We start from the raw sequence: 55,367 nt of genomic DNA, 5'->3' as shown, positions 1-55,367 counted from the left end.
GGCTCGCGACCGGCTCGACGGTCCTCGTCGCGAGCACGGGCCACCCCCCGCGACACGATATCGCCCTCCGGATCCTCGCCCGGCTCGGCGACGCCGACGATACGATACTCGCCGTCACGACGACCGAAAGCGCCGACGAGTTCGTCGAGGCCGTCGACCGCGTGTACGGTGACGGGGAGCGCCCCCCGCTCGGCGTGGTCGACACGGTGTCGACGGGGCAGTCGGTCGCGTCTCGCTACGGTGAGGTGCCCGTCGTCTTCACGCCCTCCCCCAGCGACCTGGAGCGACTGGTCGTGGCCCTCGCCGAACTGTCCGGGGACCGCCCGCCGGCCGACGGAGCACGCCACCTCCTCGTGGGGTCGCTCACGCCGGTTCTCGACAGCATCTCGACCGAGCAGGTCTGTACGGTGCTCCGACAGATCTCGGGCATCCGAACGGACGACGGCCTCACACTCGTCGGCGTCGACTACACCGCACACGACGAGGCGACGACGACGGCGCTGACCGAACAGGTCGACGGCGTGCTCTGGGTCACGCCGGACGCCGACGGGCGACTCGACCTCGAGTATCGGCCGGCAACGGGCCGCTTCGCCGGTGTCTCGAGTTCGGAGCAGTGAACGCGGAGGGGCGTTCTCGCCGACGCGAGGCCGCCGTTCTCCCGTCTGATAGCTACACCGGCAGCCTTTAATACAGGAATGAGAAGTATTTGATATGGGTTTTGGAAGCTACGATGAATCCGAACAGCAGGACCAGGAGATCGACACAGAGGACGACGAGAACATGGACGTGAACGCTCGTGAGAACAGTCACGATGGGAAGGTCTCCTTCGAGGCGAACGCCTCCACGGACGACCTCGTCGGCCGGCTCGAAGACATCAAAGACGACCCCGACGAGGAGTAAGCGTCCGGCGCGACTGGGACTGTTGCAGTGCTTCCATTTTTCGGACGACAGAGACGGACAGTCGTGGCTTCGGCGATTCGGGGCCGCCGAGCGTGACCCGACGGAGGGGGCTCGCGTCTGTCCCCGGGTGACGCGACCGCCGCCGTGACGCTGGCGTACACCTATTGACGCTCGGACCGAAGTACCGACCATGAAGGGGGAAGTCCGGGACCGCGAAACAGCGGTGGAACTGGCGAAGGAGTACGCGGACGAGGAGTGTGTCGGGCAGTGGGGTGACGTGACCGACGTGCGACAGACGGACGGCTCCTGGGTCGTCGAGTTCAGGACCCACACCTACTCCGACGAGTACGAACACCGGATCGAGATGAACCACGTCGGGAACGTGTTCACACACGACCGAAGCGGCCGACTCGAGTGAGCCGTCTCCGGCCCGGTCGGCGCGCTGGGGGACCGACCGGCCGATCCGACGGAGCGCTCGGAAAAACTCGGTTCCTCGAGTATTTACGTCGTGAGCGCGGAGTGGATCACAACCGAAACACGCGTCATCCCCGAGTACTCGCGCGGCCCGACCGGTCCGTCGCCACGATTTCGCTATCGCTCGACCGTCGAACGCTCTCCGCGCGCTGCTCTCCTTCATCGGCGGCCTCTGCGACGGGTCCTGGGATCACTCTGATCGGACCCACTCATGGAAATCGAAATTGCGACTATCGGCGGCTACGAGGAAGTCGGACGACAGATGACTGCGGTCCGTGCCGGAGACGACATCGTCGTCTTCGACATGGGCCTGAACCTCTCGAAGGTACTGATCCACGACGACGTCCAGACCGAGCGGATGCACAGTCTGGACCTGATCGACATGGGCGCGATCCCCGACGACCGCGTCATGTCCGACCTGGAAGGCGACGTGAAAGCCATCGTGCCGACGCACGGTCACCTCGACCACATCGGCGCCATCTCCAAACTGGCCCACCGCTACGACGCACCCATCGTCGCCTCGCCGTTCACGCTCGAACTCGTCAAAGAGGAGATCCAGGACGAGTCCAAGTTCGAGGTCGGCAACGACCTCGTCGAGATGAAACCCGGCGAGACGATGAGCATCGGCGAGGAGACCGAACTCGAGTTCGTCAACGTCACTCACTCGATCATCGACGCGATCAACCCGGTCCTGCACACGCCCGAGGGCGCCGTCGTCTACGGCCTCGACAAGCGGATGGACCACACGCCCGTGCTCGGCGACCCCATCGACATGGACCGGTTCCGCGAACTCGGCGAGGAAGGCGTTCTCTGTTACATCGAGGACTGCACGAACGCGAACAAGAAGGGCCGCACGCCGAGCGAGTCCGTCGCGCGCAATCACCTGAGAGACGTGATGCACAGTCTGGAGGATTACGACGGCGGCATCGTCGCCACGACCTTCAGTTCCCACATCGCCCGCGTGAAATCGCTCGTCGAGTTCGCCGAGGACATCGGCCGCGAACCCGTCCTCCTCGGCCGCTCGATGGAGAAGTACTCCGGGACGGCCGAGCGCATCGGCGCCGTGGACTTCCCGGACGACCTGGGGATGTACGGCCACCGCAAGTCCGTCGACCGCGCGTTCGAGCGCATCATGAACGAGGGCAAGGAGAACTTCCTCCCCGTCGTGACGGGCCACCAGGGCGAACCCCGTGCCATGCTCACCCGCATGGGCCGCGGCGAGACGCCCTACGAGCTGGAAAACGGTGACAAGGTCATCTTCTCGGCCCGAGTGATCCCGGAGCCGACCAACGAGGGCCAGCGCTACCAGAGCGAGACGCTCCTCCGCATGCAGGGCGCGCGCATCTACGACGACGTCCACGTGTCGGGCCACCTCCGCCGCGAGGGCCACTACGAGATGCTCGACGCGCTCCGGCCGGAGAACGTCATCCCGGCCCACCAGGACATGGCCGGCTTCTCCGGGTACGTCGACCTCGCGACGAGTCAGGGGTACACGCTGGGCGACGACCTCCACGTCACGTCGAACGGCAACACCATCCAGATCGTAGAGTAGTTCTGTCGGACTTCGCGGAAGGGGCCGGATCCGGCCCCCGACGAGTTCCCGAGAGCAGCGGCCACGGGACAGCCTCGCGCCGGGAGCGACCGGTGTCGGGCCAGCACCTGATACGAACCCTGTAAGTACACTAATCCATCGTCACCCGGTACACGGACAGGTGGGGAAACACTCGACGGGTCGCGACGGAGTCTCCGGGGGCGGCGAACCCGAGACGCTCGGACAGTGCGCGGACTGCGGCGACGTGTACACCGCCCAGCGAGAGAACGGGGACCTCCGTCCGATCGGCACCGACGGGCGCTGTGAGTGCGGGAACGACACGTTCGAGACAGTGATCGAGTCGTAGCCCCGTTCTCCTGCGCGCGCTGTCGAGGCGACGTGACATCGAACTGTGTGGGTACGGCTTCTATGGTCTGAGTCACTAACAACGTAGCAACGGCCTCGCCTCTCAAATGACACAGCCACACCCGGTCGTCGGCACCGTCGACGACTACGAACTGGACGGCCCCCACCGCGTCCCGTGGGTGCTCGGAACCCACCTCCACCCCGATGCGGGCCCCCTCGGACGCGCCCCGGAGGGCTCGCGCGTCTGCATGATCGAAGCGCACGACTTCGCACGGCGCAAGCCCTACCACCACCAGAAGCTCACGCTCGTCTTCAGCGCGATGCGACACGCCCGCGACGCGCTCCGAGCGGCCGGCTACGACGTCGAGTACGTCAAGGCCGACAGCTTCGGCGACGGCCTCGTGACGTACGTCGAGCGCCATCCCGAGGACACCCTCGTCGCGATGCGCTCGCCCAGCCACCGGAGCGGCGACCGCTTTCGCGAACTCGTCGACGACGCCGGCGGCGCCCTCGAACTCGTCGACAACGAACTGTTCTGCTCCACCCGCGCCGCGTTCGACGAGTGGGCCAACGACGGGCGCGACTCCTTCCGCCACGAGTCGTTCTACCGGTGGATGCGCCGCGAGAGCGGCGTCCTCGTCGGCCCGGACGGCGCGCCGGTCGGCGGCGAGTGGAACCTCGACGACGCCAACCGGGAGTTCCCGCCCGACGACTGGGAGTCACCGCCGGTGTACGACCCCGGCGTCGACGAGGTGACCGCCGACGTGAGCGACTGGGTGGCCGACGAGTTCGACACGTGGGGGTCGGCCGACGAGTTCGCCTGGCCGGTCACCCGCGAGGAGGCGCTCGCCGCGCTCGACCACTTCGTCACCGAGCGGTTGCCCGCATTCGGCCCCTACCAGGACGCGATGCGCGCCGACGACCCCGCGATGGCCCACGCGCTGCTCTCGCCGGCGCTCAACCTCGGCCTGCTCCACCCCTGGGAGGCGGTCAGCGCTATCGAATCGGCGTACGAGCGCCGCGACGACGTCCCGCTCGAGTCCGCGGAGGGCGCCGTCCGCCAGATACTCGGCTGGCGGGAGTTCGTGCGCCACGTGTATCGCCACACGATGCCCGACCTCGCCGCGGCCAGTCAGCTGGGCGCCGAGCGCGACCTCCCCGAGTTCTACTGGACGGGCGAGACCGACATGCACTGCGTCGCCAGCACCGTCGACGACGTGGCCGAGCGTGGCTACGCCCACCACGTCCAGCGGCTGATGGTGCTCTCCAACTTCGCGACGCTGTGGGGCGTCGACCCGGCGGAACTGAACGAGTGGTTCCACGCCGCCTACGTCGACGCCTACCACTGGGTGACGACGCCCAACGTCGTCGAGATGGGGTCGTTCGGCCACGGCGCCTTCGCGACGAAACCCTACGTCTCCTCGGCGAACTATCTCGACCGGATGAGCGACTACTGCGGCGACTGCGCCTACGACCCCGACCGCTCGACCGGGAAGGGCGCCTGCCCGTTCAACGCGCTGTACTGGGAGTTCCTCGCCCGCAACGAGGACGAGTTACGGAGCAACCACCGGATGGGCCTGATGTACGGCCACGTCGACGATAAGCGCGAGGACGGCGAACTCGACGAGATCGTCCAGCGTGTCAGCGAACTCCGGTCGATGAAGCGAGAGGGCGAGCTCTGAGCGGCGTCCCGGTCCGGGCCGCGGGCCGGCGCTGACTACTGATCCGAGTCGGGACGTCCGTCTCGCTCGAACACGACCCCGTAGTGGTACGGCGGAAGGTCGACGACCGCTTGTACGGAGAACGCTGCCGCGTCGAGCACCGCCTCCGTAGTCTCCTCGGGAGACAGCCGCAATTCGGTCGGCGGGCCGCGCGGGTCGCCGCCGATCCGCGTCGTCTCCCGGGGCGCGTCCGCCCAGTTGACGACGACGAATCGACCGCCGGGCCGGAGCGACTCGAACGCCTGGCGGACGAACGGCCCCGTCTCGTCGATGCCGTGGAACGTGTTGGCCATCAGGACGACGTCGACCGGTTCGGGGAGCAACTCCGATAGCTGCCGGGCGTCGCCGTCGACGGCGGTGACGTTCTCGATCCCCTGCTGGTCGGCGAGTTCCGTGAACTCCTCCAGCAGCGCCTCGTCGATGTCCAGCGCGTAGACCGGCGCGGGCTCGACGATCCGGGCGGCCGGGAGCGCGAAGTAGCCGTTCCCGCATCCGATCTCGGCGAGCGTCTCGCCCGGTTCGACGCCGAGTTCGCGGAGCGTCTCACCCGGCGCCGGCCACAGTCGTCCCCACCAGCCCCAGTCCGGCTGGCGGGTGTTCTGGAACCGTTCCATGGCGGACAGTCGACGGCGCATCGAAAAAACACCGCCGGTCGCGACCGCGTACCGCCTCACCGGTTCAGCGCGACCAGCAACAGACTCGCGGCGACCAGCAGGACGAACACCGTCGTGACGGGCTGGCGAGTCGGGTCGATTTCGTGGCCATATCTGCCGTACTCAGGTCGATACGGTGTGAAACTCGGAGAGTACCGCCTCGGGGACAGGGTTCGAGTACTCGAACGGTTCGTCCGCGCAGAGGTCCGCGAAGTCCCGGTCAGTCGTCAGGAGTCTATCCGCGTCTGCTTCGCGCGCTAACGCGACGTAGAAACAGTCGTACACGTCGTGATTTTTCTCCGCACTGATCTCGTAGGCGTGCAGGACTGTCTCCGGCGTCACATCGAGGGACTCCATCGGGTACTGAAGCAGCGAACTCACCGCGTTTCTCGCTTCGACCGTCTCGAAATCGAGGTCCTCGAGCACCCACTGAACGCGAAGCGGCAGGTATCCGAACATCAGGAGTGTCTGCTCTCCCCGGAGAGCCGGCACTAACTGTTCGGCGACGTACTGGTGTCCCGGGTGGTCGTCGATCAGTTGGATAGAGAGCGCGTTCAGATCCGGTAACACGCGCATCTATCGCCCTCCGAACGTCCCTTCACCCGCGTCGCGGAACGCTTCGTCGCCCCACTCGTCCCGTGACTTCCCCGACGAGAGCGTCTCCAGTTCGGGAAGCTGGCGGACGAGCCGAATGTCGCTCCCGTCTCGAACCACCGTGAACGTCGTGCCTGCCTCGAGCTGAAGCTCGTCCCTGAGTTCCTTCGGAATCGTCAACCGCCCTCGATGATTGATCTCCGCCTCTCCGTACTCCTCGTCGTCCGATCCGTCTGTCGCACTCATGTAATCACCACTGTTTGATCGGATGATTTCGATCACCATCAGCTTTGGGCCATAGCTAGATCTGATTCGGAGATCTCGAGGCGGTCAGTGGCGTGCAGTCACGACCGCGACAGGTTCCTCACCGGTTCAGCGCGACCAGCAACAGACTCGCCGCGACCAGCAGGACGAACACCGTCGTGACGGGCTGGCGAGTGGGGCCGACCTCGAAGACGACGAGCCCGAAGAACGCCGTGACCAGTCCGACCAGCGCGCCGGCTATAGCGTGGAGGTTCTCGGCGCGGACGGTGTCGGCCTCGGCGCCGAGCTGGCGGCCCAGCGAGACGGCGTTCCCCCCGGCGTCCCACGCGACGACCGACGCGGCCGTCCCGACGAGGACGGCCGGAGGGGGTGCCTCGCCCAGCGCGGCGAGGACCACGCCGAGGAATGCGATCAGGCCGCCGGCGTCGACGAGACCGTGGCGCGCCGACCGGACGCCCGAGAGCAGGACGACCACACCGAGCGCGGTGACGGCCGCGCCGGTGATCCCGCCAGAGAGGCTCGCCGCCGCGGCCGTCGCGCCGGCCACGCCGGAGACGACGAGCGAGTGGCGACCGGGCCGACGGGTGATCTCGGTGCCGCTCACCGCGACCACCGCCCGTCGGCGTCGGTGCGGTCGGTCACGTCGACCACCGCCTGCGCGCGCGTTCGAGCGCCTCGGCCAGTCGCTCGTCCGCGCTCCAGTCGACCACGCGAACGTTGCTCCCGCGCAGGTCGTTCAGGCGGTTCGACCGTTCGATCGCCGCGAGCGTCCGCCCGGGCGTGTCCCGCAGGGTCGGGTCCGGGCTGACGACGGTGACCGGGTGGCCCCGCACGTGGAGGGAGCGAGCGACGAGCGCGCTGGTCCGGTCGGGCATCGGCGAGACGAAGACGACCTGCGCGTCGTCGTCGAGGCGTTTCTGGAGCCGTCGGAGCTCCGTTCGAACGTACACCCGTCCGTCCGGCGGCGTCGGCGACAGCGCCGGATTCGTCGAGAGCAGGTCCCGGGCGCGAGCTTGGTGGGTCGCCCCGGCGCCCGGCGCCAGCCAGACCGTCTCCGGTGCGAGCGCGGCGAGGCCCACGCGGTCGCCCGTGTCGAGCAGCGAGTTGAAGATCCGGCGGGTCGCGTCGATACCGCGGTCGACGGCGTGGAGGCCGTCGTCGCCCGCCCGGAGGTACGCCGGCCGACGCAGGTCGAGGACGACCACGACCGTCGCCATCCGCTCCTCGCGGAACTCCATGGTCGCCAGTTGCCCGTCGCGAGCGTACGAGTTCCAGTCGATGCGGCTCAGCGAGTCGCCGTGCTGGTACTCGCGGAGCGAGGCGAACTCCGTCCCCTCTCCCGAGGAATCCGTCGAGACCCGTCCCGTGTACGGCGACGTGAGCCCGCGGAGCGGGACCGTCGCCGTCGCGTCCACGGGCGCTAAGCAGGTGATCGACGCGGGCTCGGTCGCCACGTCGAGTTCGCGCTCGCGGCTGCCGCTGGCGTTGCGCGCGAGGACGGTCAGCCCGTCGAAGCGGTACGCGCCCCGCCGGGCCAGCACCGTGTACGAGAAGGTCATCCGCGCGCCGGGGCGGAGCGCGGTCGCCGCCCGCGCCGGGCCGTCCGTGACCGCCAGCGCCTCGGGCACCTGTTCGACGACACGCAGGTCCGGCAGGACCGACTCGCCGACGTTCTCGACCACGACCGTCACGTCGACAGTGTCGCCGGGCTCCGGATCGTCGGTCGACAGCCGGCGCTCGACCGCGAGCGCGGGCTCCGGCGCCTCCGTCGCGTTCGCGTACGCGAGGTAACCGACGCCGACGACCGCCGCCAGCAAGAGCGCGCGCGAGCGGACCACGACGCCGGCCCCCGCCGACAGGAAGGATAGCGCCGCGAACCCGACCCAGTGGTTCGTCGACCGCAGCGTCGACGACCGTATCGTCGCCGCCACCGGTCCCGACTCCGTCGGTGCCGCCGAGTCCCCCGCGGCCGTCTCTCCGTGTCGATCGGGAGTCGATCCGCCGTCCTCGACATCGGCGTTAGCATCGGCAGACTGTCTCCGTGCGTCGTCGAGGACGGCGCTACCGGACACCGCCCCGTCGGCTTGCGCATCTCCGGGGTTCCCATCGGTCGAGTCCGCCACGTCCGACTCCTCGGGCACCGCGTCGTCGACGACGCCGTCGGGGTCGACCGCCGCCCCGCCGTCGGGTCGCTCCGTCGGTCCCTCAGTCATCGTCGTCCTCCAGGAGTCCCTCGACGGCGTCGATAGCGCGGACCGCGCGTCGCTTGAACGGCGGCTCGCTGTGGAGCAGTTCGCGCATGCGGTCGGTCGTGTTCGCCTCCGGCGCGAGCCCGGTGAAGAAGGCGGCCGCGAACGGGTCGTCCGTCCAGGTCCCCTCCCGGAGCGCTCGCTCGGCCTCGGCCTCGTCACACCGCTCGCGGCGCTGGATCGTCGTCGCCGCCACGTCGCCGATCTCGTCGCGCAGACGGTGGCGCTCGGCCTCGCTGAACCGGGTCAGCGCCAACCGGTTCAGTCGCCGGTCGAGGTCGTCGCCCGGCGTCGGCAGGTCGACCGCCAGTTCCGCGTCCGGCGTCTCGGCGTACTCGGGCTCCGTGCGACGCCGCCGCTGGATCTGCCCGACCGCCCCCAGCAGGAGCACTCCACCGACGAGGGCGAGGAACGCGTCGCCAGTCGGGAGCGGCGCCGCGATGCCCGGCACGGCGACGGCCGCCAGGCCGACGACGCCAAGCACCGCCCCGAGGATCGCGGTGAGGCTCCGGCTCACGGCTCCCCACCCGACCCCTTCTCGTCGGTATCGGCGTCGGTTTCGGCGTCGGCGTACGCCGATTCGATGCGCCGGAGCGTCTCGACGGCCGCGTCCTCGCGCTCGGGCGTCGGCTCCTTCCCGCCGTAGCGCACGTCCTCGAAGAGGTCGGTGAGCCGGGTCACGTCCACCGGATCCATGCCCGCGTCAGTCGCCGCGGCCGCGAACTCCGCCGGCGTGCTCGACTCGGGGTGGTCGACCGCGAGGTGGTCGGTCATCGACGCCCACGCGCGGTACACCTCGTTCTCGAAGCCGCCGGCCGCCTCGATGCGGTCCGCGGCTCGACCGGCCGCCGCACCGACCGCTCGCACGTCCGTCGCCGGTTCCGGGTCGGGCTCGTCGTCCTCGCCACCGACCTCCCGGTCGTCGCGCTGGTCGTGGTTCCCGGTCAACACGAGCGCCGCGACGGCGACGAGCGTCGCGACGACCAGCACGAGGAGGAGCGTCGTCGACAGCGTCGGCGGCGCGACGGTCGTCTCACCGCCCAGCAGTCCACCCCCCTGTGCGGCGGGGCGACCGGCGTCCGAGAGGTCGACCAATCCCGCGTCGCCGGTCCGACAGGAGGTGAAGAGCAGATACAGGAAGAAACCGGGGTAGCCGACGACGAACACGCCCGCCAGCCCGGTCGCCGCGTCGTCGAGCCAGCGGCCCGCCGCGAAGATGCCGACGAGGCCGAACACCAGCAGGGTCTGCACCAGCGGCTGTTTGAGCCACGGCTGGCACAGCTGGATGGGCGCGCCCTCGCTCGTGTCGAGGTCGAGCGGCGAGTTCGAGTCGCCCGGGCTGTCGCCGGAGGGCTCCGCCGTCGGCGTCCGCTCGCCGCCCGGGTCCTCGTCCACCCCCGCGTAGCCCGCCCCGAACGACGCGTCGGGGTTCGTCGTCGAGTCCAGCGTCGCCGCCGCGAACGCGATCACCGCGACACAGAGGACCGCGAGCGCGACCGTCCGCGGACTCACACGTGACGGATCCACACGCTGCCTAGGGAGGTGCGACTCTTATCGGTACCGCCGGGAAAACCGCAGGTGGCCGCCGCCGCCGGACCACGAGCGGCCGCCACCGAACCGCGAACGGCCGCCGCCGGACCGCGAACGGCGCCGACTCAGCGGTTCGTCGACGGCTTGGGCGGCATGTGTCGCTTGTGCCGGGTGGCTCGACACCAGTCGGACAGCCGCGCGACGACTGCCCGCTCGACCCCGAGTCGGTCCGCCACCGCCGTCACGTCGCGGCCCTCGTCGACGTGCAGTCGCAGCGCCCGGTCGACCGTCTCGGCGTCGACGCCGAGTCGCTCCGCGTCGGTCGGCTCGTGGTGACCCCTTCGCGGCCCGCCGTCGAGCATCTCGACCGGCAGGTCCATCGCCTCGGCGAGCGCGCGCACCTCCGTCCGATAGCAGTCGCCGAACAGGAAGCAGTCCACGCCCGTCTCGCCGTACTTCGTCGCCGACCCCAGCAGGCGGTCGGTGCGATTCACCGGCCCGACAACGAGCGCGTTCCGTCGGTTGGCGACGTAGTACGCCGTCGCCGTCCGGAACCGTGCGACCGCGTTGTCCGTCGCGACGATGTCGTCCGCCGGCCCGCCGGACTCACCGACCATCTCCTGGAACGCCGCGAGGACCGGCCGGAGCTGGAGGCGCCGGTGCTCGATGTCGAGCATCTCCGCGACTGCCTCGGCCGTGCTCGCCGTCGCCTCGTCGGCCAGCCCAGCGGGCATGACGAGGCCGGTCACGTCCGCGGCACCGACCGCGTCGACCGCCAGCGCCGCCGCCGTCGCCGTGTCGACTCCGCCGTCGAGCGGGACCACCAGTCCGTCGGCGTCGGCCTCGGTCACGAGGTCCACGAGAAACTCCGGGAGGAGTTCCTGCAGTCGGCGGAGCGCGACCCTCGTCGTCGCGAGTCCGGCATCGTCTCTCGGCAGGTCCAGCATCCGCGGGTGTCGCGCCGCGTCACTCACGGGCTATCACCACCCGGGGCGTCCGGTTCGCGTCGTCTGCGTGGCGTCTGCTGTTCACAGTCGATCCGGGCGCTCGCGGGTTCATAGAGGTTGTCTACATACGTAATAGGAGAATAGCGCAGGCCTGATATTCCTAATACGCCGGGAGGCAGATCCGACGCTACCCGATCCGGTCGGTGACGCGGATGTCGACGCCGTCGTCGGTCCAGACGCTGACGGTCACGTCGTGGAGGCGGATCTGGACCGACACGTCGACGTCGGCCTCGGCTTCGAACAGCGCGTCGAGCGCCTCGGGGTCGACGTGGTCCGACAGGTCGAACTCGTCGGCGGATAGCGACGCGCTCTCGTGGGCCGCGACCGCTTCGCGGACGGCGACGCTGAGCGGCACGTTCTCCGCCTCGGGGTAGTACCGCCGACGCTCCGGGCTCGGGGCCATTCCTCGCTTCACCACCCGTGTTTCGACCCGCCGCTGTAACCCGATTCTGCCTGTACACGAAGGCCACCCCGCCCTCGGCGGCTGACCGCCCCACTCGCGCGGGCGTCTCGGACGGGACGCCAGCGCTCGGCGGTCGGAGCGAGGTCCGGTTGGATCGTCAGCCGTCACGCCGCCGGAGGGCGCTCCGGTCCAGTTCCGCTACCGACCGCTGGCCGGCCAGTCCGAGCGTCAGGTCGAAGTCCGCGAGGAAGTTCTCGCAGACGGCGCGCACGCCGTCGGCGCCGTCGAGCGCGAGGCCGTAGACGTACGGGCGGCCGAGAAGCACGGCGTCCGCGCCGAGCGCCAGCGCGACGACCGCGTCTGCCCCGCGGCGGATGCCGCTGTCGAAGAGCACCGCGCCGTCGTCGCCGACGCGGTCGACGACCTCGGGGAGGACCTCCAGCGCGGGGATCGCGCGGTCGACCTGCCGCCCGCCGTGATTCGAGACGACGACGCCATCGGCCCCGTGGTCGACCGCCGCCTGCGCGTCGTCCGGGTGCAACACGCCCTTCACCACGACGGGCAGGTCGGTGAGGTCCGTCAGCCACGCCAGATCGTCCCACGTCAGCGACGGGTCGCCGAAGACGTCGACGAACTCCCGGACCGCCGCGAGTTCGTTCTCCTCGGGGTCGGCGTCGAGCCGGTCCAGAAACGCCGGGTCGGTGCGGTAGTTCGCGATCCCCTCGCCGTCGAGGAACGGGAGATACGCGTCGTCGACGTCCCGTTCGCGCCAGCTCAACAGCGGCGTGTCGACGGTGACGACGAGCGCTTCGTACCCCGCGGCTTCGGCGCGGGTGACGAGGCTCTCGGTGACCGCCCGGTCGCTGCTCCAGTAGAGCTGAAACCAGCCCCGGCCGCCCTCGTCGTCGAGCGTCTCCGCCACGGTTTCGAGGGTCACCGACGACGCCGTGCTGAGGACCATCGGAACGTCGAGGTCGGCCGCCGCCTCGGCGACGGCCCGCTCGGCCCCGTCGTGAACGATCGAGAGGACGCCGATCGGCGCGAGCAACACCGGCGCCGACAGCTCCCGACCGAACAGTTCGACAGAGCGGTCGCGCTCGGCCACGTCGCGGAGCATCCGCGGGACGATACGCCACCGTCGAAACGCCTCCCTGTTGGCGTCCATCGTCTCCTCGCCGCCCACACCGCCGGCGACGTATCCCGCCGCGTCGTCGTCGAGCGCCTCCAGCGCCGCGGCCTCGAGGTCCTCGTAACTGACGGGCAGGTCCGGCGTCACGCCCGCGAGCCCCTGCATGTACACGTCTCGCTGCCGGCTCGGTCCCGGCTGGTCGTCCGGCCCGTCGTCGGTCATGTGTAGCGATACCGAATGACGCGACTAAGTTGTTCGGCCCGGCCGACTCGGTGGACGGTCGTTCACCGCCCGGAGCGGCCACACGGTCGGAGCGAGTTCGAGGGTCAGACCGTCGTGTACCGGTCCTCCGCCCAGGGGTTCGCGGTGTTGGAGTAGCCGCGCTTCTCCCAGTAGCCCCGTTCGGGTTCGGTGAGGAAGGTGACGCCGTCGACCCACTTGGCGCCCTTGTAGGCGTACTTGTGCGGTGTGACCACCCGGAGCGGGCCGCCGTGGTCGGAGGGGAGCGGGTCGCCGTCGAACTCGTGGACGAACAGCACTTCCTGCCGCATGCACTCCTCGAGCGGGAGGTTCGTCGTGTAGCCGTCCATCGCGCCGAACATGACGTGGACGGCGTCGTCGTCGACGCCCGCCCGCTCGGCGAGTTCGGGGAAGGTCACGCCCCGGAACTCGTTGTCGAAGCGACTCCAGCCCGTGACGCAGTGGAAGTCCTGTCGCTGGGTGTCCGTCGGGAGGTCCTGGAACTCGTCCCAGGAGTAGGTCAGTTCCTCCTCGACGGCGCCGCGGACGGTGAACTCCCACTCGTCGGGGTCGAAGCTGGGAGTGTTCTTCAGCGAGAGCACCGGGAACCGCTCGGTCTCGCGCTGACCCGGTGGCAGGCGCTCGCCGTCGAACTCCTCGTGGATGTCGGTCACGTCTCGGACGCCCATGACTGCGGTTGGAGCCTGGGCACCCTAAATGACCGGTCGCGCGACGGGGGCGATGGCGGCACCCCGTTGGTCAGTGCCGGTCGTCACAGTTACACCGCGAGTGTGCGTCGGCGAACGCGACGACGTATCGATGGACTTCTTCCGCCAGATCGTGCATGGCGACCGCGAAGTCTCGGCCCGGCCGGTCGATGTCGTAGTAGTAGCGCGGCCGGTGTTCCGAACGGAAGGCGTCGATACGACCGGCAACAGCCTCGTCCGAGAAGACGTTCCGGGCAGCGACGTCTTCGAACACTTCCTCGTGGTTCCGGTAGTCCGACGACTCGGCCGCAGTCATCTCGACGAGATAGAACTGGAACGACCGCTCGATGGCGTTGAACGAGAGTTCGACGACGCTGACGTAGTTGTTTGTCCCCGTGCGGAGCTGTCGACACGTCCCCAGCATCGCGCACGCCTTCCCGAGCTGGATGTCGGCGTCGTCCCCGTCCCGTTGCCACGATAGCGAATCCTGTACCGGTCCGGTCTCCGAATCCTCGACCAGCTGCTCGACGCGGTCGAGCGCGTCGACGACGTCACTGAGTCCCACCGTCGAACACCTCCTGCTTGACCGAATCGAGGGCTGGCGCGTCCCGGAGGGTCACCCCCTCGGTGAGGACGGCACCGATCCGGTCGTGGCCCGCTGCCGATTCCTCCGTCTCGACGACGATGTGAACCTCGTACCGCTCACCGTCGAACGCTTCGTCGGCGATCGCCCGCTCGATGGCGTGTGCCGTTCGCTGGGCACGCATCCGGTCCGACTCGACCACGACGAACAGGTCGATATCGCTCGTCCGGTCGGCGTCACCGCGGGCGACGCTTCCGAAGAGGACGACGCCGGTTTCCTCGCCGATCTGGGCTTCGATCCTCGCAAGGACGTCTCTGATCGGGGCGTGGAACTCCGGTTGCGGGACGGTCGTCACCGGGTCGTCGGGCCTGACGAGCGCTCCAGGAGCGACCTGGACGGCGTTGGCCCGCCCCGAACGGTCGACGTCGACGACGCCGAGCGCGTCGAGGGTATCGACGGCGGCGTTCACACCCGCCAGCCCCTGCCCGGTCACGCGATGGAGTTCCCGGTTGGTGAACGCTCGTCCCGGGTTGTCGACGAGCAGATGGAGGACGTCCGCAGTCGCGCCGTACCGAAACGCCTCCGGGTCGCCGATCGGAACGGGGACCCGAAGGTACGACCCCTCGTTAGGCCGAGATGATTGAACGATCTCGTCGTTCATGAATGCTAAAACAATTCGGTATGCGTTAAAAGTACCGCCCAGCAGGGTGGAGCGGCCCGGCGACGATCGTATGGGCGTCGCGCCCCAAGCCGGAGGCGGACCACGATGCCCGTACTCCGCCTCGAAGCCGACTCGCCCGAGCGGACCCAGATCGGCGAGGGGCTCGTCCGTTTCGCCGTCCAGGCCGGCCGCCTCGAGACCGGCCGCGAGGAGGGTCGCTACTTCCTCCAGCACGCCGACGGCTGTGCCGAGGATGGCAAGCAGATCCGACCCGGCGACCCTTTCGCCTTCGACACCGACACCGGCGAGATCCGCTGCCTGGACCACGTCGAGACGGCCGAGAGCGCTGCGTCCGAGGGCGAGTGATCGGCGGCGACGGCACCGCGAGAGCCGGGGTCAGTCGAGCGCTTCGACCACGGCGTCGAACACGTCCAGCGCCCGCTCGACCTCGTCGGGGGACTCGACGAACACGAGCGTCCGCGGCGGTCGAACTGCTTTCGGGCGGGCGCGCAAGCCGGCGTCCGCTGCCGCATCGGCCGCCCGATCCGGCTCGACGGAGAACTCGACGTGGATCCGATCGGGGTGGACGAACGCGTCCGCGAGTCGCGTCTCTCCGCAGTCGACCGCGTACGCGAACGCGCCGTCCGCGGTCGGCTCGACCGCCGCCTCGTCGACGACCGCGAGCGCGTCGGGTCCGCGCTCGTCCGCCTCGATCGCGGCTGCGAGGCGCCGCGCGAGCGCCTCGCCATCGTCGCGCTGGTCGCCATCGACGCGCTGGTCGCCATCGACGCGCTGGTCGCCGTCGACGTACTCGCCGCCGTCGTCGCTCATGTGAAATCGTCCGTGCGGGAGCGGGAAAACTCGCCCGCTGTCCGGCGACGATCCCGGACGCACGGGACGTCAAGGCCACGCCTATATCGGTGGTCTCCCATTGCCGCGGTATGTCGCGCGAGACCGTCGAGATGCACAACGTCGCCGAGCCGATCCCCGCGGACGACGGCGTCCGACTGGATCGACTCCCGCCGGAGGTCACAGAGCCGTTCAACGACCGCTCGCAGGAGGAGTACAGGCGCCCCGACGGCGTCGAGCTCCGCTTCGTCGGCGAGTCCGCGGAGATCACGCTGTCCTGTCCGGAGGGGTCGTGCGAAGCGACGCCGTTCTGGGGCCCCTTCCAGCACCGGCCCGAAGAGCACGTCACCCTCGACGCCGAGCCGACGACTATCGAACTGTCGCTCCCGGAGCGCGTCGAGACCGTCGACCGCGACCGCCTCGACGACCGCTACTTCGACCCGACGGTCGGCCGCCTCGTGCTGTTCGGCAATCCGGTCGTCCTCCACGACGTGTCCGGCGACGTGCGACTCCCGGACCCGGCCGAGCGCCCCGACGGGACGCTGCTCACCTACGGCACGTCGATCACGCAGGGCGCCTGCGCGAGTCGCTACCCGATGACCTACGGCCACCAGACCGCGCGATTGCTCGGCGACGACCACCTGAACCTCGGCTCCGGCGGGTCGGCGTTCTGCGAGAACGCCCTCGCGGAGTACATCGCCGGGCGGGACGACTGGGACCGCGCCGTGCTCGCCGTCTCGGTCAACATGATCGCCGCCGGCTTCGACGCCGAGGAGTTCGGCGAGCGCGTCCGCTATCTGGTCGACACCGTCGCGGGTTCCCACCCCGACAAACCCGTCGCCGCGGTGACGCTGTTCCCGTTTTTCGCCGACCTGTGTCCCGAGATCACCGACGGCGACGAGTGGCCGGCCACGCCGAGCCAGTACCGCGAGGAGGTACGCGACGCCGTCGCGGCCGCCGACCGCGACAACCTCCACCTGATCGAGGGATCGGACCTCCTGCAGGATCCGGGCGGGCTCTCGACCGACCTGCTCCACCCGATGGACCACGGCATGACGGAGATCGCTCACCGACTCGCCGACCGACTCCGCGAGCTCTGAGCGGGTCGGGGTCGGAGACCGTGCGGCGGGGTTGTGGCCGCCTCGGACGCGGACCAACCGAATCGGCGTCGGAATCGGGTGTCGAACGGGCGTCAGTCGCCCGGCGACACGTCCGCGGCCAGTTCGGAGAAGTCCGTCCTGAGCGAGGGGTACCACCCCGTCAGCGCCGGGAGGTACGACCCGAGGAGCCTGTCGACGAACACCACCGGGACGACCGCCTCGACGGGCATCCCGAGTCCGGTGAACACCGCCGTCGCGCTCGCCTCGGTGACGCCGATACTCCCCGGCGTGAGCGGCAGCAGCGTCACGCTGTAGGCCATGACGAGGTAAATCGGCAGGACCACGACCGGCTCGAACCCGACGCCGAGCGCCTCGAACAGCAGCCAGACCCGCAGGCCGGGCACGACCAGCACCGAGAGGACGAACCCCGCGGCGTAGCGGCCGACGGCTCCCGGGTCGGCCAGCAGCGACCGGAACGCGACCGACGACGCCTCGGTGAACGCCGGTATCTTCCCGGTCAGCGCCGAGAGCCTGTCGCCGACGACGGGGACGCGACCGGCGAGCGCGTCGAACCAGCCGGCGACGCGGTTGACGGCCCGCATGTGCGCACCGGCGAGCAACACCACGGTCCCGGCGGCGACGTACAGCCCGGTCGAGAGCAGGAGGACGAGCACGAGCGCGAGCGGGAGCCGACCCCGTGCGACCACGATTCCCGCGAAGGCAGTGATCCCGTACAGGAGCGCGTACAGTCCGGTGTGGACGCCCGAGACGGCGATGGCGTCGGAGTACCGCATCCCCGTCCGGTCGCGGGCGACGAAGGGGGCGACGGCCCGCCCCGACAGCCGCGACGGGAGCAACTGGTTGACGAAGAGGACGACCAGTCCGGTCTCGGCCGCCTCGCGAAAGCGCGTCGGGGCGGCGGCGTCGAGCAACACGTGCCACATAGAGAGCGACGTGAGCAGGCCCAGCGCGCTCACGGCCACGAGCGCCGCGGCCGTCCCGGGGGAGACGCCGCCGAGCAGCGATACCGCCCGCTCCCACTCGACCTGCCGGACGACCCACGCGAGCGCGAGCGCGCCGAGGAGGTACTGCGCGGCCGTGACGAGCCACGCCCGACGCTTCGAGTCCGTCACGTCGCGTCCCGGGAGTCCTCGCCCCCGGTGTCGAGCTTTCGCAACACGGCGAGGCCACTACACAGCGGATACTGTTCGAGGACGAACCCGTCCGCGACCGTGACGAACGACTCGGTCTCGTCGAGCGCACAGCCGAAGTGGGTCTCGATGGCCCCGATGACGCCCCGGTCGTCGAGCGGGGAGAGCCCGACCGTCCCGTCCTCGCGCCGGTAGAGGTGTCGCTGATTGGTGTCGTGAAAGAGCACGACGCCGTCCTCGGCGAGGTGGGGGAACCACGCCTCGATCTCCGCGACGGTGTGGTCGTATCGGTGGCTGGTATCGACGAACAGCACGTCGATAGCCGGGTCGACTCCGTGGTCGGCGCTCCACTCCTCGAAGTCGGCCGCGAACGCCACGTCGTCCGACTGGACGAACTGCCAGCGGTCGTAGTCGGTGGTGTAGGTCGTCTCGTCGACGTCGACGCTCACCACGTCGGCGTCGGCGAGTCTGGCGACTCGCTCGAAGACGAACGTCGATTCGCCGTCGCGGACGCCGAGTTCGACGATGGTGTCGGGCGAGGCCTGCAGCGCCTCGACGAACAGCCGGTCGAGGTGGTCGCTGATGTCGGTCGTCTTCCGGGCGCGCCGCTGGACCGTCTCGAACTCCGACAGGTCCGTCGGCGGCTCGTACACCTCCGAGCGGAGGAGTCGGTTGACCCTGTCGACCGTCGCGTGGACCCAGTCGAGCGCGCCGCTCTGTCGAATCGATCGCCGGATCAGGTTACGTGCAGCCATGTATCGGTGATGGGTTGGGATCGGGAGCGGTGGTCGTCGCGGCCACCTCAGCTCACCTCGACGGGCGTCGGCTCGTCTCGAGAGTGCGGTCCGCCGCCGCGGTGGACGGTCGTCGCCTCGACGAACGCCTCCGGCGAGCGCGGGTACGGTGCGAAGTAGACGTGCAGCGGCTGGGTCAGGATGCTCGCCGCGGAGAGCAGGACCGTCGACCGCGGGACGGCGTTGTTGCTGTGGGCGGCTATCCGCGCCGCGATAGTCCGAAGGAGCGTCCCGAAGTTCTCGATGGTCGGCTCGTATCGGTCGTCCTTGTCGGGGTGGATCGAGTGAGTGTCGAGGACGGCCCGCATCGGCACCCCGTCCTCGGCCAGGCGGAGCGAGAGGTCGACGTCCTCACCCCTCGTCGGCATCGAGGAATCGAACACCTCAGAGTCGAGTTCATCCCGGTAGATCTCCCGGGGGAGTATCGTCCCGTCACCGGGGACGTAGTTCACCTCGGCCGTCCCCGACAGCGGGTCGACGACGTACGGGACGGTGAACCGGAACTCCGAGAGGAGACGCACGTAGGTCCACTCGGGGTCGACGCGGTAGTTCCGCCTGGCCGTCGTCCAGACCGCGTCGGGCGTGACGCGCTCGGAGAGCACCTGCAGGTACTCCGGGGGGAACAGCGTGTCGTGGTTGTAACAGCAGATGTACCGCCCGCGGCTCTCGCCGATCCCGCGGTTCATCCCGCGGCTGAAGCCCCGGTTCTCGTCGTTCTCGAAGAGTCGGACCGAGTCGTCGTCGCCGTAGGCGTCCCGAATCCGCTCGGGCGTGCCGTCGTCGCTGTCGTTGTCCACGACGACGACCTCGTAGTCGTCGAAGGTCTGCCGTTTCACGGACTCGACCACCCCGACGATCGCCTCCCCCGGGTTCCACGTCAGGAAGACGAGCGAGAACGTCGGCCGCGACGAACGGGCGGTCACCGCTCCCACCTCCGCTCACAGCCCGGTCGCCCTGTCCGGTCAGGCCCGGCGGCAGGCGGCTCCCCCGCCCCGCCTCTCGTGGCGCTCTCGCCGCCGCGACCGCCGGCGAACTCGTGAGCGCCCGGAGAGCCACCGGCCCCGGACCGGGAGAGCGGCGCGAGCGGCCTGCTCTCCGGACCGCTCGCGTTCGACGGCGCTGTTCCTGGCCGGATCCGGCGACTGAGAAACGATAACATCCTTGGCCCTCGCTACCGATTCGGTACGGCTGAGACCGTCATAAGCGTCGATCTTGCAGATTCAAGACGGCCGGGAACGCCGTCGCTGACCCCGAACGCGAGGGTCAGGAGCTCCCAGCCGACGCGCCGCACTGGCCGTCTCGCTCCAGGATCACGGTGTACTGGTCGACGCCCACGTCCTGCGGGTCGCCGTACTGGATGGTGCGGGGGAACAGGCCGACCTCGACGAGTTCCGGTAGCCCCGCCGATCGGGGTTCGCCGTCGAGGAACGCTGGGCGCGGCCCGAACGTCTCCGCGACGCGGTACGGGTAGGTGTCCTCGGCGAGCAGGTCGCGGACGTACTGCGCGCGGCGTTCGCCGGAGAGCCGGCGCGCCCGCTCGCTCCAGTCGTCGGGGGCCAGCGCGAGGATGCTCTCGTAGTAGTGGAGCTGGACGTAGTCGGGGCAGCGCTCCTCGACGGCGAGCAGCCACTCCATCGCCGACCCCTTCGCACCGCCGGGCGTCGCCTCGCGGTTGGACGGCCGATAGATCTCCATGCCGTGGGGGACCGCCGCCTCCTGCGGGTCGTTCGGATACGTCTCGACCGTCGCGTTCGCTGCCGCGTTCGTTCGCAACCAGTCTGTCGCCTCGTCGCGCGGCTGGGAAGCGTACCCGACGTCGCCGACGCCGGCGTACAGCCCGCTCGTCACCAGGAGGACCGCGACGACCGCGCGGCCGACCGTCTCGTGCGCGTCGGTCAGTCGCATCAGTCCGGCGGCGAGGACCAGCACGAGCAGCGGGATCGTGGGGAGGACGTGATGCGTGCGGATGTACGCCCAGTTCGCGTAGAGATAGAAGTACGAGGCGACCCCGATCAGCGCAAGCGCGTACCCGTCGGCCTCCGTCGACCGCTCCCACATCCTGGGGAGGCCGGCCACGAGCGAGCCGACGGACGCGACGAACAGCGGGAGGCCCATGCCGTTGAGGTAGCTCCGCAGGAACCACCACCAGGTCGGCTCGACCCGCCAGCCGTGCGGGTCGGTCTTCCCAGTCGTCCCCCGCTGGATCCGCGCCACGAGCGGCTCCAGTCCGCCCGCGACGACGCTCGGGAAGCCGACGAAGACGGCGCCGGCGCCGAGCGCGGCGCCGACCGCGAGGAGCCGTGGCTGGACCAGCGCGTCCAGCCAGTCGTCGCCGGCGTTGCCGATGCGAAGGAGGTACGCGATCCCCAGCAGCGGGACGACGACGACAGTCGTCAGCTTCACCGCGATGGCGATCCCGCCACAGGCACAGCCGGCGAGAAAGAGCGCCGGGTCGCCCGTCTCCGCGTACCGGAGCGCGAAGTAGACGACCAGCAGGAAGAAGAAGAGCGCGGGCACGTCCTCGCCGACCTCGTGTGCGAGGACGAGAAAGCCCCACGTGAACGAGAGGAGGAGGGCGGCCAGCCGCCCCGTCGCGCGGTCCCGCATGGTCGTCCCGATCCGGTAGGTGACGTAGACGCAACCGACCGCGAACGCGACCACTGCGAGGCGGCCGAGCACGAGGCTCCACGTCCAGATCCAGCGCGGCGTCCGGTTCCACAGCGCCCACAGGTCGACCGCGCCGTGCTCCGGGAGCGCGACGAACGCGTCGATCTGGCCGGTGAGGAACGCCACCACGAACACCGGCAGGAGCGCCAGCCCGAAGACGTAGAACGTCGCCCCGAACGTGCGTCCCTGCTGCATCCCCTCCAGCAGCGACTCGATCCCGGGGTCCTCGGCGAACAGCCCGACCGGAACCATCGGGTCGAGGATCCGCCAGCGCTCGTCCCGCGTCGCGAAGTTCGGGATCCGGTGCCAGAACCAGAACCCGGCGAGCACCGCGGCCAGTCCCAGCACGTACGGGAGATACGGGTCCGACTCGTAGTCGTCGCGGAGGCACTGCCGGGCTCTCCCCAGGAGTCCCCCCATCACCGGGCGCATACGAACGCTCTTTCGGCCGAAAGCCGGAAAGACGTGTCGCCCAGGGAACTCGATTCCGGGGCCGAAGCGGGCCACCGTCGCCGACCGCTCGGGCCCCGACAGGCGGTCGGACTCCCCTCGCGCGCTCAGTCGCCGAGGTAGTAGTCGACGGTCCGCGCCAGTCCCGCCTCGAAGGAGTACTCGGGCTCCCAGCCCAGGTCCCGGATCTTCGCCGTCTCCAGCGCGTAGCGCTGGTCGTGGCCCGGGCGGTCGTCGACGAACTCGACGAGGTCCCGCGACGCGCCCACCGCGTCGAGGATCGCTTCGGTCACCTCGCGGTTGGTCCGCTCCTCGCCCGCGCCGACGTTGTACACCTCGCCCGCGTCGCCCTCCCTGAGCGCGAGGTCGACGGCCCGGCAGTTGTCCGCGACGTACGTCCACTCGCGGACGTTGGAGCCGTCGCCGTACAGCGGGAGCGGCTCACCCTCGGCCGCTCGCGTGAGGAACTTCGGGATCAGCTTCTCGGGGTGCTGGCGCGGTCCGTAGTTGTTCGACGAGCGGGTGACGACGACCGGGAGACCGTAGGTCCGCTGGTAGCTGAGCGCGAGGTGGTCCGCGCCCGCCTTCGTCGCCGCGTAGGGGTTGCGCGGGTCGAGCGGGTCGTCCTCGGCGAACCGGCCGTCGAGTATCTGGCCGTACACCTCGTCGGTCGACACCTGCAGGAACCGGTCGAGGTCGGCGGCGCGAGCGGCGTCGAGGAGCGTCCGCGTCCCGCCGACGTTGGTCTCGACGAACGGCGCGGCGCCGTCGATCGAGCGGTCGACGTGGGACTCGGCCGCGAAGTTCACGACCGCGTCGACGTCTGCGACGAGGTCGGTCACCAGTTCCCCGTCGCGGACGTCCCCCTCGACGAACTCGTGGCGGTCGTGGTCGATGACGCCCGCGAGGTTGTCCCGCGACCCCGCGTAGGTGAGCGCGTCGAGCGTGACCACCTCGTCGTCGGTCCGCTCGATCAGGTAGTGGACGAAGTTCGAGCCGATGAATCCGGCACCGCCGGTGACGAGCGTTCGCACGTTCCCAGCAACGAGTCGACCGCATATTTGTGTTTCCGCGGCGTGTGCCGAGACATGCGAACGCTGGTCCTCGGTGCGAACGGCCGCCTCGGGAGCAACGTCGTCACGGCCGCGCTCGACCGCGGGTGGGAGGTCCGCGGGACCGTGCGGTCGGAACCTGACACGGCGCCGGTCCCGCTCGACCGACTCGACGTCCGCGACGGCGACCGCGCGGCCGCCCTGCTCGACGACCACGCCCCCGACGCGGTCGTCAACTGCACCGCGATGGTCGACGTGGACGGCTGCGAGACCGAGCCCGAGCGAGCCCACGCGGTCAACGCCGAGGCGCCGGGCGTCCTCGCTTCGGCCTGCGCCGACCGGGAGATTTCCTTCGTCCACGTCTCGACGGACTACGTGTTCGACGGCCGGGACGGGGCGCCCTACGACGAGTCGGCCGAACCGAACCCGCTCCAGGTGTACGGCGAGTCGAAACTGGCCGGCGAGCGAGCGGTCCGGGAGTCCGACGCCGACGCCCTCGTCGGCCGGCTCTCGTTCGTCTACGGAACCCACGGGTTCACGGGCGAACTGACCGGCTTCCCCGTGTGGGTCCGCGACCGGCTCGCGGCCGGCGAGTCCGTCCCGCTGTTCACCGACCAGCACGTGACGCCGAGTCGGGCGGGGCAGGCCGCGAGCACGCTCATGGACCTCGCCGACGCCGGAGAGCGTGGACTCTTCCACGTCGCCGGTCGCTCCTGTCTCACCCCCTACGAGTTCGGACACCTGCTGGCCGAGCGCATGGGCGTCGATCCGGGCCTCGTCGAGGAAGGCGCGATGGACGATATCGACCGGGAGGCGCCGCGTCCCCGGGACACCTGTCTGGACGTGTCGAGACTCGAATCGGCGCTCGGTCGGCCCCAGCCGACGACCGAGGAGGACCTCGCTGCCATCGGCGACGCGCTCGAACCCGGCGAGACCGCGGACGACGGTTCCTGAACGCGCCACCCGGTCCGACCGGCGCCCGGTCCGACCGGCGCCCGATCCGCCCGACAGCCGCTCCGGCCGTCTAGCGTCCGGTCGAACCGAGTGGCGTCGAGCAGTCTGCACGGTGCCGTCGGTACTTGAACGCCTTCAGTAAGCACGCAGTCCCCCTTTCAAGGACGACACCGAAACCCGGGTATGAGGGAACGACGAGACGCGACGCCCGATTCGGCCTCCGGTCGGACGAAAGAGACGCCGGCCAGCGAACAGCTGTGGTCGCCACGCAACGTCGGTCTCCTGTTCGTCGCCGCCGGGGTCGTCTCGCCCGCGATACTCGCGCTGAGCGGCGAGTGGCCCGCCGGGTACGGCGGGTGGGGGGCCACGGTGTTCGGCGTCGTCGGCGTCGTTCTCATCGGCTACTCGGTCGCGGTCGAGTCCTGACCGCGACCCCGACGGCTCAGTCGGTCCCGCTCTCGGGGGTCTCCGGTTCGAGTTCCCCGTCGGTCCCGGCGTCCGTCTCCCGGCCGACGCGCGTCTTCAGATCCTCGAGTTCCCGGTCGATCCGCTGTTCCGTCGAGCGGCGTTGCAGTTCGCGGTCGATCTCGTCGCCCTCGGCGAGCACGTCGTCGAGCGCCCCGGACGCCTCGAGTTCTTCGAGGGCCGCCGCGCGGGCCTCCATCTGCTCGGTGCGCTCGGTCGCTCGCTCGATCGCCCTGGAGACGTCCGCCATCTCGCCGCCGACGCCCGTGAACGCCTCCGCGACGCGCGCCGACGCTTGCGCCGCCTCGTGGCGGGCCTTCAGCGTCTCCTTGTGCGTCCGGAACCCCTCGATACGACCGCGGAGCGCGACCTGGCGCTCGACCAGGTCGTCCTGGGTCGCCTGCAGGCGCTCGATCTGCTCTTCGAGGCCGGTCACCTGGTCGAGCGTCGCGTGTTTCTTCTCCAGCGCGCGCCGCGCGAGGTCGTCGCGGTCCTGCCGGACCGCTTCCCGGACCTGCTCGTCGTACTTCTCGACGGACGACCGCAGGCGCTCGCGGTGCATCTGCAGTCGCTTCTTCTGGGTCGTGACGGTCGCGATCCCGCGATTGATCTCCTGGAGCTGGTCGCGCAACTGCTCGTAGGAGTAGTCGAGTTCGGCCGCGGGGTCCGACGTCCGGTTGAGCACGGCGTTGATCCACGACTCGATCTGGAACGCGATGCGTCCGAAGAGCGTCACTGGCATCCCCCCGCGTCGTCGCGCTCGCGTGGCCGACTGGGCCTGTTCGATGGCATGGGAGAGGCATCGGGCCAGAGCCGGTTAATTCGCCTGCGAGCAAGCGCCGGCCGGTGTTCTGGAGGCCGCTCCCTCGCGCTCCGCTGTCGCGGGACCCCCGATCTCGACCCGTCGCGCGGCGGGCCGCTCAGTCGTCCTGCTGGGGGGCGTCTTCCGCTTCGTCGGCCGCCTCGCTCGCCTTCTCGCCGCCTTCTTCGACTTTCTCGCTCGCCTCCTTGCCGCCCTCTTCGACCTTCTCGCTGGCTTCCTCGCCGCGTTCCTCGATCTGGTCGCCGACCGCTTCGCTCTCCTCCTCGATCCGGTCGCCGACCGCCTCGCTCTTCGACTCGACCTGTTCGGCGGCCTCGTGGGCCGTCTCCTCGGCGCGCTCGGCCACGGCCTGCCCGCCTTCGCGGACTCGGTCGGCGGCCTGCTGGGACATCTCCTCGGTGCGGTCGGCGGCCTGTTGGGACATCTCCTCCGTGCGGTCGGCGAACTCCTGTGACCCCCGACCGACCCGCTGGCCGGCCCGCTGCTTCGACGGGCCGTACCGGTCGCGGATCAGGTACCCGACGGCGACGAGGACGAGGGCACCGAGTACCCAGACGAGCCCGCTCCGTCCGCCCTCGGACGACCGGTCCGTCGCCTCGTGCTGGCTCGCACTGAGGTCGATGGAGCCGTCGCTCTCGTCGGAGCGGAGGCCTTTCACGAGGCCCCGGAGGACGAGCGCGCCGAGCAACCACGGGAGGGCGTCCTCGTCGTCGCTGTCCAGTGGCGCTTGCGACTCCCCGCGACCGCTACTCCCCGAGGTGGGGAGGGATAACTGCTGTCTCATGACGGTTCGAGCCTTCGGCCTCTTCGGAGAAGAGTCCCAATACGGCATAGGCAGGCCGGGCCCGAGCGAGGGGGCGGTCCGCCGCGTTCAGCCGGGACGGCCGGCCGCTCCGCGACGGCTACAACCGGTACCGCTCCCGGTGTTCGAGGAAGTGCTCCCGGTCGTCCGCGGGGAGGTCGGCGAACCGGAGGACCGACTCGCAGTCGAGGCCGGGACATTTCATCACGCGGTTCGCTTCGAGTTCGTTCGCCGAGACGACGGTCCCGCAGTCCGGGCAGGTGTGGGTGATGATTCGCATGAGTAGTCAGGGGTTACGGTCGAGTCGCATCGCTCTCAGAGCTTGAGATCTGAGTTCGCGCCGACCACGAGGCGCTGGCCGTCGGGGAGCACGTCGTCGGCGCTCGCGATCGTCGCGCCGCTCCCGACGAGGCTGTCGACGATCCGTTCCGACGCGTCGATCTCCGCGTCGCCGATGATCACGCTGTTCTCGACGTGCGTGTCGGCGACCGTCGAGTTCGGTCCGATCGAAGTGTAGGGCCCGATGTACGCCCCCTCCTTCACCGTGACGTCCCGACCGAGCGAGACGGGGCCCCGGACGACCGCCCCCGATTCGACGACCGCACCGTCCCGGGTGTCGATCCGGCCCCTCGTCTCCGCGCCGTCTTCGACGGTCCCCTCGCTCGCGGGGTCGATATCGGAGAGGACCAGCCGGTTGGCTTCGAGCACGTCGCCCGGCTTGCCGGTGTCCTTCCACCAGCTCTCGACGACGTGCGAGCGGACAGCCAGCCCGTCGTCGAGGAGTGACTGGATGGCGTCGGTGATCTCGAGTTCCCCCCTCCACGACGGTTCGAGTTCCTCGATCGCGTCGAAGACGGCGGGCGAGAACACGTAGATCCCGATGAGCGCCAGGTCGCTCGGCGGGTCGTCCGGTTTCTCGACGAGTCGGCGGACCTCACCGGCCTCGTCGACCTCCGCGATACCGAACGCGCCGGGGTCGTCGACGCCCTGCAGGGCGATGCTCGCCCCGTAGTCGCCGGATTCGAAGTCCTCGACGAGGCGGCCGATCCCGCGGTTCAGGAGGTTGTCGCCGAGGTACATCACGAAGTCGTCGTCGCCGACGAACTCGCGGGCACACCCCGCCGCGTGGGCGAGTCCCAGCGGGTTCCCCTGGACGATGTAGGTCACGTCGACGCCGAACTCGGAGCCGTCGCCGAGGAACGCCTGGATGGCCTCCCGTCCCTTGTGTCCGAGGACGACGCCGACGTCGGTGATACCGGCCTCGCGCAGGTCCTCGACCGCGTACTCCAGGACCGGCTTGTTCGCGACCGGGATGAGCTGTTTCGGTCCCGTGTGGGTGATCGGCCGGAGCCGCGATCCCGTCCCGCCGGCGAGGATGAGCCCCTTCATGGTCCGGCGGTCGTCTCCCAGACAGTCAGTTAGTAGCCGCTTATCCTCAGTAAGGCATCTCGTCCCAGTCGAGCGGGATCTCGTCGGTGTCGGGCGGCAGTCGTTCCTCGTCCGGGTCGTCGTAGTCGTAGAGTTCGGTCGGCATGTTGAGCAGGAGGGCCTGCTCGTCGCCGACGACTTTGAACCCGTGCCAGCAGGCGCCCGGGATCCGGACCAGCCGCTGGTCGTGCTCCCCGATGACGAACGTGTCGAGGTCACCTCGCGTCGGCGAGTCGTCGCGGTCGTCGTAGACGCCGACTTTGATCCGCCCGCTGGGGCAGACGAAGTGGTCGACCTGTCCGCGGGTGTGGCGGTGCCACGCGCGGACCACTCCCGGGTAGGAAAGCGAGTAGTAGCTCATCGCCGGGTCGGGGTCGAACTCGTCCCAGTCCTCTCGATACACCTCGACCAGGTGGCCGCGCTCGTCGGCGTTGACCTGTAACTCTCGGACGGCGACGCCGTCGATCATATCGGTCGGGCGAGTCCCGACCGCAAAGTTACACAGCCCGTACCGACCGGCACGCGGCGTCCCCGCCCGGTGGAATCCACTCGTCAGGCGGACACAGCGCGTCGGACGACTCTCTCTGCGGACGACTCACTCGGCGAGTTCGTATTCGATCGGGAGCGACTCGACGCCGTACACGAACGAACTTCGCGTGGGCTGCAGCGGCGTATCGACCAGAGAGAGTTCGGAGACGCCGTCGAGTAGCTCCTCCAGGGCCACGCGCGCTTCGAGGCGAGCGAGCGGCGCACCGAGGCAGTAGTGCGTCCCGTGCCCGAACGCCAGGTGCTGGGTCGGTGACCGGTCGGGGACGAACGTGTCCGCGTCGTCGAACTGCCTGTCGTCGCGGTTCGCCGAGCCGAGCCACACGACGACCCGGTCGCCCTCGCCGATCGTCTCCTCCTGAAGGGTCACCTCGCGGGTGGCGATCCGTGACATCGCCTGGACCGGCGAGCGATAGCGAAGGACCTCCTCGAGGACGGCCGGGACCGCGTACTCGCCGTCGGCGACCGCGTCGAACAGGTCGTGGTTCGCGAGACAGCGGACCGCGTTGGCGAGGAAGTTCGTGGTCGTGATGTTGCCGGCGATCAGGAGGAGCACACACATCCCGAGCGCCTCCTCCTGGGAGAGGTGGGCATCGGCCCCGGCCTCCGCGGAGACCATCGTCGACACGAGGTCGTCTCTGGGGTCGTCCCGGCGCTCTTCGAGTAACTGCACGAAGTACATCCCCATCTCCTGGAGCGACTGGCTCTGCGCGTCGGCCACTGCCTCCGAGGAGTCGTCGGCCCCCGTCGAGGCGACGATCGCGTCCGACCACTCCTTGAACTGGTCGCGCCGCTCGGGCGGGACGCCGAGCATCTCGGCGATCACGATCACCGGCAGCGGATACGCCAGATCCCCGACCACGTCCATGCGTCCGTTCCCTTCGGTGACGGCCGTCTCGAGGAGGTCACGCGTGATCTCGCGGATCCTCGGTTCGCGGTCCCGGAGCGTCCGCGGACTGAACTCGTCTTCGACGACGGCCCGGATCTCGTCGTGACGAGGCGGGTCACGGAGGATCATCGTCTCCAGCATGAGCCCCTCGCCGAAGTCGTCGGGTTCGACGAAATCGCTCGCGATCCCGGGCTCGACCGAGAACGTCTCGTCGTCGTCGAGGACGCGCTTCACGTCCGCGTACCTGAACACGTCCCAGCAGCTTCGGTTCGAGTCGTATCTCACCGGCTCGTCGGCACGCATCCGCCGATACCAGTCGAACGGCTCGAGCCACGCGTCTCGCCCCGCGAGCGCTTCGGGGAACGACTGCAGCCCTTGTGTGTCAGCGCCACTCATAGATACGACTACAGGTTCCGACGGCCAAAACGGCAGCGTCTATCAGACATCCAACACTCGACTCGGGCCGTGTCCTCGTTCTGTCGTCGCGACGGTGTCGCGCTCGTCGACGGTTCGAGGGGAGCCTCCCCGTCAACAGTCCTCGTCTCTTATTTAAATGTTCGCCCGCGTTGCTGGCGCTGAAACGGAGTGTAGTTCTTATTGAGGTATTCCGTCGTGTCTCTCAGTATGAGAGTGAACGAGGCGACCGCCGACAGATCGAGAGCGGAGACCCAGTCGGGAACGACGCGACGCACTGCCCTCAAGGGACTGGGTGTCGCGGCGACGGCCCTCCTCGCGGGCTGTAGCGTGACGGCGGACGTCGAGCGAGAGACCGCGGACGTGGAGTATTCGGTCGACGGGAGCGAAGTCGACCGGATAGCCGTCTCGGGCGACGACGGGGACACCACCGTTCGGGGCTGGGACGGTGACGATGTCCGGGTCGAGGCGACGAAGTACGCCCGTGGACGGACCGACCTCTCGGACGTGACGGTGACCAGAGCGGTGGCCGACGGCCGACTCGACATCGAAGCGGACGTCTCTGTCGCGGTCGGGATCGGTCCGGCCGGCGGGGGACTGGAGTCGCTCGACGTCCGAGTCCCGCAGGGCACGCGGGTCACGCGCGTCGAGATGGACGACGGCGACGCCGAGGTGACGGACGTCGCGGGCGATCTGACGCTCGACGTGGACGACGGGACCGTCGAGGTCGGGCCGCTGTCCGGTCACCTCGAGACGACCGTCGACGACGGGACCGTCACCGTCGGAGCGGTCGACCGCGTGACCGGCGAGTTCGACGACGGGGCCCTCGAGATGACCGAACCGGCGACCGTCGGCGACCTCTCCGTCGACGACGGCGACCTCGAACTGGCTATCGAGGATCTGGACGGCGACGCCACGGTCGAGTGTGACGACGGGACCGTCACCGCACGGGTAGCCCCGACGATCGATGCGACCGTCGTCGTGAACGCAGACGACGGCTCCGTGCAGTACGAGGGAGACCTCTTCGACAGCGTCTCGACGAACGAGGACACGACTCGCGGAGAGATCGGTGACGGGGGCGACCGGCTAACCATCGACGTCGACGACGGTGACGTCCGAATGAGTCCGCTCTGAGCGCCGAGCGTCGGTACCCCGGTGTCCGCGGACGCCTGACCGTACTACCGCCCGACGGTCCCCTGTCGGGTGATCGGGGCGCCGGGGTCGACGACGAAGGCAACGAGGATCGACTCCTCGCGAGCGGTGAGCGTCAGGTCGTCGCCCTCGACGAGCAGTCCGCTCTCCGTCCCGTCGAACTCGGTGCCGTCGGCCTCGACCGCACCCTCGAAGACGTAGAAGTACGTGTCCCGCTCCGACCGCGTGGGGAGGTCGACGCTCGCTCCCTCGTCGACGCGGACGTCGTAGAAGTCGACCTCGTTGCGGACGTAGAACGGCGCCTCGGAGTCCTCGGGGCCGAACAGGTGGCGCCACTCGTTTGCGACCGGGTCCTCGACGGCGCCGTGCTGGATGTCGGGTTCGAGGTCGAGGCTGTGCGGTCGGACGAAGATCTGTAACATCCGGAGCGGCGGGTCCTCAGCGAGCGTGCGCTCCTCGTGCCAGAACTCGCTGCCCGCGTTCATCACCATCATGTGCTCCGAATCGGTGACCAGTTTGTTCCCCTCGCCGTCGTCGTGGCGCATCACGCCCGCCGGCACCCAGGAGATTATCTCCTCGTTCCGGTGGGGATGCATCGAGATGAGCGTGTCCGGGTCCATGAACGACTCGACGACCGTCGCGAGCGGGCCGTAGCCGTGGTCCTCGTGGTCCGGGTGGTTTCGGCCGGGGAAGTTGAGGTGGATCCGGAACTTGCCCTGATTCTGTGAGACGTCCGTGCGTGGGGCCTTGTAGAGTTTCGGCGTCGATTCGGACTCCATGATTGGTTGTTTCGAGGTATCGGCTCTATCCACAAAAGGTGCGTGTGCTGGGGTGGGACCGGGCCGGTTGCGGGAGTGAGCGGGCTCTCGACGGTTTCAGCAGCCCCCGTCGTCGAATCGGTCGGAGCCGACGGCGAAGGGAGCGACGAGGTAGCGGGTAAGCACGCCGAACTTTGCAAGCAACAGACGTTTCTCCGTCGCTGTCGTCACCCGTCTGAGTAATGAGCCAAGTTACCACGTACGAGCGGACCGCGGCGCGCGTTCGCGAAACGATGACGGACAGCCGGACGGTCGCGGGCATCCTCTTTCTCGCGCTCTCGGCCCAGTTCATGACGGTCATCATGCTCGCGGCGGCGATGGCTCCCGGCTACGACTTCGGCGCGGCCGCTATCAGCGACCTCGGCGTCATCCCAGAGACCGCACTGCTGTTCAACACCTCCCTCGCAGTCGTGGGCATCCTCGACCTCGTCGGCGGCTACTTCTACTACCGTACCCACGGCAAGCGCTGGCTGCTGGCCGTCTTCACGCTCGCTGGCGTCGGCGCAGTCGGGGCCGCTCTCTTCCCCCTCGATACCGGTGGAGTCCACTCGCTGTTCGCGCTCGTAGCGTTCGTGTTCTTCAATCTGGAAGCGATCGGGAGCGCGACGGATCTCTCCGGCGTGATGCGGTTCGTCTCGGTCGTCGCCGGGACTGTCGGTCTCGTGTTCGTCGTGCTCATGGTCGTCGGTGACGCCGGAAATCCGGCCGCGTTCGGCCCGATCAACCACGGCGGGACGGAACGGATGATGGTCTACCCCGTGATGATCTGGATGATCGCTCTCAGCGGCTATCTGTTCGGCACGCCCGCCCGAGTCGATGCTCCCACCCGGCGTGGCTCGTGAACCACCGCGCACGGCTGAATGCTACGCACCATCCCGGAGACCTATCCGATGACATCCCAGCGCGTCCAGGCAGGCGTGATCCTCACCGTCGCCGTTCTCGTGAGCACGCCGGTGATCACGACGGCCAGTCAGCTCGACGGCCCGCCTCGCTCGTCGGATCGGCCAGAACTGGACGACCCGGCCGAAGTCGAAGCGTGGCTCGACGAAACGATGGCCGACCAGCTAGAGGAACATCGCATCCCCGGCGCCGCGGTCGTCGTCGTCAGCGACGGTGAGTTCGTCGTCTCGAAGGGGTACGGGTACGCCGACCTCGACGCTCGGGAGCCGGTCGCTGCGGACGAAACGATCTTCGGGGTCGGATCGACAGCGAAACTCCTCACCTGGACGGCCGTGATGCAGGGGGTCGAAGCCGGTGACCTCGACCTCGACCGCGACGTCAACGACTACCTGACGGATTCGCCCGTCACGGTCCCGGACACCTATCCACGGCCGATCACACTCGAACACCTCGGCACTCACACGGCAGGCTACGAGGACGCCTTCGGTGGGACGCTCGTCGACGAGCCCAGCGACCTCAGACCGCTCGGGGAAGTCCTCGCCGAGAATCAGCCGACCCGCGTTCGTCCGCCCGGCGAGTTCGTCGCCTATTCGAACTACGGGGCAGGACTCGCCGGGCACGTCGTCGCCGAACAGTACGAGACGGCGTTCACCGAATACGTTGAAAAGCGAATTCTCGACCCGCTCGAGATGGACAACAGTACGTACGAACAGCCGCTTCCAGCGCGCCTGCGGCCACGTCTCGCGAGCGAATACACGTACCAGAACGGTGAGTACCGAGCCCAGCCGTTACAGACCTGGGGGATGGCGCCCGAGGGCGGTGCGATGCGGTCGACGGCGACCGACATGGGCCGGTTCATGCTCGCGTATCTCGGCGAGGGATCGCACGGGTCGGAACGGATACTCGAACCGGAGACCGTCCGGGAGATGCACCGCCAGCACTTCGACAAGGCGCCCGACGCGCCGGACGTGAACGGGATGGCCTACGGGTTCATCGAGATGGACCGCAACGACGAACGTATCGTCGGCCACTGGGGCGACACTGCCAGTTCTCGGAGCATGCTCGCGCTCCTCCCGGAGCGCGATACCGGCGTGTTCGTCGTCTACAACAGCCCAGGCGGACAGACGGCGCGGTTCGACTTCCTGCAGGCGTTCGTCGACCGCTACTATCCCGATTCCCGGGCCCCAGTCGTCGAGCCGCCGGGGGCCGCCGAGCGAGCCGATCGGCTGACCGGCGACTACCGGTCGTTGACCGTCTCCGAGACCACGTGGCATCGAGCCTTCGGCGTCCTGACGAGGACGGTGTCGGTCGGAACGACGGAGGACGGGTATCTCACGACGCGACAGTTCGGCGGCGAACCCAGAACGTGGATCGAGCAGCGGCCGGGAATCTACGACGCAGTCGGCGGCGACGAGCAACTCGCGTTCCGCTTCGACGAGGAGGGCGCACCCACACACCTCTTCTTCGGGAACTTCGGGCCGGCGACGTACGAGCGGGTGCCGTGGTACGAATCGCTGTCCGTCTATCGGGCGATCCTCCTCGGCGGGACGCTCGCGTTCGTCTCGACGCTCGCACTGTGGGCTGGCGCCGCGGTGCGGCGTCGAATACGCGAGACGTCCGCTCCGAGTGCGCGGGAGCGAGTCGCTCGCGCCCTCCTCGGCGTCGTCAGCCTCCTGTGGCTGAGCGTCGCCGCAATCTTCCTGTTCGCGACCATCGAGATCGACGCCGAAGTTGCTTCACCGTCATCGCTCCTCCGCGTCGGGCTGGCTCTCCCCTATCTCGCCCTCGCAGGGACTCTCGGTGCCAGCGTCTTCGTCGCGCTAGCCTGGCGTGACGCCTACTGGAACACGCCCGTCCGCATCCACTACACGCTGGCGACGGTCGCAGCGGTACTGTTCACCTGGGCTCTCTACTCCCTGCGCATTCTCGGCCTCTGAGGCGGCGACTCGCGTTCGGAACGAGACGAGTATCGCCGGCAGGCCGAGGACGGACGGGCCAGGGGGTCGGAGCTGGGGTCACTCACACGTCGCTCCGTGGGTGCGCGTCTACCGGCCCCCGAGATCGTCGCTACCGAGTACGAGGCGATCGACGACTTCGAGCCCGAGTCGCGGTCGAACCCCCTCGGCTGGAGCGATTCGAGCGAGCACGACCGAAGCCGGAGGACTCGACCTCGATCCCTCGTTCTTAAGAATACGCCGGGTGGATGGGTTCGTATGCCCAGACAACGGTCGCTAGACGAGTTGCTCCCGGACGTCGCCGAGTACACGCTCGGACTCGACTTCGAGGAGTTCATCCAGGGCGAACGACCGATGGTCCTCCGCGGACTGCTCGCCACCGACGACGAGGAGCACACCGAGATCGCAGAACAGTACATCGACAAGGCGGTCCGCTCGCAGTCGACGAAGGGCCAGCTCGCCTACGGCTCGATCGACGTGGTCCCCGAGTGGGACGAACACCGGATCTTCCGCCCCGTCCCCGACGCCGGCGCGTTCGGCTTCCTCGTCCTCGACGTGTACGAGGACGGCGGCCCCGACTACTTCCTCGACGCCGCCCGGCGGCAGTTCGAGTACTTCCACGAGGGCGCCCCCCGCAGCGAGGCGGGCGGCATCTCCCACCACATCGACGACATCGAGCTGTGGATCGACGCCGTCTACATGATGTGTCCGTTCATGGCCCGCTACGGCCGGCTCACCGACACCCCCGAGGCCGTCGAGGAGGCCGTCGACCAGATCATCGTCCACCACGACCACCTCGTCGACCCCAAGTCCGACCTCTATCGACACATCTGGCGCGAGACGCCCGATAGCTACCCCGACGGCTCGCTGTGGCTGCGCGGCAACGGCTGGATGGCTAACGGCATCCTCGACACCCTCGACTACGTCCCCGAGGACCACCCCGAGCGCGAGCGACTGGAGGAGATCGTCACCGACCACCTCCTGAGCATGGCCGAGTACCAGGACCGCAGCGGCTTCTGGCACCACCTCATCGACGACCCCTCGATGTACCTGGAGACGTCGGGCACGATGCAGTACGCCTACGCCTTCACCGAGGCGGTCGACCGCGGCCTGCTCGACGAGGAGTACCGCGAGGTCGCCGAGAAGGCCATGAGCGCGGCGAAGACGGCCGTGACCGACGACGGCGCGGTCCAGCGCAACGCGGCGATGCCAGGCGGCCCCGAAGCCCCGCAGGCCGTGAACCTCTACGGCCAGGGCTGGTTCCTCATCTCCGGGACGCGGCTCCGCGACTCGGAAATCGACGCCTGACCGCAGCACAGCGGTCGAGTTCGGCGCTCCGGGCGCGTTCGAGACCCGCGTTCTGACTGTCGACCGACCGCTTCGGCACCAACTTAATACGGGTCGTTCGCCTGCATACAGCCAATGGCCGCCTGGCACAGATTCATCTCCGTCGTCGGGGGACGACGTCTGATCGCTCTTCTCGGAGGACTGTACGTCGCGGCCGGTATCGGATGGACGCTCGCGGAGATGTTCGAGACCACCACGATCAGCGAACTGATCATATTCGTCCTGATCGCGGGACCCGGTGCCGTCCTCCTGTACTCCGGCTACCGATTGGCGCGGTTCGATATCCACACCGAGTTCTACCCGTCCGTCGCCAGCTGGTGCGTCGGTGGCCTGGGGGTGATGGTCGCCGTGCTCGGCTTCTACAGTCTGCAACCGAACGAGGGTATCGAAGACGTCTCGACCGTCCTCATTCTGACGGGGCTCGCTGCGGTCGCCGGGCTCGCCGCCGGCATCCACAACGCCCAGGCCGGAACGCGGGCGCGTGAACTGGAAGCGACGATCGACCAGCTGGAGCGGTCGAACGAGCGCTTCGAGCGGTACGCGATGATCGTCGAGGCGGTCGACGACGGCGTCTACGTGGCCGACGACGAGGGGACGTTCCAGATGGTCAACGAGACCTACGCCGAGATGCTGGGCTACTCCCCGGACGACCTCGTCGGGACCGACTCGTCTCGCCTCCTCGACGACGAGATAGCCGACCAGATCGACGAACTGTACCGGGAGACCGGCGACGAGTACGCCGACCGACCGACGGTAGAGACCAGACTCCGGACTGCGAGCGGCGAGTGGCTCCCCGTCGAGGCGACGCCCGCGCTGTTGCCGGAGGACGACGAGAGCGACTGGCACCGGGCCGGCATCGTCCGAGACATCAGCGACCGGAAGGAGCGCGAGCGGGCGCTCGAGAAGTCCGAACAGCGCTATCGAGCCCTCGTCGAGAACTTCCCGAACGGGGCGGTCGGGCTGTTCGACGACGACCTCCGATACACCGTCGTCGGCGGACAGATGTTCGACTCGCTCGACTACGACCCGGAAGACCGGATCGGCCACAGCTTCACCGAGCTCCACCCGTCCGCCTTCGTCGACGAGCTGGAACCGTACTTCTACGCCGCCCTCGAGGGCGAGACGAGTTCCTTCGAGGTCGAGTTCCAGAACCGCAAGCTGTACGCGACCACCCTGCCCATCGAGGACGACTACGGCGACGTGTTCGCGGGCATGATCATGATACAGGACGTCACCGAGCGCCGGCGGTACGAGCGGATGCTGGAGGAGTCCAACGAGCGCCTCGAACAGTTCGCCTACGCCGCCTCCCACGACCTGCAGGAGCCCCTGCGGATGGTCTCCAGCTACCTGCAGCTGATCGACCAGCGCTACGGTGACGACCTCGACGAGGACGGCCAGGAGTTCCTCGAGTTCGCGGTCGACGGCGCCGACCGCATGCGCGAGATGATCGAGGGACTGCTCCAGTACTCGCGGGTCGATACGAGCGGCGACTCCCTCGAACCCGTCGACCTGGAGAGCGTCCTCGCGGACGTCCGCGACGATCTGCAGGTCAAAATCGAGGAGTCGGGCGCCGAGATCACCGCCGACCCGCTCCCCAGTGTCGAAGGCGACGGCGGGCAGTTGCGCCAGCTGTTCCAGAACCTGCTCGAGAACGCGATCGAGTACAGCGGCGACGACCCGCCGACTGTCCACATCGCCACCGAGCGCAACGGCGATCGGTGGCAGATCTCGGTGCGAGACGAGGGGATCGGTATCGACCCCGACGACCGAGAGCGCGTGTTCGAGGTGTTCCAGAGCCTGCGGATCGACGACGGCGACCACTCGGGGACCGGCATCGGCCTGGCGCTGTGCGAGCGCATCGTCGAGCGCCACGGCGGCGACATCTGGATCGACGGCGACCCCGGCGAGGGAACGACCTTCTCGTTCACACTCCTGGCAGCGGACGACGCCAGCGACTGACGGGACCCCCGCTGGCCGATCCACCGAGAGCTTGCACGAGGGCGCCGCGCCCGTCTCTGTGCAAAAGTTGTGGCTACAGGTGACTCCGGAGCGCCTCGTTCATCACGTCGACCGGCGCGTCTTCGCCCGTCCACATCTCGAAGGCGTCGACGCCCTGGAACAGCAACATCCACGCGCCGTCGATCGTCTGGGCGCCGGCCGCGGCCGCGTCGGCGAGGAACCGCGTCTCGAGGGGTTTGTACACCGCGTCGAAGGCCACGCAGTCCCCGTGCCAGGCGTCGGCGGGCGCGACCGACTCGTCCGATTCCAGCCCGACGCTCGTGGCGTTGGCGACGACGTCGGCGTCGGCCATCAGGTCCGGCAGTTCGTCGAGGCCGTGACCGGAGGCCCGGGGCACCTCGTCGGCGAGGTCGTGAGCCTTCGACTCGGTCCGGTTCACGACCGCGACGTCGGCGCCCGCTTCCTCGAACCCGAACGCGAGCGCGCGGGCCGCGCCGCCGGCGCCGACCACGACGGCGCTGGTCCCGTCGAGGGCCACGTCGTGGTGCTCGAACGCGCTGAGCGTTCCCGTCATGTCGGTGTTGTAGCCGACCGGGCCGTCGTCGGTGAAGTCGATCGTGTTGACCGCGCCGACGCGTCGGACGGACTTCGTCGGTTCGACGAACTCGAAGGCGTCGTGTTTGAACGGCAGCGTGACGGTCAGGCCGTCGATCCCGAGCGCCTCCGCGCCCCGGAACGCGTCCTCGATCCGATCTTCCTCGGCCTCGAAGGTGACGAACGTCGCGTCGATGCCCAGCTCGTCGAAGGCGGCCTGGTGCATCGGCGGCGACAGTGAGTGCTCGACCGGGTTCCCGATGATACCGTAGACGTCCATGTGCGTGTGCTCGCCGGGGCGAGTAAATAATGATCGTGGTTCGATGCCGACGCGCGACGCCGACCGAGTCCCGCCGCGAGGGGAGTCGATGTCGGCCGAGCGGGCGCCGTCACTGCCGAGACTGCCGGCGAAGGAGGGCCCGCTCCCGGAGGGCGAGGAGGCTGGGGAGCATCGTGACGACGGCGACGAAGGCGAACAGGATCGCCAGCCCGGTCACGATGCCGAACCGCTGCAGTGGCGGGGAGAGCGCGAGGGCGAGGACGCCGAACGCGGCGGCCGTCGTCGCGGCGCTCGCCAGGAGCGTCCCGCCGGTGCCGGTGATCGTCCGCCGCACGGCCGCGTCGAGCGTCTCCTGTTTCTCCCGCTCGTCGACGAAGCGTTCGCCGGCGTGGATGCTGTAGTCGACGCCGAGCCCGATCGCGAGGCTCGTGATCACCGCCGTCTCGCTGTTGAACGCGATGCCGAGCAGCGACATCGCACCGAGCAACCACGCCAGCGAGACGACGACCGGCAGGAGGACCAGCGCGCCCAGCGACAGCGACCGGTAGCGGACCCAGAACAGGGCCGTGAGGAACGCCAGAATCACGACCAGCGTCACCGCGAACGCCTCGACGAGCGTCTCCAGCAGCGCGTCCTGTATCACGGCCGTCGTGACCGTCCCGCCCGTGGCCACCGCGGTGATACCCGACGCGTCTGCCTCGACCCGCTCGGCGTACGCTCGCGTGTCCGTGGCGATGGTCTGTGCCGACTCGCTCCCCCGGACCGACACGAGCAGTCGCGCCGAACTGATAGCTCCGTCGTCGTCCCGGCTGAGGACCTGCTGGGCCGTCCCCTGGTCGGCGTCGAACAGCGCCGCGTACACCGTCGAGACGTTCTCGTCCGGCAGGCCGTCGCCGTCACCGTCGGTCTCGTCGACGAGCGCCGCGAACGACTCGTTGGACGCCGCGACCGCTCGGATCGCCGTGTGCGGCCCGTCGACGGCCGCCCGTCCGTCCGGCCGGCGCTGGATCGAACTCCCGTTCGAGACGTCCCGACTCGCGTCGTCCACCGCCGCCAGAACGGACGGGTCGGTCACGTTGCCGCGTATCAGCACCTGAGACTGCCCGTCGTCGCCCTGTAGCTGGAAGTTGTCGCTGAGATACGCGAAGTCGTCGGCGATGGTGTAGCTGTCGGGCGCGAGCGGGCCCGGGAGCGACTGGGCCCACTCGGGCGCGTCTTGCGGGAGGAAGTCGGCCTGGTTGAACTCCGTGTCGATGGTCGTCGCGCCGTACGCGCCCGTCGACGCCAGCAGCAGCGCGACGACGACGATCGCGACCGGTGCTCGCATGACGAGCGCGGCGAGTCGATCGAGGACGGCGTTCGCGCGTCCGCTCTCGACGCCGAACGCGCCCTTCCGGCGGCTCCAGCCGATCCGGTTCTCCACGAACCCGTCGACCTCGATCTTCAGCGCCGGGAGGAGCACGCCGAACGCGACGAACGTCGCACCGATCCCGCCCGCGCTGAGGACCGCGAAGTCGCGGATAGCGGGCAACGGACTGACGACGTTCGAGAGGAATCCCACGGCCGTCGAGACCGTCGCCGCGGCGAGTGCAAGCACGACGCTCCCGAACCCGACCGCCATGGCCGCTCTGATGGCCCGGCTCCGGTCCCCGTCGTCGGCTGCCTCGTCGGCCCTGAGTTCGCCCTCCCGCGCCTCGCGGTAACGCATCACGACGTGCAGCGCGTAGTCGATGCTCAGCCCGACGAGCAGGAACGGAACGGCGATGAGGATGACGTTCATCGGGATGGCGAGCCAGCCCATGAGCCCCTGGAGCCACGCGAGTACCACCCCGATGCCCACGAACGCCAGCAGGATGTCGAGCAGGTCGCGGTACGTGATCCCGAGGACGAGCACGACGATGGCGAGCGCGAACGGCGTGATGATCGCGAAGCTGTCGCCCGTCGCTCGCGAGGAGGCGTCGTCACTGACGCCCTGCCCGAACACGAACGCGTCGTCGAACCGGTCCTCGACCATCCGGTCGATGACGACCTGCGCGTCGTAGGCGGCCTGCGGGTCCTCGCCCGCGCCGCCGCCGTCGACCTGTGCGACGAGCGTGAGCCGCGCCTCGGCGTCCGATTCACCCGGCTCGTAGCTCCGGGGCAGGAACTCGTAGGGGTCCTGCCCCCCGGGCGCGTCTCGCTCCGGGTCGAGAACCGCCTTCAACAGTTGCTCGACTTCCTCGTCGTCCCGGGATTCGAGCGCCTCGATCTGTGCCGCCAGCGACGGTGCGGTCGTCTGCGGCTGTGCACCGTCCGACGCGGTCGCCGATGGCTGGCCGCCGTCTGCCGTGCCCGCTCCACCGTCGTCACCGTTGGACTGTCGACCGCCACCGGCGGCGCGGTCCTCGGAGACGGCCGCCGTCGCGACGACGTTCTCGATGCCGACGAACCCCTGCGCGGAGAGCGTCTCGTTCAGCGACTCGTTCGCCCTGATATCCCGTTGCAGTCGCAGTCCCGCGAGCAGCGAATCGCGGGTGAGCACGTCGCCGCTCTCGTTTCGAACCACCAGTTGCGCGGCGACGCCGTCGTCACCCCCGTAGTTGCTCCGCACGTACTCCTGGGCCGCCGTCTCCGGCGAGTCGACGTCGAACCCACCGATGTCCTCCTCGCCCGCGCCGCCGAACGCCGACCCCGCGGCGACCGCCCCTGTCACGACCAGCACGACGACGACGACGAACTTGCTGTGCGTCGTGATCGCGTCCGCGTACCACTGCGAGAGGTTCCCCGCCATACTCAGACACCTGTCTCACGCCACGCTACTCGACCGACCGTCCACCCCTCGGGGGTATCGTTCTCTGTCACCTGTGGTCCCTCGGTTGATCCGTCGTGTGCACCTCTGCGCCCGCGATTCTTAAGTGTTTGTAGATATCTACTATATCTATCGGACGGCAGGGCGGCCGTCGCCGTCGGTATCGACGGACCGAAAGAAAATGGAGATAAACGACGCGTGAGGAATGCAGTCAATGAGTGAGCGCGAAGCGGTCGACGCGTTGCGGACACTGGGGCTGTCCAACTACGAGGCGCAGGTGTTCGTCGCGCTCCAGCAACTCGGGAGCGGGACCGCACAGGAAGTGAGCGAGCTCTCGGAGGTCCCGCGGTCGCAAGTGTACGGCGCGGCCGACGACCTCTCCGATCGCGGCCTCGTCGAAGTCGTCCAGGCGTCGCCCAAAGCCTACCGGCCGGTCGCGCTCCAGACCGCGCGCGAACTCCTCACCGAACGACTCGAGCGAGAGGCCACACGCGCCTTCGACAGTCTCGAAGCCATCCGCACGACGGAGGCCGACCACGGCGACGGACAGGACGTCTCGGTGATCCGCGGTCGGCACCCGGTCAGCGACCGGATCGCCGCGCTGGTCCGGGCCGCCGACCACACCGTCGTCTTCGTCTCACCGACGGGTGAGTCGACGACGCCGGCCATCGCGGACGCGCTCCGTGGGGCCGCTGCCGACGGCGTCGACGTCACCGTCGTCACCGCAGACGACTCGCTCGAGGACCGATTCGCGACCGACGCCGTGGCCGTCTTCGTCATGTCCGAGGACAACCCCGCCGACTTCGCCGGGCGGGCGCTGATGGCCGACGACCGAACCGTGCTCCTCGCCGCCGAGACGAGCGACGAACCGGTCGGCGAGGAGGCGATGTGGACCGGCGACTCCAGCATCGGCCGGATCCTCGCCGCGTTCATGCAGTCCGGGATGGAGTCCGGCCGCGAACGCCACACCGACTGACAGCGCGGCTCGACCGGGTGCTACAGTCGGACGAGTCCACTTACTCGTGCCCGTTGATCTCGACCGGGCCGTAGGGCTCCTCGAGATACTCGAGGTCGCTGTCGGAGAGGTCGATATCGAGCGCTTCGACGGCGTCCTCCAGGTGTTCGACGCTCGTCGTGCCGACGATCGGCGCGTCCACCGCGTCCTGATGCAGGAGCCACGCGAGCGCGATCTGCGCCATGGTCACGCCGTTTTCGGCGGCGAGTTCCTCGCACCGCTCGTTGATCTCCTCGCCGCCGTTCGCGCGATACGTCGCGATCCGGTCGGCGAACTGGCTGTTCTCCATGTACTCCCCGCGGACCGTGTCGGCGAGTTCCTCGTGCGGACGCGTCAGATACCCGCGAGCCAGCGGCGACCACGGGATGACGCCGACACCCTCGCGCTCGCAGAGCGGGAGCATCTCGCGTTCCTCCTCGCGGTAGGCGAGGTTGTAGTGGTTCTGCATCGTCTGGAACCGTTCGAGGCCGAGCCGGTCGCTCGTGTGGAGCGCGTCGGCGAACTGGTGGGCCCACTGTGACGACGTGCCGACGTACCGGACCTGATCGCGCCTGACGGCGTCGTCGAGCGCGCGGAGCGTCTGTTCGATGGGCGTGTCGTAGTCCCACCGGTGGGTCTGGTAGAGGTCGACGGTCTCCATGCCGAGCCGGTCGAGCGAGTTGTCGAGTTCCTGCTCGATTGCCTTCCGCGAGAGCCCGCTCGCGTTCGGGTTCTCCTCGTCCATCTCCCCGTAGCCCTTCGTCGCGACCACCTGGCTGTCGCGGTCGTAGTCCTCCAGCACGTTCCCGAGGACGCGTTCCGACTCGCCGTTCGAGTAGACGTTCGCCGTGTCGAAGAAGTTGATTCCCAGGTCGATCGCTCGCTCGAGTATCGGCCGACTCTCCGCTTCGTCAAGTATCCAGTCGCGATACTCGCTCGATCCGAAGCTCATACAGCCGAGACAGATTCGGCTCACCTCCATCCCGGTGGAACCGAGTGTCGTGTACTCCATGTCTCGGCAGTCGATGGCATGGCGCATAAGCCTGCCCCGAGTACGAGGAGTCCGGCCCCCGGTGCCAATGGCATTCTACTGACTGGAAATGCGCGGAGAGACGACACCACGCGCGAACGACTGCGACCTGCGGTCAGGGTGTGAACGAAGCGAACCCGGACCCGACCGCGACGCTCGCCCACGTCGAAGGACCCGGGATCCGACCGGTAGACCCAGTCTCCGAGATAATCTGTCGAACGAGGAGGGCCGAATACTGAAATCGCGCACAGAACTCCGAGCCCGTGTCTGTGAGAGCGCCAGCGGCTCCGAACCCGACCCGGTCGCCCGGATCGGCGATGTCGATCCGGACACCGGGCGGGTCGAGCCCCGGGCGTCGGCCGGTATCGACGAGAGAGACGGTCATCACCGACCGTCTGGAACGGGAACGAGCGATCGAAGCGTCTCACGGCACCACTGAAGGGGCTCCCCGACGAACTCGATAGCGGCTACCGATGTTCGACGACATCCTCGTCCCGACCGACGGAAGTGACTGTGCGCAGGCGGCTGTCGGGCACGCCGAAGATCTGGCGAGACGCTACGAATCGAACGTACACGTACTGTGTGTGGCCGATTCCAGACTACTCGAAAACGCGCCGCAGTACGACCAGATCAAGAAAGAACGCGCGGAGATCGCAGAGCGGACCAGTGACGAGATCGCTGCGACCGGCGTCTCAGTCGAGCAGGCCGTCCGTACCGCCGTTCCGTACGAGGCGATTCTACAGTACGCCTCCGAGGAGGACATCGATCTCGTCGTCATGGGGACACACGGACGGACTGGCGTCGAACGCTATCTCCTCGGGAGTGTCACCGAGAAAGTTGTCCGGCTATCGGACGTGCCAGTGTTGACGGTCAGGGCGGAAGGTGACCGTGAGGTCACGTACCCCTACACCGACATCCTGGTGCCGACCGACGGGAGTGAGGGGGCCGAGGTCGCTATCGGGCCCGCTATCGATATCGCGCGCACGTACGACGCCCGCGTACACGCGCTCTCTGTCGTCGATACGGTGGCGATGGGAACCGACGTGTATTCCGGTGCATTCCTCGACGCCCTCGAAGAATCGGCACAGTCGGCGGTCGAAACTATCGAAGAGCGAGCCGGTCGAGCGTCCCTGTCTGCGGTCGAAACCGCGATAGAGCACGGGACTCCCTATCGAGGGATTCGTTCCTACGTAGACGACCACGACATCGATCTGGTCGTGATGGGCACCCACGGACGCAGTGGCATCGAGCGATACCTCCTCGGGAGCGTCGCCGAGAAAACCGTCCGCACGTCGCCAGTACCGGTCCTGACGGTTCGCCAACCAGCGTAGCTCCAGAAGCCGGGATTCGATCCCACCCCGTAGAGTCGGGCGTCTGAACGCGGCCGCTGTACGAAGATACACCCGGTGGAAAGACGGGATGTGAGCGGGCCGGACTGTCCCGACCACTGACCACGAAGGCCTCTCCCAGCGAACACTCGGTATCCACGGCTGCCCCTTCCCCGACGGCCACTGAAAGTTGGTATTCTCGGGGTCTCAGCCAGATTTACCCGTAGAAGCCCGGTGGAAGGCCCGTGTGTCGAACGCCGGTCCACTCCTCGATCCGGAACTCGTAGATCTGTGTCTCCAGGGATTCGCTCGCGGTCTCGAACAGTTCCGGGCGCCACGTTGGCGTCGCCGCCTCGTCGACGTCACCACGCCTGTCCGCCGGGAGTTGTCGGAGCGTCCCGGTGAGCACGACACTCTCCCAGTTAAACGCCGTCTCGGCGCTGTACACCAGGAACGCTGCTTTCTCGGCCCGGTCGGCCAGCTCCACCTTCCGGCTTTCGGTTCCCACGACGAAGTAGAAGTAGAGACGTGACCCCCCGTCGTATCCGTAGGACATCGGAACCAGGTAGGGCTGGGCGTCCGTCGGGAGCCCGAGCGTCCCCATGCTCTGAGTCGAGAGGAATCCCTCGACCTCATCGTCGCTCATCTCGTGCATCCCGAAGTCAGTGAGTTCGTCGATCGTCATCCCGTCTCGAGATACGTTAGCATGGCGTATAATTCGTGTGTGGGCACCGACTCGACGAGGGGACGCCGGCGGAGTTCGAGCCCTGGATACCCGATCAGCTACTGGCTATGGCCTCGACAGTAACCCGGCCCGTCTCCGGCGCCTCGTCGATCAGGACGGCGGCCTGACCCTCTATCAGCCCGTCGCCGTCCGCATCGACCACGTCCGTCGTGAGCTGGTACTTGTTCCTGCCGAGGTCCTCGACGACTTCGCAGACCGCGGTGAGGCGGTCACCGAGGCCGGCCGGTTTCAGGAACGAGAGGTCCTGTGAGATGTAGATGGTTACACCGGGGAGGCGGGCCAGCGCAGCGCTGATCAATCCGCCGATGAGCGTCCCGTGGACGATCCGGCGGCCGAACCGCGTCTGGCTGGCGTACTCGTCGTCGAGGTGGAGCCGGTTGGTGTCGCCGCTGGCCGTCGCGAAGGTCTCGACGTCCCGTTCGGTGATCGTCTTCGAGAACTCGACTCTGTCACCGACGTTGACGCGCCGGTCGTCGAATCCCGTCCCCTCGACGGTCCAGTCGTCTTTCTCGTAGGCGGTCTCTTGTTGCCGGTGGTAGCGAGCCGCCTGTCGCTCGTACCCCCCGATTTCGCGCCGCTGCAGGATCTGCGGGACGTGTCGGACGACGTCGTCGGTGCTGACCAGCCCGGCCAGTTCGTCGCCGTCGAAGACAACCAACCGGGCGATATCGTGCTCGAACATTCTTTCGACTGCGTCGCCGAGAGTGGCGCTTGCATCGATCGAAACGACATCGGTCGACATGAACTCCGACAGCGAGCGCTCCTCCGGATCCGGCGCTTCGCCGAGCAGTACCACGAAGTCGTCGCTGGTGACGATGCCGACGACCGCTCCGTCCTCGACGACGACCAGTGACCCGATCGAGGCCGCGTGACATCGGCTGGCGGCATCGCTGGCGGTCGTCCCGGGCGAAGCCGTCTCGACCGGACTACTCATCACGTCGGTGACGCGAATCGGGAACGCCATAGTGGGAGGTAGGTCCGACGTGACAAGAGGGTACCTGACGAATAGATACCGACCGGTTAACAGGGCGGTACCGCGTTCGGAACGAAAGGAGGGCTATCGTGTTCGGTCGCTACTCGCTCGATGGGTCCGTATCGGTTTCGTCGACGGGCTGTGGCCCGCCCCCGGTTTGTGCCTCATGGGCGTCGCCCCACCCACCGGCATCGACGACCCCGAAGAGTTTGCGCCAGTTCTCGTCGTCTTCACTCTCCGGGCGTCCCTGTGCTAAGTTTTAAGTCAAATAACGCGGCCAAGCCCGGATAGATGTCGTCAGAGCGACTCGAACTCGCCGACCGGGGGTGCCATTGCCGATGATATTTTCGGCAGCCATCACGCAAACGCAGTCGCTTACTTCGGCCGCGAATTGAGGTCATGCGTCGAAAGGACGACTCTCACTTGCGCTTTGTGGACCTTTTCGACGCGGTCAGCGACCAGTCGTGAACGCTCGGGATCCAACCCGGCCAGTGGTTCGTCGGGAATGATCACGCTCGGTTCCAGAATCAGCACTCCGGCCAACCAGACGAGTTGATTCTCACCGCCGTTCAGATATTTCAGGATCCGATATTCAAGATAGCCGGAACAACGGCGGCGAGCGCTTCAAGCGCGCGTTCTTAGCCTTCCCTTCCCGAGATGCCACAATTCGATGTCCGGAAATCACGTTATCCAAAACGGTCTGTGCAACGAGTTGCGTGTCAGTGTCTTGGAAGACAAATCCGATCGCCTTTCTAGCGTATGCCTTGTTATTCGACAGATCCCATTCATTTAGTCGCTGAGTTTTTATTGTGGGGTTTGTAATATCTATCCCAATGTCCAACCGTATCTGGCTTAATTGCAATTCGATAGTCGATGTCGGAGATGGATATCGGATTACAGTCCCACCAGGCGTTATTAAATTGAATTTCGTAGTACCTGGAGTTGATGTTTCCTGGTGTATATTACGAGATAAAGAATGGGCGGGAATTTGTAACGGTGGATTACAATCGGAATTAGTCGAGGAAATAAAAAAAGAGAACTTTGAAGAAGATATAGAAAATTTTGTTGAAAGACATAGCAAGGCCGAGACTAAACGGGCAGTTTCTGATGATATTGCAGCGTTTGAGTCAATGAAGCTTCAGGAGAACCATACGTTGACCGTACCAAAAAGTTTAATCAGGGGTGAGAGTAAGAGAATCGGAAAAATTGAATATTCTCAAGATGAATATAAATTTTCGCCAGGAGAAAACTGCCATTTTTGGTTTTTTGAGGATATGTGGGAATGCCAAATCTGTTATGTTATCGATGATAAAACGTCCAGAGAAATGCTCGGACAGGCAGGTAGAAATCTCGTAACTGATGGTGGTCGAAATATCAATGATTTGGTTGAAGAAGGGATTGATACAGAAATGCCAGAAGCATTTGTTGAGGAGGGAGAAGCATTTAACATTGATACTGGAGAAATTCTACAAGTGGATGAGTTAAAACAACGAATGAAACACAGAAACTCGGACAAATGACATTGAGAGTTAGTAACAGGTGCCCCACACTTGTCTAGCGTGCCCACCTCAATAATCTTGAATTTCATCCCGGATTGTTGGTAATAACAAACTCACATCGGCTATAAGCGATGGCTGGAATTATTGGATTCATTGGACGAGAATGGAGTACAATCGATGTCCTATTTCATGGACTTAGACAACTGGAATACCGTGGATATGATTCTGCTGGCATAGCTTTCAAAAACGGAAAACTGTCAGTCGTAAAATATGCTGGTGAGGTCCAAGATTTATCTGATCATTTTGAGCAAATAGAGACTTCCCACGCTACTACTGGAATTGGTCATACTCGCTGGAGCACTCACGGCCCGCCAACTGATGAGAATGCACACCCCCATACCGATTGTACCAATAAAGTGACGGTGGTTCACAACGGGATTATTGAGAATTATGACTCACTCCGTGATCAACTAACAGATGCTGGCCATACCTTTACGAGTGATACTGATTCTGAGGTCATTCCACACCTGATTGAGTCAGAAATATCTAACGGGAAGGAAGCAGAAACGGCGTTCCGTTCCGCTGTCAAACAACTCAAAGGTAGCTATGCTATCGCCTGTATCATCGAAGACGTGAACTCAATCTTCGCGGCACGAGATGATTCCCCACTTGTACTTGGTATTGCTGACAATGCTTGCTTCCTCGCTAGTGATATACCTGCGTTCATTGATCTCACTAATCAGGTTGTATATTTGGATGATGGCGAATTTGCGACTATTTCAACGGTCGAAGAGCCGGAGTGGTGCGTGACAGATTCTAACGGGAACCCGATCAATAGAGAAATTGACACCGTTGATTGGGTTCCTGAGGAAAGTAATGAAGACAGCTACGATGATTGGATGATTAAGGAGATCAGTGAGCAACCAAAGGCTCTTCAGCAGTGTCTCCGCGAACGTGTCGACCCTGAACTGGAAATTGACGATCTTGTAGATTTCTCGCGCTCAAGCGTCCAACTTGTCGCTAGTGGGACCTCCTACCACGCCGCCCTGCATGGCGCGCAACTGTTTCGCGAAGCGGGCATACCCGCCCAAGCATTCCACGCAAGTGAGTACGCCATGGCGGCGCCACCCACCGGTGACACGCTCGTTGTCGCCGTCACCAATAGCGGAGAGACCGCAAGCACGCTCTCAGCCCTTCGGGCGGCCCGCCGCCGCGGCGCGCGCACACTTGCTGTGACTAACGTAGTCGGCTCTACTGCGGCCCGTGAGTGTGACCACGCGCTATACATCCGCGCTGGCCCGGAGATAGGCATCTCCGCGACCAAAACCTTCCCTACACAATTAGCAGCACTTAATCTACTTTCGCTTACCATCAACCAAAATGACTCATTTCACGAAGCGCTCATTTCAGCACTCACAGAATTACCAGAACAGGTAGAATCGGTCTTGAATAATTCAATGGCAGATGAAGTCGCACGTCTATATCATGACTCTCCTGCCTGTTTTTTCATTGGTCGAGAGTTCCAATATCCCGTTGCACTTGAAGGTGCATTAAAAATTAACGAGTACAGTTACAAGTATGCCGAGGGTTTTGCAGGAGGCGAATTCAAACATGGCCCTCTCGCCTTGATTGACGACTCAACGCCTGTTTTTGGTGTTGTTGCAGGAAACCAAGAGAGTGCCCGTAAAACCATCTGGAATATGACTCAAGCACGTTCGCGGGGAGCCCCAACGGTGGCAATAACAGATAATTCTACGAAGGTAGACGCCATTGCAGATCATACATTACAAATACCACAGACACATCGCTGCGTATCGCCTATTCTTGCTACCGTTCATCTACAATTATTTGCATATCACACTGCCAGACTTTTGGGTAACCGAGAAGACCCCTCTGTTTCATCAGAGACAGCCAACAGCTCAATCAGTAAGCCACAACTCAGAGCTGAAACGGATAGGAAGCAACTTTATTGGCTGGGACAGAATTCAATTCATCCGACAGTTCCCAAACTTGCGGTCCCTAAACCAGCATTTGAGTTAGGAATATTTGAGAGACAGTTAGATGAGGTGATTTGGGATTTAGGATCATCCGGGCTTGCCGTCTTAACCTCTTCAAAAGCACGAAATGAATCAGTGAACCAAATTTTGGATGGCTTGGAAGAGAGGTCGTCAAAGCTTAAAAAAGGGGTAATTTACGATATGCCACTGGTTGATTCCGAAGCAATATATAATGAAAATAGGGGATTGAATATTGATATTTCATCTATTGTATATTTTGGCGAGTTATTTAAATTAGGTGAAACTTGTCATTTCCTCTTTGATCCGTCCCGTACAAATTCTATATTGCTGGTGAAAGAGGATGCATTTCAGGAGGAATTTGGTCGTGTACCCTTCAAAGTGAAAAATACCAGTGACACAGTGCTAAATCTTTCTTCAGATGAAACTACATCAACTAAAAAATTAAAGGAGGAGATTTAACGATATTTCACACACTAACAACTTCATAAAGTAAAGTCGAACCGCGAAACAGCGTATGGGTGTCGGTGTGGGCTTGTTCCCCTCTCAAACATCTTGATGTCTACCCGCACATTCTCTCTGACCAGGCATCCGAGTGTCATAGACACCCTTCACTGCAACCTGTTTGCTTCTTAAACACCTACAGGAGACAGTGCCTACAGATGGATTTTTTCACTATAGTCATCTGTGGGTTCTAACATCGTCTGTGAAACCTAGACATTGGGATAATCTGTGAGGGTCCTATTTGTCTATTCTCTCCGATTTCAAGACTAGGTATGGATGAAAATAGAGAGAAGGTGATTAGTATAATAGCAGATCTTCTGACTATTATCTACATCATCATCTGGTTTGTGTATATATCTGTAAGTACTTGAGTCAATGAGGCTGTCGTCCGTGAGATCGCAAACCAGACACAGTGTAGATGCCGACCGCAGACCATCCTTTGGCTCAGAATTAGCGGTTTTCGACACAAGAGTGTCTACTAGTAGTTTCTGAATGTGGAACGCCCACATGCCGTTCGTCGGCTTCCGCGACCGACTGGTGAGCACCGACGAGGGGTCCCGAGAGCTGTGGCTCTCCCACAGACCGGCGTCTCACTCACCACACGCGAGCGCCCGGACGAGTACAAGCGGGTGACGATGGCCGACCTGATGACTCAGACCAACTACCTCAACCCGGACGTGGAGCTCATCGCGGAGATCAACACGCCAGAGAGCTTCGAGACCTTCGCGGAGGTGTAAACCACCGCCACTGGCCGGAGTTCACCCAACTAGGACATACTGGATTGGCGAATCGGCGCCCCTCACACAGTTACAGTGAACATCCGCTCGCGGTAGATCTCCGCGATGTCCTCGTAGTAGGTGTGGATGTACTCGTCGATACCGCCGCGTTCCTGTATCGATACGGCTCCGGCCGCGTCCCCTCGCATGTACCTGATTAGTTCGCGGTTCAGATCCTGCTGCACTCGCCAGTACGTCGTGAAGTAGTGACGGCCGTAATGGCTCGTAACTGCACGATGGTGTTCTGTCTCGGCGTATGCAGGGTGGAACGCATCCTTCCAGACCGTGTTGACGTCCTCTTTCTGGAGGGGTTCGTGACGTGATTGCGAGAGAAATACGTGTGGCCCACCAGTGTCCGGGCGGATTAGCAAGTAGCGACGGAGTACGGATCTGAGATCGGCATCAAGTGGGAGGAGGCGGGGGCGTGGAGATTTGTTCCCGTCTCGATCGTGTGGGATGAAGATCGTGTTCTCGTGGTCTGCCAAGTACGGGTTCGATCCGAGTTCCGGATAATGCTCGGTGAGATCCGAATGGTCGAGAGCGATATCTGCCAACTGCAGGTTACAGACTTCCGTCGCGCGGAGCCCCAGTTTGAGTTGGAGTACGATGATAGCCCAGTCACGGAGGACGGTGACTGATTCCAGTACGTCACGAATCTCGGGGATCGGAATCTGCGGAGGCTCCTTGCGCTCCGCATCGGCGAACGTGATCTTGGCCCTGGCGAGCGCGATCGGATTGTAGTCCTGCGGATGAGGGAACGACGGGTCGTCTTGCCAGTAACGATAGAGGTCGTTCAGTTTTCGGAGTTTCTCCTTGACCGTGTCCGGGTGGTTGTCCTTGGTGTCGAGTTCGTGGTGAGCGAACGCTTTGACATGCTCCTCGTTCGGACAGGCCGGATGTCGGTCTTGTTTGGCCATGAACGCACGCCACTGGCGAAACACGCGGTCGTATCCGTCATGCGTCCGCTGGGTGATGTTCCGACTGGCGAGCACCTCAGTAGTGAACAGCCCAAAGGCGTCGGCATCGGTCTGTCTGAAGGTAACCTCATACTCGGCCAGAGGGTCCAGCTCCTGGTCGAACGCAGCCGCCAGTTCCGCACGCTGGTCGTCAGCTGTGGTCTCTGGACCGAGCCCGTCACTCATCGGTTTCCCCTCCCGTGACGGCGAGAGAGTTTCTCCTCCCAGACGTCGCCAGCCACACCCCCGCTGGCGGCTGCCATCAGCACCGGATGATAGGCGTGTGGGTGGTCCGTGTGCCGCTGAAGCCACCAGTAGAACCGTTCGACACGGACCCAGTACTGGTTGTAGGCCGTCTCGAGTTGCATCCGGTTCGTGAGGGCAACCATCCACGCTTCCACATCGGCAGGCGTGGCAAGTGCATGATGGCGACCACGCTCAGCCATGTGCTCTTTCCAGTACCGTCCAGCCCGCCGAGCGTCCTCCTTGAAACGGTCCGAGTCGAACCGCTGAAAGAGGTACTCCGAGAGGAACGTCGACCACACGTCCCGGCCAGCGTATGCGTCAGCGTGTTCCCGAAGTCGCAGATGATCCGGCACCGCTGAGAGGCGTTTGTAGATACCCATGCGATCCCTCGGATCGGTCGATTTGCTTCCCCGACTCATCGGCACTCACCCGCGACTGACTCGTTGAGGAAGGATTGGAGCCGGGACCGGGAGTTCCAGTCAGTACACAGGAAGTGAGCGACAGTGAACCCGCGTATCGAGGGTGCTGAGTTCGACTCTGTATCTGGATCTGTCTCGTAGCGATTGACTTGTCTCATTGATAGACATCTCTGTCAGGAGTTACGGACTCCCTCGCGGGAGCGCCGGCACCCATCGCCGGCGCGAAAAAAACCAACCGTGGTCGCGATTCTGTGATGTAGATCACCGCTCCGGGTCCGGTTGGCCCCGCTCTATTACTTGAACCTTCGCCAGCCCCAGCTCATCGTGAGTAGTTACGTGCGGGGAGTGTGGAAAGGCGAATCTCTTGCTGATCTCTGGCAGAAATCGCTTGTCCCAGTGATTCTAGAGACTGGATTGACCCTGATTTTGTGGGCCGAGAATGGACACCTAAACCGGAGTTGGATATGGACATTCAATCGCACGGTGCAGGCTTGTCGCTATCGAATACCTCCGATCTACGTGTTGGTAGTTCATTCAACACTGCAACAATAGAAGGCCCATGTTGAGCGCTCAGGGGAAGTGAGAAGCCGTATCTTCGAGGTGCCGGTTACTCTTCGTCCGACGGGGGACGACTCGACAACCGGTCGAATCGGTCTTGTGCTGCGGCCTTCCGTGATTCGGTCCGATCAGGCTCGTAGTCGGCCGAAGCCAGGGCACCGTCTTCGATGACAACCGAGAGGATGGCATCGGCGTGGAGCGCGTCTTCGGGCAACTTCGACGAGTCGAACACTGCGTTCCCTACCTCTTCGCCGTCTCGCTCGAAAAAGACGGTCGCAAAGCCATCCTCGACCGAATCGATGACCGCAGTGTAGGGCCCGTCTTCGAGGCTCTCAAGATCACTCATGAATACGTCCTCCTAAGCACCCGTTCTCCCTCACTGTTGTGTACGATCACCGTGTCACCGGCATTGTTCCAGACCGGCGATTCAGCTCCCCAGTAGAGGTCGTGCTCAGAGTCACTCCCACTGCCTGTATGAAGCGTGACGGTGGCACCGGCGTCGAGCATGTAGTCGTTTGGGAAGACGTAGCGCTTCCCGGCCTCGTCCTCGACAGTCCAGCCCGAGAGGTCGAGGGGCTCGCTACCGTTGTTCTGAAACACGAGGTACTCGTCGTTGAGATTCTCTCGATCGTCACCGTCGGCGTCTGCGTTGATATCGGTGAGACTCAATTCCCCACCCTGAACTGGCGTCCCGCCGTCGGCCACGGCAGTCGTGGTCTGAGTTGCGGCTGGGTCACCGCCGAGACGGGCACGTTCGGTCACGGCACCACTCGTACCCGGTTCGATCGACTCTCCAGAACGGAGTTCGAGTGGAGCAGTCGGTGCGTCCTGTTGCGTTTGAACGGATATGCTCCGACCATCGCTGACGAGCACGATATCGCCGTGGGTTGCCGTCCAGTACGTGGGGAGTGATCGGTCGGCCAGGCGTTGCAGGACCTCCGTTGCTGGATGTCCATACTGTGAGTCGTAGGCGCTGGAGACAATGACAGCCTTCGGCTGGACTGCATCGAGCAATACCTCGCTCGACGAACTCGCTGACCCGTGATGGCCAGCTTTCAGCACGGTCGATTGTAGTTGGTCGCCGTACTCCTCGACGAGAGACGCCTCCTGATCGTCCTCTGCATCACCGGTGAGGAGGAAGCTCGTCTCACCGTGCGTGAGTTTGAGCACGAGACTGTTCTCGTTCCGGCCTTCGTTCTCGATGTACGGTTCAGGTGGGCCGAGTACCTGAGTCTCGACACCCTCAAACTGGATCGCGTCGCCCTCACGCGTTTCGTAGAGCGTCACGTCGTGTTCCTCCACAGCGTCGAGATACTGTTCGTATGTCTGTGTGCTCGCCGCGATCCCGGGGTCGTAGATTGCGCCGATACCGTCAGCCTCGGTCTCGTAGTAGTTGATGACCGCGGCGTTGCCACCGATGTGGTCAGCGTCGTTGTGTGAGACGACCAGGTGGTCGATGCGTTCGATATCGTGGCGCTGGAGATACTGAAGAACGTGCTTCCCGTCGTCGTTGTAATGCCCGGTATCCACGAGCATCGTCTCACCAGTTGGGCCAACGACGAGTGTACTGACAGACTGCCCGACGTTGATGAAGTGAACTTCGACAGAGCCGTTCGGAGCTACTGCAGTCGAATCAGGCGTTCCTGTCTGTGTCGACGGCGAGCCCCCTGAAGACATATCCGAAGGGACCATCCCCGTACAGCCTGCCATAAAGAGAGCGACGACGACAAGAAGGATTCTACCACGGTGTTGACCGACCATCTTTGCACTCCGATTTTGACGCCAGGGGTAAAGACCCCTTGGCGGGTTTTTGCGGTGAATGTACCCTCGTGACGGCGATTTTACGAGTGTCTTAGCGTGATACGTAACTGGTTCACTTCTTTGGCGAATCAATCTGCTCCACTTCAAACTCACTCGCTCGAACCCGCAGTGGGAACCACCCCTCTTCGTCGATTCCCAGCAGCGCTTCCGAGAAGCCGTCCTCGTCGTTGCCGGCTTTGGCCGTCCGGATCCAGTTCACTTCGCGCTCGCTCAGCCCGAACCACTCTGACAGTTTCTCGGCCTCCTCCTGCACGCGGTGAATGAGCGTGATCGAACAGAGATTCGCGATGGTCCGTGCTTCCGGTGTCAGCGCG

General features: G+C 66.0%; 54 protein-coding genes and 4 pseudogenes (2 of these 58 cut by a window edge). 21 read left to right on the top strand and 37 right to left on the bottom strand.

Going from position 1 to position 55,367, the window contains the following annotated elements:
* The 6 genes from D1409_RS17265 to D1409_RS17240 form a co-directional block, all read left to right on the top strand.
* Positions 1-617 carry the 3' portion of a DUF7504 family protein gene (locus D1409_RS17265; protein ID WP_123538234.1) on the top strand. It extends 64 nt beyond the left edge of the window, so 617 of the gene's 681 nt are visible here — the last part of the coding sequence; its start codon lies off the left edge, out of view; its stop codon occupies positions 615-617.
* A 94-nt stretch (positions 618-711) separates the two neighbouring features.
* Positions 712-900 carry a DUF5786 family protein gene (locus D1409_RS17260; protein ID WP_123538233.1) on the top strand — a complete coding sequence of 63 codons (189 nt, stop codon included), beginning with the start codon at positions 712-714 and terminating at the stop codon, positions 898-900.
* Positions 901-1,090: 190 nt separating this feature from the next.
* Positions 1,091-1,318 carry a hypothetical protein gene (locus D1409_RS17255; RefSeq protein WP_123538232.1) on the top strand — a complete coding sequence of 76 codons (228 nt, stop codon included), beginning with the start codon at positions 1,091-1,093 and terminating at the stop codon, positions 1,316-1,318.
* 267 nt (positions 1,319-1,585) lie between these two features.
* Positions 1,586-2,926 carry a ribonuclease J gene (locus tag D1409_RS17250; protein ID WP_123538231.1) on the top strand — a complete coding sequence of 447 codons (1,341 nt, stop codon included), beginning with the start codon at positions 1,586-1,588 and terminating at the stop codon, positions 2,924-2,926.
* Between the two features lie 160 nt (positions 2,927-3,086).
* Positions 3,087-3,272, top strand: a complete 186-nt coding sequence (locus D1409_RS17245; protein WP_123538230.1) for a hypothetical protein — start codon at positions 3,087-3,089, stop codon at positions 3,270-3,272.
* A 106-nt stretch (positions 3,273-3,378) separates the two neighbouring features.
* Entirely contained in the window at positions 3,379-4,953 is a 1,575-nt protein-coding gene (locus tag D1409_RS17240) for a cryptochrome/photolyase family protein (RefSeq protein ID WP_123538229.1), read from the top strand.
* A 35-nt stretch (positions 4,954-4,988) separates the two neighbouring features.
* Here D1409_RS17240 and D1409_RS17235 read toward each other — a convergent pair whose 3' ends face one another.
* The 13 genes from D1409_RS17235 to D1409_RS17175 form a co-directional block, all read right to left on the bottom strand.
* Positions 4,989-5,606 carry a class I SAM-dependent methyltransferase gene (locus D1409_RS17235; RefSeq protein WP_123538228.1) on the bottom strand — a complete coding sequence of 206 codons (618 nt, stop codon included), beginning with the start codon at positions 5,604-5,606 and terminating at the stop codon, positions 4,989-4,991.
* Positions 5,607-5,768: 162 nt separating this feature from the next.
* Positions 5,769-6,221: a type II toxin-antitoxin system VapC family toxin gene (locus D1409_RS17230; RefSeq protein ID WP_123538227.1), complete on the bottom strand. Its 453-nt coding sequence runs from the start codon at positions 6,219-6,221 to the stop codon at positions 5,769-5,771.
* Entirely contained in the window at positions 6,222-6,485 is a 264-nt protein-coding gene (locus tag D1409_RS17225; protein ID WP_123538226.1) for an AbrB/MazE/SpoVT family DNA-binding domain-containing protein, read from the bottom strand. It lies immediately after the preceding gene.
* 118 nt (positions 6,486-6,603) lie between these two features.
* Entirely contained in the window at positions 6,604-7,107 is a 504-nt protein-coding gene (locus tag D1409_RS17220) for a DUF7519 family protein (protein WP_164471753.1), read from the bottom strand.
* 34 nt (positions 7,108-7,141) lie between these two features.
* On the bottom strand, positions 7,142-8,716 hold the full coding sequence (locus D1409_RS17215; RefSeq protein ID WP_206425109.1) for a DUF58 domain-containing protein: 1,575 nt from the start codon (positions 8,714-8,716) through the stop codon (positions 7,142-7,144).
* Entirely contained in the window at positions 8,709-9,269 is a 561-nt protein-coding gene (locus D1409_RS17210) for a DUF7269 family protein (protein ID WP_123538224.1), read from the bottom strand. Before D1409_RS17210 ends, D1409_RS17215 begins: the two co-directional genes overlap by 8 nt.
* The gene (locus D1409_RS17205; protein WP_206425108.1) at positions 9,266-10,279 is read right to left on the bottom strand and encodes a DUF4129 domain-containing protein; all 1,014 of its coding nucleotides are present in this window, start codon (positions 10,277-10,279) and stop codon (positions 9,266-9,268) included. The genes D1409_RS17210 and D1409_RS17205 overlap by 4 nt, the downstream gene beginning before the upstream one ends.
* Before the next feature lie 128 nt (positions 10,280-10,407).
* Complete coding sequence (gene nadE, locus D1409_RS17200) at positions 10,408-11,229, bottom strand: NAD(+) synthase (RefSeq protein WP_123538223.1); 822 nt, start codon at positions 11,227-11,229, stop codon at positions 10,408-10,410.
* A gap of 187 nt (positions 11,230-11,416) precedes the next feature.
* Positions 11,417-11,692, bottom strand: a complete 276-nt coding sequence (locus D1409_RS17195) for a HalOD1 output domain-containing protein (RefSeq protein ID WP_123538222.1) — start codon at positions 11,690-11,692, stop codon at positions 11,417-11,419.
* Positions 11,693-11,849: 157 nt separating this feature from the next.
* Positions 11,850-13,043: an alpha-hydroxy-acid oxidizing protein gene (locus D1409_RS17190; RefSeq protein WP_123538221.1), complete on the bottom strand. Its 1,194-nt coding sequence runs from the start codon at positions 13,041-13,043 to the stop codon at positions 11,850-11,852.
* A gap of 104 nt (positions 13,044-13,147) precedes the next feature.
* Complete coding sequence (locus D1409_RS17185; RefSeq protein WP_123538220.1) at positions 13,148-13,750, bottom strand: sulfite oxidase-like oxidoreductase; 603 nt, start codon at positions 13,748-13,750, stop codon at positions 13,148-13,150.
* A 70-nt stretch (positions 13,751-13,820) separates the two neighbouring features.
* Positions 13,821-14,333 (bottom strand): hypothetical protein, encoded by a 513-nt coding sequence (locus D1409_RS17180; RefSeq protein WP_123538219.1) that lies wholly within the window; start codon positions 14,331-14,333, stop codon positions 13,821-13,823.
* A complete protein-coding gene (locus D1409_RS17175) occupies positions 14,320-15,012 on the bottom strand; it encodes a nucleotidyltransferase domain-containing protein (RefSeq protein ID WP_123538218.1) in 693 nt (230 codons plus the stop codon). Before D1409_RS17175 ends, D1409_RS17180 begins: the two co-directional genes overlap by 14 nt.
* A gap of 105 nt (positions 15,013-15,117) precedes the next feature.
* On the opposite strand from D1409_RS17175, the gene D1409_RS17170 reads away from it, so the two are divergent.
* Positions 15,118-15,378: a hypothetical protein gene (locus D1409_RS17170; protein ID WP_123538217.1), complete on the top strand. Its 261-nt coding sequence runs from the start codon at positions 15,118-15,120 to the stop codon at positions 15,376-15,378.
* A gap of 30 nt (positions 15,379-15,408) precedes the next feature.
* Here the strand turns inward: D1409_RS17170 and D1409_RS24700 are convergent, their stop codons facing one another.
* Positions 15,409-15,843 carry a hypothetical protein gene (locus D1409_RS24700; RefSeq protein ID WP_164471752.1) on the bottom strand — a complete coding sequence of 145 codons (435 nt, stop codon included), beginning with the start codon at positions 15,841-15,843 and terminating at the stop codon, positions 15,409-15,411.
* A gap of 110 nt (positions 15,844-15,953) precedes the next feature.
* On the opposite strand from D1409_RS24700, the gene D1409_RS17160 reads away from it, so the two are divergent.
* A complete protein-coding gene (locus tag D1409_RS17160) occupies positions 15,954-16,961 on the top strand; it encodes an SGNH/GDSL hydrolase family protein (protein ID WP_123538216.1) in 1,008 nt (335 codons plus the stop codon).
* Positions 16,962-17,053: 92 nt separating this feature from the next.
* On the opposite strand, the gene D1409_RS17155 is transcribed toward D1409_RS17160, so the two are convergent.
* From D1409_RS17155 to rfbB, 5 genes are all read right to left on the bottom strand, one after another.
* Positions 17,054-18,094: a flippase-like domain-containing protein gene (locus tag D1409_RS17155; protein WP_123538215.1), complete on the bottom strand. Its 1,041-nt coding sequence runs from the start codon at positions 18,092-18,094 to the stop codon at positions 17,054-17,056.
* On the bottom strand, positions 18,091-18,867 hold the full coding sequence (locus D1409_RS17150) for a class I SAM-dependent methyltransferase (protein ID WP_123538214.1): 777 nt from the start codon (positions 18,865-18,867) through the stop codon (positions 18,091-18,093). The genes D1409_RS17155 and D1409_RS17150 overlap by 4 nt, the downstream gene beginning before the upstream one ends.
* 47 nt (positions 18,868-18,914) lie before the next feature.
* Positions 18,915-19,829: a glycosyltransferase family 2 protein gene (locus D1409_RS17145; protein ID WP_123538213.1), complete on the bottom strand. Its 915-nt coding sequence runs from the start codon at positions 19,827-19,829 to the stop codon at positions 18,915-18,917.
* Positions 19,830-20,169: 340 nt separating this feature from the next.
* On the bottom strand, positions 20,170-22,005 hold the full coding sequence (locus tag D1409_RS17140) for an ArnT family glycosyltransferase (protein ID WP_123538212.1): 1,836 nt from the start codon (positions 22,003-22,005) through the stop codon (positions 20,170-20,172).
* 125 nt (positions 22,006-22,130) lie between these two features.
* Positions 22,131-23,057, bottom strand: a complete 927-nt coding sequence (gene rfbB, locus D1409_RS17135; RefSeq protein WP_123538211.1) for a dTDP-glucose 4,6-dehydratase — start codon at positions 23,055-23,057, stop codon at positions 22,131-22,133.
* A gap of 54 nt (positions 23,058-23,111) precedes the next feature.
* Here rfbB and rfbD point away from each other — a divergent pair, with 54 nt between their 5' ends.
* A complete protein-coding gene (gene rfbD, locus D1409_RS17130; protein ID WP_123538210.1) occupies positions 23,112-24,029 on the top strand; it encodes a dTDP-4-dehydrorhamnose reductase in 918 nt (305 codons plus the stop codon).
* 183 nt (positions 24,030-24,212) lie between these two features.
* On the top strand, positions 24,213-24,455 hold the full coding sequence (locus tag D1409_RS17125; RefSeq protein ID WP_123538209.1) for a hypothetical protein: 243 nt from the start codon (positions 24,213-24,215) through the stop codon (positions 24,453-24,455).
* A 16-nt stretch (positions 24,456-24,471) separates the two neighbouring features.
* Here D1409_RS17125 and D1409_RS17120 read toward each other — a convergent pair whose 3' ends face one another.
* The 6 genes from D1409_RS17120 to D1409_RS17095 all read right to left on the bottom strand — a co-directional run bounded on the left by D1409_RS17120 (position 24,472) and on the right by D1409_RS17095 (position 29,378).
* Positions 24,472-25,230, bottom strand: a complete 759-nt coding sequence (locus D1409_RS17120; protein WP_123538352.1) for a PspA/IM30 family protein — start codon at positions 25,228-25,230, stop codon at positions 24,472-24,474.
* Between the two features lie 184 nt (positions 25,231-25,414).
* The gene (locus tag D1409_RS17115) at positions 25,415-26,101 is read right to left on the bottom strand and encodes a hypothetical protein (RefSeq protein ID WP_123538208.1); all 687 of its coding nucleotides are present in this window, start codon (positions 26,099-26,101) and stop codon (positions 25,415-25,417) included.
* Between the two features lie 118 nt (positions 26,102-26,219).
* Positions 26,220-26,399 carry a hypothetical protein gene (locus tag D1409_RS17110; protein ID WP_123538207.1) on the bottom strand — a complete coding sequence of 60 codons (180 nt, stop codon included), beginning with the start codon at positions 26,397-26,399 and terminating at the stop codon, positions 26,220-26,222.
* 35 nt (positions 26,400-26,434) lie between these two features.
* On the bottom strand, positions 26,435-27,508 hold the full coding sequence (locus tag D1409_RS17105) for a glucose-1-phosphate thymidylyltransferase (RefSeq protein WP_123538206.1): 1,074 nt from the start codon (positions 27,506-27,508) through the stop codon (positions 26,435-26,437).
* 46 nt (positions 27,509-27,554) lie between these two features.
* Positions 27,555-28,016 carry a dTDP-4-dehydrorhamnose 3,5-epimerase family protein gene (locus D1409_RS17100; RefSeq protein ID WP_123538205.1) on the bottom strand — a complete coding sequence of 154 codons (462 nt, stop codon included), beginning with the start codon at positions 28,014-28,016 and terminating at the stop codon, positions 27,555-27,557.
* A gap of 126 nt (positions 28,017-28,142) precedes the next feature.
* The gene (locus tag D1409_RS17095) at positions 28,143-29,378 is read right to left on the bottom strand and encodes a cytochrome P450 (RefSeq protein ID WP_123538204.1); all 1,236 of its coding nucleotides are present in this window, start codon (positions 29,376-29,378) and stop codon (positions 28,143-28,145) included.
* Between the two features lie 228 nt (positions 29,379-29,606).
* On the opposite strand from D1409_RS17095, the gene D1409_RS17090 reads away from it, so the two are divergent.
* Positions 29,607-30,530, top strand: a complete 924-nt coding sequence (locus D1409_RS17090; RefSeq protein WP_123538203.1) for a DUF4097 family beta strand repeat-containing protein — start codon at positions 29,607-29,609, stop codon at positions 30,528-30,530.
* A 44-nt stretch (positions 30,531-30,574) separates the two neighbouring features.
* Here D1409_RS17090 and D1409_RS17085 read toward each other — a convergent pair whose 3' ends face one another.
* The gene (locus tag D1409_RS17085; RefSeq protein ID WP_123538202.1) at positions 30,575-31,327 is read right to left on the bottom strand and encodes a pirin family protein; all 753 of its coding nucleotides are present in this window, start codon (positions 31,325-31,327) and stop codon (positions 30,575-30,577) included.
* 221 nt (positions 31,328-31,548) lie between these two features.
* Between D1409_RS17085 and D1409_RS17080 the strand changes: the two genes are divergently transcribed.
* The 4 genes from D1409_RS17080 (at position 31,549) to D1409_RS17065 (ending at position 37,527) form a co-directional block, all read left to right on the top strand.
* On the top strand, positions 31,549-32,208 hold the full coding sequence (locus tag D1409_RS17080) for a DUF998 domain-containing protein (RefSeq protein WP_206425107.1): 660 nt from the start codon (positions 31,549-31,551) through the stop codon (positions 32,206-32,208).
* A gap of 48 nt (positions 32,209-32,256) precedes the next feature.
* Positions 32,257-34,203: a serine hydrolase domain-containing protein gene (locus D1409_RS17075; RefSeq protein WP_123538201.1), complete on the top strand. Its 1,947-nt coding sequence runs from the start codon at positions 32,257-32,259 to the stop codon at positions 34,201-34,203.
* 276 nt (positions 34,204-34,479) lie between these two features.
* Positions 34,480-35,529 (top strand): glycoside hydrolase family 88/105 protein, encoded by a 1,050-nt coding sequence (locus tag D1409_RS17070; protein WP_123538200.1) that lies wholly within the window; start codon positions 34,480-34,482, stop codon positions 35,527-35,529.
* Between the two features lie 114 nt (positions 35,530-35,643).
* On the top strand, positions 35,644-37,527 hold the full coding sequence (locus tag D1409_RS17065) for a PAS domain S-box protein (RefSeq protein ID WP_123538199.1): 1,884 nt from the start codon (positions 35,644-35,646) through the stop codon (positions 37,525-37,527).
* Positions 37,528-37,600: 73 nt separating this feature from the next.
* On the opposite strand, the gene aroE is transcribed toward D1409_RS17065, so the two are convergent.
* Together aroE and D1409_RS17055 are read right to left on the bottom strand one after the other, a co-directional pair.
* On the bottom strand, positions 37,601-38,401 hold the full coding sequence (gene aroE / locus D1409_RS17060) for a shikimate dehydrogenase (protein WP_123538198.1): 801 nt from the start codon (positions 38,399-38,401) through the stop codon (positions 37,601-37,603).
* A 109-nt stretch (positions 38,402-38,510) separates the two neighbouring features.
* Positions 38,511-41,171 (bottom strand): efflux RND transporter permease subunit, encoded by a 2,661-nt coding sequence (locus D1409_RS17055; protein ID WP_123538197.1) that lies wholly within the window; start codon positions 41,169-41,171, stop codon positions 38,511-38,513.
* 232 nt (positions 41,172-41,403) lie between these two features.
* On the opposite strand from D1409_RS17055, the gene D1409_RS17050 reads away from it, so the two are divergent.
* Complete coding sequence (locus D1409_RS17050) at positions 41,404-42,165, top strand: TrmB family transcriptional regulator (protein ID WP_123538196.1); 762 nt, start codon at positions 41,404-41,406, stop codon at positions 42,163-42,165.
* A gap of 40 nt (positions 42,166-42,205) precedes the next feature.
* On the opposite strand, the gene D1409_RS17045 is transcribed toward D1409_RS17050, so the two are convergent.
* Positions 42,206-43,195, bottom strand: a complete 990-nt coding sequence (locus tag D1409_RS17045) for an aldo/keto reductase (RefSeq protein WP_123538195.1) — start codon at positions 43,193-43,195, stop codon at positions 42,206-42,208.
* 491 nt (positions 43,196-43,686) lie between these two features.
* On the opposite strand from D1409_RS17045, the gene D1409_RS17035 reads away from it, so the two are divergent.
* The gene (locus D1409_RS17035; protein WP_123538193.1) at positions 43,687-44,544 is read left to right on the top strand and encodes a universal stress protein; all 858 of its coding nucleotides are present in this window, start codon (positions 43,687-43,689) and stop codon (positions 44,542-44,544) included.
* Positions 44,545-44,758: 214 nt separating this feature from the next.
* Here D1409_RS17035 and D1409_RS17030 read toward each other — a convergent pair whose 3' ends face one another.
* From D1409_RS17030 to D1409_RS25755, 3 genes and pseudogenes are all read right to left on the bottom strand, one after another.
* Positions 44,759-45,226, bottom strand: coding sequence for a pyridoxamine 5'-phosphate oxidase family protein (locus tag D1409_RS17030; RefSeq protein WP_123538192.1), 468 nt, complete (start codon positions 45,224-45,226; stop codon positions 44,759-44,761).
* A 94-nt stretch (positions 45,227-45,320) separates the two neighbouring features.
* Positions 45,321-46,250, bottom strand: coding sequence for a CBS domain-containing protein (locus tag D1409_RS17025; protein ID WP_123538191.1), 930 nt, complete (start codon positions 46,248-46,250; stop codon positions 45,321-45,323).
* A 109-nt stretch (positions 46,251-46,359) separates the two neighbouring features.
* Positions 46,360-46,500, bottom strand: a pseudogene (locus D1409_RS25755) (DUF2267 domain-containing protein); the annotation flags it as partial.
* 592 nt (positions 46,501-47,092) lie between these two features.
* Between D1409_RS25755 and D1409_RS24695 the strand changes: the two are divergent.
* The 3 genes and pseudogenes from D1409_RS24695 to D1409_RS17010 form a co-directional block, all read left to right on the top strand.
* Positions 47,093-47,779, top strand: a complete 687-nt coding sequence (locus tag D1409_RS24695) for a hypothetical protein (protein ID WP_164471751.1) — start codon at positions 47,093-47,095, stop codon at positions 47,777-47,779.
* Between the two features lie 110 nt (positions 47,780-47,889).
* A pseudogene (gene glmS, locus D1409_RS17015) lies at positions 47,890-49,647 on the top strand (glutamine--fructose-6-phosphate transaminase (isomerizing)); the annotation flags it as partial.
* A gap of 1,122 nt (positions 49,648-50,769) precedes the next feature.
* Positions 50,770-51,014, top strand: a pseudogene (locus D1409_RS17010) (secretion system protein); the annotation flags it as partial.
* 62 nt (positions 51,015-51,076) lie between these two features.
* Here D1409_RS17010 and D1409_RS17005 read toward each other — a convergent pair.
* Positions 51,077-52,195, bottom strand: coding sequence for a tyrosine-type recombinase/integrase (locus D1409_RS17005; RefSeq protein WP_123538190.1), 1,119 nt, complete (start codon positions 52,193-52,195; stop codon positions 51,077-51,079).
* Positions 52,192-52,635 (bottom strand): hypothetical protein, encoded by a 444-nt coding sequence (locus D1409_RS17000; RefSeq protein WP_123538189.1) that lies wholly within the window; start codon positions 52,633-52,635, stop codon positions 52,192-52,194. The genes D1409_RS17005 and D1409_RS17000 overlap by 4 nt, the downstream gene beginning before the upstream one ends.
* 413 nt (positions 52,636-53,048) lie before the next feature.
* Here D1409_RS17000 and D1409_RS25445 point away from each other — a divergent pair.
* Positions 53,049-53,192 (top strand): annotated as a pseudogene (locus D1409_RS25445) (IS6 family transposase); the annotation flags it as partial.
* Between the two features lie 89 nt (positions 53,193-53,281).
* On the opposite strand, the gene D1409_RS16995 reads toward D1409_RS25445, so the two are convergent.
* The 3 genes from D1409_RS16995 to D1409_RS16985 form a co-directional block, all read right to left on the bottom strand.
* On the bottom strand, positions 53,282-53,578 hold the full coding sequence (locus tag D1409_RS16995) for a DUF3006 family protein (protein ID WP_123538188.1): 297 nt from the start codon (positions 53,576-53,578) through the stop codon (positions 53,282-53,284).
* Positions 53,575-54,993 (bottom strand): lamin tail domain-containing protein, encoded by a 1,419-nt coding sequence (locus tag D1409_RS16990; protein ID WP_206425106.1) that lies wholly within the window; start codon positions 54,991-54,993, stop codon positions 53,575-53,577. The genes D1409_RS16995 and D1409_RS16990 overlap by 4 nt, the downstream gene beginning before the upstream one ends.
* A 112-nt stretch (positions 54,994-55,105) precedes the next feature.
* On the bottom strand, positions 55,106-55,367 hold the final stretch of the coding sequence (locus D1409_RS16985; RefSeq protein ID WP_123538187.1) for a VirB4 family type IV secretion system protein. It continues 1,733 nt past the right edge of the window; 262 of the gene's 1,995 nt are visible here — the last part of the coding sequence; its start codon lies off the right edge, out of view; its stop codon occupies positions 55,106-55,108.

It is taken from the genome of Halosimplex salinum, assembly GCF_003730195.1.
Taxonomy (GTDB): Archaea; Halobacteriota; Halobacteria; order Halobacteriales; family Haloarculaceae; genus Halosimplex; species Halosimplex salinum.
This window is presented reverse-complemented; position numbering and strand designations above follow the sequence as displayed.

What these genes read in the sequence shown, in the direction of transcription:
- D1409_RS17260 (WP_123538233.1), top strand. Translation starts at nt 712, where the DNA reads ATGGGTTTTGGAAGCTACGATGAATCCGAACAGCAGGACCAGGAGATC.
- D1409_RS17255 (WP_123538232.1), top strand. Translation starts at nt 1,091, where the DNA reads ATGAAGGGGGAAGTCCGGGACCGCGAAACAGCGGTGGAACTGGCGAAG.
- D1409_RS17250 (WP_123538231.1), top strand. Translation starts at nt 1,586, where the DNA reads ATGGAAATCGAAATTGCGACTATCGGCGGCTACGAGGAAGTCGGACGA.
- D1409_RS17240 (WP_123538229.1), top strand. Translation starts at nt 3,379, where the DNA reads ATGACACAGCCACACCCGGTCGTCGGCACCGTCGACGACTACGAACTG.
- D1409_RS17235 (WP_123538228.1), bottom strand. Translation starts at nt 5,606, where the DNA reads ATGGAACGGTTCCAGAACACCCGCCAGCCGGACTGGGGCTGGTGGGGA.
- D1409_RS17230 (WP_123538227.1), bottom strand. Translation starts at nt 6,221, where the DNA reads ATGCGCGTGTTACCGGATCTGAACGCGCTCTCTATCCAACTGATCGAC.
- D1409_RS17225 (WP_123538226.1), bottom strand. Translation starts at nt 6,485, where the DNA reads ATGAGTGCGACAGACGGATCGGACGACGAGGAGTACGGAGAGGCGGAG.
- D1409_RS17215 (WP_206425109.1), bottom strand. Translation starts at nt 8,716, where the DNA reads ATGACTGAGGGACCGACGGAGCGACCCGACGGCGGGGCGGCGGTCGAC.
- nadE (WP_123538223.1), bottom strand. Translation starts at nt 11,229, where the DNA reads ATGCTGGACCTGCCGAGAGACGATGCCGGACTCGCGACGACGAGGGTC.
- D1409_RS17195 (WP_123538222.1), bottom strand. Translation starts at nt 11,692, where the DNA reads ATGGCCCCGAGCCCGGAGCGTCGGCGGTACTACCCCGAGGCGGAGAAC.
- D1409_RS17190 (WP_123538221.1), bottom strand. Translation starts at nt 13,043, where the DNA reads ATGACCGACGACGGGCCGGACGACCAGCCGGGACCGAGCCGGCAGCGA.
- D1409_RS17185 (WP_123538220.1), bottom strand. Translation starts at nt 13,750, where the DNA reads ATGGGCGTCCGAGACGTGACCGACATCCACGAGGAGTTCGACGGCGAG.
- D1409_RS17175 (WP_123538218.1), bottom strand. Translation starts at nt 15,012, where the DNA reads ATGAACGACGAGATCGTTCAATCATCTCGGCCTAACGAGGGGTCGTAC.
- D1409_RS17170 (WP_123538217.1), top strand. Translation starts at nt 15,118, where the DNA reads ATGCCCGTACTCCGCCTCGAAGCCGACTCGCCCGAGCGGACCCAGATC.
- D1409_RS24700 (WP_164471752.1), bottom strand. Translation starts at nt 15,843, where the DNA reads ATGAGCGACGACGGCGGCGAGTACGTCGACGGCGACCAGCGCGTCGAT.
- D1409_RS17160 (WP_123538216.1), top strand. Translation starts at nt 15,954, where the DNA reads ATGTCGCGCGAGACCGTCGAGATGCACAACGTCGCCGAGCCGATCCCC.
- D1409_RS17150 (WP_123538214.1), bottom strand. Translation starts at nt 18,867, where the DNA reads ATGGCTGCACGTAACCTGATCCGGCGATCGATTCGACAGAGCGGCGCG.
- D1409_RS17140 (WP_123538212.1), bottom strand. Translation starts at nt 22,005, where the DNA reads ATGCGCCCGGTGATGGGGGGACTCCTGGGGAGAGCCCGGCAGTGCCTC.
- rfbD (WP_123538210.1), top strand. Translation starts at nt 23,112, where the DNA reads ATGCGAACGCTGGTCCTCGGTGCGAACGGCCGCCTCGGGAGCAACGTC.
- D1409_RS17125 (WP_123538209.1), top strand. Translation starts at nt 24,213, where the DNA reads ATGAGGGAACGACGAGACGCGACGCCCGATTCGGCCTCCGGTCGGACG.
- D1409_RS17115 (WP_123538208.1), bottom strand. Translation starts at nt 26,101, where the DNA reads ATGAGACAGCAGTTATCCCTCCCCACCTCGGGGAGTAGCGGTCGCGGG.
- D1409_RS17110 (WP_123538207.1), bottom strand. Translation starts at nt 26,399, where the DNA reads ATGCGAATCATCACCCACACCTGCCCGGACTGCGGGACCGTCGTCTCG.
- D1409_RS17105 (WP_123538206.1), bottom strand. Translation starts at nt 27,508, where the DNA reads ATGAAGGGGCTCATCCTCGCCGGCGGGACGGGATCGCGGCTCCGGCCG.
- D1409_RS17100 (WP_123538205.1), bottom strand. Translation starts at nt 28,016, where the DNA reads ATGATCGACGGCGTCGCCGTCCGAGAGTTACAGGTCAACGCCGACGAG.
- D1409_RS17095 (WP_123538204.1), bottom strand. Translation starts at nt 29,378, where the DNA reads ATGAGTGGCGCTGACACACAAGGGCTGCAGTCGTTCCCCGAAGCGCTC.
- D1409_RS17090 (WP_123538203.1), top strand. Translation starts at nt 29,607, where the DNA reads ATGAGAGTGAACGAGGCGACCGCCGACAGATCGAGAGCGGAGACCCAG.
- D1409_RS17085 (WP_123538202.1), bottom strand. Translation starts at nt 31,327, where the DNA reads ATGGAGTCCGAATCGACGCCGAAACTCTACAAGGCCCCACGCACGGAC.
- D1409_RS17080 (WP_206425107.1), top strand. Translation starts at nt 31,549, where the DNA reads ATGAGCCAAGTTACCACGTACGAGCGGACCGCGGCGCGCGTTCGCGAA.
- D1409_RS17075 (WP_123538201.1), top strand. Translation starts at nt 32,257, where the DNA reads ATGACATCCCAGCGCGTCCAGGCAGGCGTGATCCTCACCGTCGCCGTT.
- D1409_RS17070 (WP_123538200.1), top strand. Translation starts at nt 34,480, where the DNA reads ATGCCCAGACAACGGTCGCTAGACGAGTTGCTCCCGGACGTCGCCGAG.
- D1409_RS17065 (WP_123538199.1), top strand. Translation starts at nt 35,644, where the DNA reads ATGGCCGCCTGGCACAGATTCATCTCCGTCGTCGGGGGACGACGTCTG.
- aroE (WP_123538198.1), bottom strand. Translation starts at nt 38,401, where the DNA reads ATGGACGTCTACGGTATCATCGGGAACCCGGTCGAGCACTCACTGTCG.
- D1409_RS17055 (WP_123538197.1), bottom strand. Translation starts at nt 41,171, where the DNA reads ATGGCGGGGAACCTCTCGCAGTGGTACGCGGACGCGATCACGACGCAC.
- D1409_RS17050 (WP_123538196.1), top strand. Translation starts at nt 41,404, where the DNA reads ATGAGTGAGCGCGAAGCGGTCGACGCGTTGCGGACACTGGGGCTGTCC.
- D1409_RS17045 (WP_123538195.1), bottom strand. Translation starts at nt 43,195, where the DNA reads ATGGAGTACACGACACTCGGTTCCACCGGGATGGAGGTGAGCCGAATC.
- D1409_RS17035 (WP_123538193.1), top strand. Translation starts at nt 43,687, where the DNA reads ATGTTCGACGACATCCTCGTCCCGACCGACGGAAGTGACTGTGCGCAG.
- D1409_RS17030 (WP_123538192.1), bottom strand. Translation starts at nt 45,226, where the DNA reads ATGACGATCGACGAACTCACTGACTTCGGGATGCACGAGATGAGCGAC.
- D1409_RS17025 (WP_123538191.1), bottom strand. Translation starts at nt 46,250, where the DNA reads ATGGCGTTCCCGATTCGCGTCACCGACGTGATGAGTAGTCCGGTCGAG.
- D1409_RS24695 (WP_164471751.1), top strand. Translation starts at nt 47,093, where the DNA reads ATGTCCAACCGTATCTGGCTTAATTGCAATTCGATAGTCGATGTCGGA.
- D1409_RS17005 (WP_123538190.1), bottom strand. Translation starts at nt 52,195, where the DNA reads ATGAGTGACGGGCTCGGTCCAGAGACCACAGCTGACGACCAGCGTGCG.
- D1409_RS17000 (WP_123538189.1), bottom strand. Translation starts at nt 52,635, where the DNA reads ATGGGTATCTACAAACGCCTCTCAGCGGTGCCGGATCATCTGCGACTT.
- D1409_RS16995 (WP_123538188.1), bottom strand. Translation starts at nt 53,578, where the DNA reads ATGAGTGATCTTGAGAGCCTCGAAGACGGGCCCTACACTGCGGTCATC.
- D1409_RS16990 (WP_206425106.1), bottom strand. Translation starts at nt 54,993, where the DNA reads ATGGTCGGTCAACACCGTGGTAGAATCCTTCTTGTCGTCGTCGCTCTC.